This is a genomic window from Streptomyces sp. NPDC059092, from assembly GCF_042756365.1.
GTDB lineage: Bacteria > Actinomycetota > Actinomycetes > Streptomycetales > Streptomycetaceae > Streptomyces.
Window position 1 is genome coordinate 56,772 of record NZ_JBHZEJ010000005.1, and the last position, 44,617, is coordinate 101,388.

The 44,617-nt window shown below is 70.8% G+C and carries 45 protein-coding genes and 2 pseudogenes (1 of these 47 running past the window's edge); 21 read left to right on the forward strand and 26 right to left on the reverse strand.

The features are described from left to right. From ACFXPL_RS04930 to ACFXPL_RS04945, 4 genes are all read left to right on the forward strand, one after another. On the forward strand, positions 1 to 29 hold the final stretch of the coding sequence (locus ACFXPL_RS04930; protein WP_384912575.1) for a cytochrome ubiquinol oxidase subunit I. 1,300 nt of this gene lie to the left of the window's left edge; only the last 29 of its 1,329 coding nucleotides appear in the window; the start codon falls outside the window, past its left edge; the stop codon is at positions 27 to 29. 45 nt (positions 30 to 74) lie between these two features. Continuing rightward, a complete protein-coding gene (locus ACFXPL_RS04935) occupies positions 75 to 1,049 on the forward strand; it encodes a cytochrome d ubiquinol oxidase subunit II (RefSeq protein ID WP_384912578.1) in 975 nt (324 codons plus the stop codon). An 89-nt stretch (positions 1,050 to 1,138) separates the two neighbouring features. Further along, the gene (locus tag ACFXPL_RS04940) at positions 1,139 to 1,780 is read left to right on the forward strand and encodes a maleylpyruvate isomerase family mycothiol-dependent enzyme (protein WP_384912891.1); all 642 of its coding nucleotides are present in this window, start codon (positions 1,139 to 1,141) and stop codon (positions 1,778 to 1,780) included. A 384-nt stretch (positions 1,781 to 2,164) separates the two neighbouring features. Continuing rightward, on the forward strand, positions 2,165 to 2,371 hold the full coding sequence (locus ACFXPL_RS04945) for an acyl-CoA carboxylase epsilon subunit (RefSeq protein ID WP_384912580.1): 207 nt from the start codon (positions 2,165 to 2,167) through the stop codon (positions 2,369 to 2,371). Between the two features lie 49 nt (positions 2,372 to 2,420). On the opposite strand, the gene ACFXPL_RS04950 is transcribed toward ACFXPL_RS04945, so the two are convergent. Both ACFXPL_RS04950 and ACFXPL_RS04955 read right to left on the reverse strand, forming a co-directional pair. Beyond that, a complete protein-coding gene (locus tag ACFXPL_RS04950) occupies positions 2,421 to 2,903 on the reverse strand; it encodes a hypothetical protein (protein WP_384912921.1) in 483 nt (160 codons plus the stop codon). 60 nt (positions 2,904 to 2,963) lie between these two features. Continuing rightward, positions 2,964 to 3,260: pseudogene (locus ACFXPL_RS04955) on the reverse strand (helix-turn-helix domain-containing protein); the annotation flags it as partial. Between the two features lie 1,321 nt (positions 3,261 to 4,581). Between ACFXPL_RS04955 and ACFXPL_RS04960 the strand changes: the two are divergent. The 6 genes from ACFXPL_RS04960 (at position 4,582) to ACFXPL_RS04985 (ending at position 11,809) form a co-directional block, all read left to right on the forward strand. Next, positions 4,582 to 5,874, forward strand: a complete 1,293-nt coding sequence (locus ACFXPL_RS04960) for a cation:proton antiporter (RefSeq protein WP_384912583.1) — start codon at positions 4,582 to 4,584, stop codon at positions 5,872 to 5,874. Positions 5,875 to 6,103: 229 nt separating this feature from the next. Continuing rightward, positions 6,104 to 6,391, forward strand: coding sequence for a helix-turn-helix transcriptional regulator (locus tag ACFXPL_RS04965; RefSeq protein WP_384912586.1), 288 nt, complete (start codon positions 6,104 to 6,106; stop codon positions 6,389 to 6,391). Continuing rightward, positions 6,391 to 7,068, forward strand: coding sequence for a hypothetical protein (locus ACFXPL_RS04970; protein ID WP_384912589.1), 678 nt, complete (start codon positions 6,391 to 6,393; stop codon positions 7,066 to 7,068). The genes ACFXPL_RS04965 and ACFXPL_RS04970 overlap by 1 nt, the downstream gene beginning before the upstream one ends. A 235-nt stretch (positions 7,069 to 7,303) precedes the next feature. Beyond that, positions 7,304 to 9,526 (forward strand): MMPL family transporter, encoded by a 2,223-nt coding sequence (locus ACFXPL_RS04975; protein ID WP_384912894.1) that lies wholly within the window; start codon positions 7,304 to 7,306, stop codon positions 9,524 to 9,526. Between the two features lie 136 nt (positions 9,527 to 9,662). Further along, positions 9,663 to 11,333: an NAD(P)/FAD-dependent oxidoreductase gene (locus ACFXPL_RS04980; RefSeq protein ID WP_384912592.1), complete on the forward strand. Its 1,671-nt coding sequence runs from the start codon at positions 9,663 to 9,665 to the stop codon at positions 11,331 to 11,333. Continuing rightward, a complete protein-coding gene (locus ACFXPL_RS04985) occupies positions 11,330 to 11,809 on the forward strand; it encodes an ester cyclase (RefSeq protein ID WP_384912594.1) in 480 nt (159 codons plus the stop codon). Before ACFXPL_RS04980 ends, ACFXPL_RS04985 begins: the two co-directional genes overlap by 4 nt. Here ACFXPL_RS04985 and ACFXPL_RS04990 read toward each other — a convergent pair. The 3 genes from ACFXPL_RS04990 to ACFXPL_RS05000 form a co-directional block, all read right to left on the reverse strand. Then, a complete protein-coding gene (locus tag ACFXPL_RS04990) occupies positions 11,787 to 12,428 on the reverse strand; it encodes a response regulator transcription factor (protein ID WP_384912597.1) in 642 nt (213 codons plus the stop codon). The genes ACFXPL_RS04985 and ACFXPL_RS04990 overlap by 23 nt on opposite strands. A gap of 197 nt (positions 12,429 to 12,625) precedes the next feature. Continuing rightward, on the reverse strand, positions 12,626 to 13,699 hold the full coding sequence (locus ACFXPL_RS04995) for a methyltransferase (RefSeq protein WP_384912600.1): 1,074 nt from the start codon (positions 13,697 to 13,699) through the stop codon (positions 12,626 to 12,628). Positions 13,700 to 13,710: 11 nt separating this feature from the next. Beyond that, positions 13,711 to 14,979, reverse strand: a complete 1,269-nt coding sequence (locus ACFXPL_RS05000; RefSeq protein WP_384912602.1) for an acyltransferase family protein — start codon at positions 14,977 to 14,979, stop codon at positions 13,711 to 13,713. A 240-nt stretch (positions 14,980 to 15,219) separates the two neighbouring features. Here ACFXPL_RS05000 and ACFXPL_RS05005 point away from each other — a divergent pair, with 240 nt between their 5' ends. Both ACFXPL_RS05005 and ACFXPL_RS05010 read left to right on the forward strand, forming a co-directional pair. Next, complete coding sequence (locus tag ACFXPL_RS05005; RefSeq protein ID WP_384912605.1) at positions 15,220 to 16,014, forward strand: SDR family NAD(P)-dependent oxidoreductase; 795 nt, start codon at positions 15,220 to 15,222, stop codon at positions 16,012 to 16,014. Beyond that, a complete protein-coding gene (locus tag ACFXPL_RS05010) occupies positions 16,011 to 16,460 on the forward strand; it encodes a nitroreductase family deazaflavin-dependent oxidoreductase (RefSeq protein ID WP_384912608.1) in 450 nt (149 codons plus the stop codon). The genes ACFXPL_RS05005 and ACFXPL_RS05010 overlap by 4 nt, the downstream gene beginning before the upstream one ends. Positions 16,461 to 16,563: 103 nt before the next feature. On the opposite strand, the gene ACFXPL_RS05015 is transcribed toward ACFXPL_RS05010, so the two are convergent. The 14 genes and pseudogenes from ACFXPL_RS05015 to ACFXPL_RS05080 form a co-directional block, all read right to left on the reverse strand. Continuing rightward, positions 16,564 to 18,270 carry an NAD(P)/FAD-dependent oxidoreductase gene (locus ACFXPL_RS05015; protein WP_384912611.1) on the reverse strand — a complete coding sequence of 569 codons (1,707 nt, stop codon included), beginning with the start codon at positions 18,268 to 18,270 and terminating at the stop codon, positions 16,564 to 16,566. Positions 18,271 to 18,447: 177 nt separating this feature from the next. Further along, positions 18,448 to 18,915, reverse strand: coding sequence for a cupin domain-containing protein (locus ACFXPL_RS05020; RefSeq protein WP_384912614.1), 468 nt, complete (start codon positions 18,913 to 18,915; stop codon positions 18,448 to 18,450). Positions 18,916 to 19,138: 223 nt separating this feature from the next. Then, the gene (locus ACFXPL_RS05025; protein WP_384912617.1) at positions 19,139 to 19,972 is read right to left on the reverse strand and encodes an SDR family NAD(P)-dependent oxidoreductase; all 834 of its coding nucleotides are present in this window, start codon (positions 19,970 to 19,972) and stop codon (positions 19,139 to 19,141) included. Between the two features lie 79 nt (positions 19,973 to 20,051). Then, positions 20,052 to 20,516 (reverse strand): anthrone oxygenase family protein, encoded by a 465-nt coding sequence (locus ACFXPL_RS05030; RefSeq protein WP_384912619.1) that lies wholly within the window; start codon positions 20,514 to 20,516, stop codon positions 20,052 to 20,054. 9 nt (positions 20,517 to 20,525) lie between these two features. After that, positions 20,526 to 21,761 (reverse strand): FAD-dependent monooxygenase, encoded by a 1,236-nt coding sequence (locus tag ACFXPL_RS05035; RefSeq protein ID WP_384912622.1) that lies wholly within the window; start codon positions 21,759 to 21,761, stop codon positions 20,526 to 20,528. A gap of 15 nt (positions 21,762 to 21,776) precedes the next feature. Then, positions 21,777 to 22,097: an antibiotic biosynthesis monooxygenase family protein gene (locus ACFXPL_RS05040; protein ID WP_384912625.1), complete on the reverse strand. Its 321-nt coding sequence runs from the start codon at positions 22,095 to 22,097 to the stop codon at positions 21,777 to 21,779. After that, positions 22,094 to 22,417, reverse strand: a complete 324-nt coding sequence (locus ACFXPL_RS05045; RefSeq protein ID WP_384912629.1) for an antibiotic biosynthesis monooxygenase family protein — start codon at positions 22,415 to 22,417, stop codon at positions 22,094 to 22,096. The genes ACFXPL_RS05040 and ACFXPL_RS05045 overlap by 4 nt, the downstream gene beginning before the upstream one ends. A gap of 20 nt (positions 22,418 to 22,437) precedes the next feature. After that, positions 22,438 to 23,184 (reverse strand): SDR family oxidoreductase, encoded by a 747-nt coding sequence (locus ACFXPL_RS05050; RefSeq protein WP_384912632.1) that lies wholly within the window; start codon positions 23,182 to 23,184, stop codon positions 22,438 to 22,440. Then, positions 23,181 to 23,654: an SRPBCC family protein gene (locus tag ACFXPL_RS05055; RefSeq protein WP_384912897.1), complete on the reverse strand. Its 474-nt coding sequence runs from the start codon at positions 23,652 to 23,654 to the stop codon at positions 23,181 to 23,183. The genes ACFXPL_RS05050 and ACFXPL_RS05055 overlap by 4 nt, the downstream gene beginning before the upstream one ends. Before the next feature lie 9 nt (positions 23,655 to 23,663). Continuing rightward, positions 23,664 to 23,876, reverse strand: a pseudogene (locus ACFXPL_RS05060) (acyl carrier protein); the annotation flags it as partial. A gap of 50 nt (positions 23,877 to 23,926) precedes the next feature. Further along, positions 23,927 to 25,177: a ketosynthase chain-length factor gene (locus tag ACFXPL_RS05065; protein ID WP_384912635.1), complete on the reverse strand. Its 1,251-nt coding sequence runs from the start codon at positions 25,175 to 25,177 to the stop codon at positions 23,927 to 23,929. Beyond that, a complete protein-coding gene (locus tag ACFXPL_RS05070) occupies positions 25,170 to 26,447 on the reverse strand; it encodes a beta-ketoacyl-[acyl-carrier-protein] synthase family protein (RefSeq protein WP_384912637.1) in 1,278 nt (425 codons plus the stop codon). Before ACFXPL_RS05070 ends, ACFXPL_RS05065 begins: the two co-directional genes overlap by 8 nt. Next, positions 26,444 to 26,848, reverse strand: coding sequence for a cupin domain-containing protein (locus ACFXPL_RS05075; protein ID WP_384912640.1), 405 nt, complete (start codon positions 26,846 to 26,848; stop codon positions 26,444 to 26,446). The genes ACFXPL_RS05070 and ACFXPL_RS05075 overlap by 4 nt, the downstream gene beginning before the upstream one ends. A 90-nt stretch (positions 26,849 to 26,938) precedes the next feature. Beyond that, positions 26,939 to 27,280, reverse strand: a complete 342-nt coding sequence (locus ACFXPL_RS05080) for a TcmI family type II polyketide cyclase (RefSeq protein ID WP_384912643.1) — start codon at positions 27,278 to 27,280, stop codon at positions 26,939 to 26,941. A gap of 475 nt (positions 27,281 to 27,755) precedes the next feature. Between ACFXPL_RS05080 and ACFXPL_RS05085 the strand changes: the two genes are divergently transcribed. From ACFXPL_RS05085 to ACFXPL_RS05095, 3 genes are read left to right on the forward strand one after another with little or no spacing between them, the layout of a single operon-like run. Then, on the forward strand, positions 27,756 to 28,238 hold the full coding sequence (locus ACFXPL_RS05085) for a flavin reductase family protein (protein ID WP_384912646.1): 483 nt from the start codon (positions 27,756 to 27,758) through the stop codon (positions 28,236 to 28,238). Next, entirely contained in the window at positions 28,235 to 29,074 is an 840-nt protein-coding gene (locus ACFXPL_RS05090) for a BTAD domain-containing putative transcriptional regulator (protein WP_384912649.1), read from the forward strand. Before ACFXPL_RS05085 ends, ACFXPL_RS05090 begins: the two co-directional genes overlap by 4 nt. A gap of 20 nt (positions 29,075 to 29,094) precedes the next feature. After that, positions 29,095 to 29,337 carry a DUF6059 family protein gene (locus tag ACFXPL_RS05095; protein WP_384912652.1) on the forward strand — a complete coding sequence of 81 codons (243 nt, stop codon included), beginning with the start codon at positions 29,095 to 29,097 and terminating at the stop codon, positions 29,335 to 29,337. 36 nt (positions 29,338 to 29,373) lie between these two features. On the opposite strand, the gene ACFXPL_RS05100 is transcribed toward ACFXPL_RS05095, so the two are convergent. After that, complete coding sequence (locus ACFXPL_RS05100; protein WP_384912655.1) at positions 29,374 to 29,886, reverse strand: anthrone oxygenase family protein; 513 nt, start codon at positions 29,884 to 29,886, stop codon at positions 29,374 to 29,376. Positions 29,887 to 30,107: 221 nt separating this feature from the next. On the opposite strand from ACFXPL_RS05100, the gene ACFXPL_RS05105 reads away from it, so the two are divergent. Continuing rightward, on the forward strand, positions 30,108 to 31,616 hold the full coding sequence (locus ACFXPL_RS05105) for an MFS transporter (protein ID WP_384912658.1): 1,509 nt from the start codon (positions 30,108 to 30,110) through the stop codon (positions 31,614 to 31,616). 64 nt (positions 31,617 to 31,680) lie between these two features. On the opposite strand, the gene ACFXPL_RS05110 is transcribed toward ACFXPL_RS05105, so the two are convergent. Beyond that, positions 31,681 to 32,703 carry a superoxide dismutase gene (locus ACFXPL_RS05110; protein ID WP_384912661.1) on the reverse strand — a complete coding sequence of 341 codons (1,023 nt, stop codon included), beginning with the start codon at positions 32,701 to 32,703 and terminating at the stop codon, positions 31,681 to 31,683. Positions 32,704 to 33,058: 355 nt separating this feature from the next. Here ACFXPL_RS05110 and ACFXPL_RS05115 point away from each other — a divergent pair, with 355 nt between their 5' ends. Continuing rightward, entirely contained in the window at positions 33,059 to 33,796 is a 738-nt protein-coding gene (locus tag ACFXPL_RS05115; RefSeq protein WP_384912663.1) for an NPP1 family protein, read from the forward strand. Positions 33,797 to 33,869: 73 nt separating this feature from the next. Here the strand turns inward: ACFXPL_RS05115 and ACFXPL_RS05120 are convergent, their stop codons facing one another. The 4 genes from ACFXPL_RS05120 to ACFXPL_RS05135 form a co-directional block, all read right to left on the reverse strand. Next, the gene (locus ACFXPL_RS05120) at positions 33,870 to 34,793 is read right to left on the reverse strand and encodes a helix-turn-helix transcriptional regulator (RefSeq protein WP_384912666.1); all 924 of its coding nucleotides are present in this window, start codon (positions 34,791 to 34,793) and stop codon (positions 33,870 to 33,872) included. A gap of 116 nt (positions 34,794 to 34,909) precedes the next feature. Continuing rightward, positions 34,910 to 35,377, reverse strand: a complete 468-nt coding sequence (locus ACFXPL_RS05125; RefSeq protein ID WP_384912669.1) for a cupin domain-containing protein — start codon at positions 35,375 to 35,377, stop codon at positions 34,910 to 34,912. Continuing rightward, a complete protein-coding gene (locus tag ACFXPL_RS05130; protein ID WP_384912672.1) occupies positions 35,374 to 35,835 on the reverse strand; it encodes a nitroreductase family deazaflavin-dependent oxidoreductase in 462 nt (153 codons plus the stop codon). The genes ACFXPL_RS05125 and ACFXPL_RS05130 overlap by 4 nt, the downstream gene beginning before the upstream one ends. 240 nt (positions 35,836 to 36,075) lie before the next feature. Continuing rightward, positions 36,076 to 37,800, reverse strand: a complete 1,725-nt coding sequence (locus ACFXPL_RS05135) for a bifunctional 3'-5' exonuclease/DNA polymerase (RefSeq protein ID WP_384912674.1) — start codon at positions 37,798 to 37,800, stop codon at positions 36,076 to 36,078. Between the two features lie 243 nt (positions 37,801 to 38,043). Between ACFXPL_RS05135 and ACFXPL_RS05140 the strand changes: the two genes are divergently transcribed. Together ACFXPL_RS05140 and ACFXPL_RS05145 are read left to right on the forward strand one after the other, a co-directional pair. Beyond that, positions 38,044 to 38,958: an NADP-dependent oxidoreductase gene (locus ACFXPL_RS05140; RefSeq protein WP_384912677.1), complete on the forward strand. Its 915-nt coding sequence runs from the start codon at positions 38,044 to 38,046 to the stop codon at positions 38,956 to 38,958. Between the two features lie 138 nt (positions 38,959 to 39,096). Then, positions 39,097 to 39,573 (forward strand): ATP-binding protein, encoded by a 477-nt coding sequence (locus ACFXPL_RS05145; protein ID WP_384912680.1) that lies wholly within the window; start codon positions 39,097 to 39,099, stop codon positions 39,571 to 39,573. Between the two features lie 70 nt (positions 39,574 to 39,643). Here ACFXPL_RS05145 and ACFXPL_RS05150 read toward each other — a convergent pair whose 3' ends face one another. Then, positions 39,644 to 40,246, reverse strand: a complete 603-nt coding sequence (locus tag ACFXPL_RS05150) for a sugar O-acetyltransferase (RefSeq protein WP_384912683.1) — start codon at positions 40,244 to 40,246, stop codon at positions 39,644 to 39,646. A 302-nt stretch (positions 40,247 to 40,548) separates the two neighbouring features. Between ACFXPL_RS05150 and ACFXPL_RS05155 the strand changes: the two genes are divergently transcribed. Continuing rightward, entirely contained in the window at positions 40,549 to 41,796 is a 1,248-nt protein-coding gene (locus ACFXPL_RS05155) for a DUF2786 domain-containing protein (RefSeq protein ID WP_384912899.1), read from the forward strand. A gap of 495 nt (positions 41,797 to 42,291) precedes the next feature. Then, positions 42,292 to 44,617 (forward strand): FUSC family protein (locus tag ACFXPL_RS05160; protein WP_384912686.1); only part of this gene is annotated, 2,326 nt, incomplete at its 3' end.

Consider the following 44,617-nt stretch of genomic DNA (forward strand, 5'->3'; position numbering starts at 1 on the left):
TCCCGGCGGACGTGCACCACTCCTATTGACCCACCCTCCCACCGTACGTACGCCGAGCTGATGGGCCATCAACCGTGGATGTCTTCTATTACGCGCTGGTCGGGCTGCTTCTCGCCGGTTATCTGGCCCTGGAGAGCGTCGACTTCGGCATTGGGATGCTGATGCCGTTCGCCGACACGGAGTCCGGCCGTGTGCGCATGCGCCGAACCGTCGTCCCGCTCTTCCTCGCCAACGAGGTGTGGCTGGTCGCCTTCGCCGGGCTGCTGTTCGGCGCCCTGCCCCTGTTGGAGGGAGAGTTGCTGTACGCCCTGCGGCTGCCCCTTCTCGCCGTGCTCGGCGCGTGGTTCCTGCGCGACGCCGCGCTGTGGTTCCGTACCGCGCACCCGGGCGTCGGCTGGCGGCGGACCTGGGACACCGTGCTGCCGGCCGCCAGCCTGGTCCTCGCGGTCGGCTGGGGTGCCGTGCCGGCCATGCTGATCCGGGGGCTGTCCACCAACGGCGACGGGCACGCGGTGGCCGGCCCGGCCGATCTGACGCATCCCTTCGTCCTGCTCTGCGCGGTCCTGGCCGTCGCGGGCAGCCTGCGCCAGGGTTCGCTCTTCGCCGCCCGCGGCCTGCCGGAGGGCGACGCGCTGCGGGTCCGGTTCGGCCGCCTGACCCGGGTCCTCACACCGATCCTGCTCGTGCTGCTCCTGCTGACCGCCGCCGCAGGCGCGGCGGTCACCGACGCTCCGGTGGCGGTGGGCCTGGTCGGGGTCCTCGCCGCCGCCGGTGTGTACGGCTCCGACCGCGTCCAGGCGACGGGCCGCACCGGGCCGGCGCTGCTGCTCGGCGCCGCGCCGCTGGCGGCCCTGCCGCTCATGGTGGGCGTCGCGAACGGCACCACGGTGCTGGCCACCCGTTCGGGAAAGGGCAGCCTGGAACTGTCACGGGCGATCGCCGATTCCGCCTCTCTGGCCCTGCTGTCCGTGACCGTGCTTCCGGTGCTGGTCGCGGTGGTCCTCGGCCAGCTGTGGATCTGGCGGGTTTTCGCGCGGGCTCCCCGATGACACGACATGACATCGCTTTCGCCACCGACAGCGGATGCGACGTGGATCTTCAGCGAACGCGACGATAGGGTGAATCCATGGGTAAATTAATGCAGGGGCGTCCGGAATCCGAGATCCGCGCGGCGATCGCCGCCGAACGCCGGGAACTCGCGGACTTGCTCGATGGATTTCCCGCGCCGAAATGGGACGAGCCGTCGTTGTGCTCCGGGTGGCGGGTTCGTGAAGTGGCGGCCCACATGTCGCTGGGATTTCGCTATTCAATTCCCCGGACGGCCAAGGAACTCTTCACGGCGCGCGGCAGTCTGCACCGCATGACCGACCGCTGCGCCCGCAGGGACGCGGCCGAGTTCTCCACCGACCGGCTCGCGGCCTTCCTCCGGGACAACGCCGACCACCCGTGGAAGCCGCCGGTCGGCGGCATCGTCGCGGCGCTCGGCCACGACGTCGTCCACGGGCTCGACATCACGGTCCCGACGGGTGTCGACCGTGCGGTCCCGCAGGACCGGCTCCGCATCCTGCTGGACGCCGTCGACCCCAAGTCCCTCAAGTTCTTCGGCGCTCCGCTCGACGGCGTCCAACTGCGTGCCGAGGACCTCGACTGGACCTACGGCACCGGATCGCCGATCACCGGCACCGGACAGGATCTGCTGCTCCTCGCCTATGGCCGCAGACTGCCCGAGGGGCGCCTCCACGGCCCGCAGGTGAGCCGCTTCACCCTCCCGCGGAAATAGTCCTCGACAGGAATGTGGCGGTCGCTCGCCCCTTCCTTTCATCGTGTTCGAGGATAAGGGGCGGTGATTAAGTCCTGGTAAATTCGAGTGGTGCGGAACGCGGGGGTTTTTCCCGGCGTGCGCGGCGTGTAGCGTGAGGAATTCACACAGTGCTTCGTGTGCGTACGGCCGGCGGGGGTGGCCGATGAATACGGGGATGGCGGAGAAGAATCCGGAAGATGCGATTTCCCGGTTCCGGTGTCCGCGGGCGGGTGGTCGAACTGCGCGCTCCGACGCCCCCGAGGCCATGCGGGCACGGATGGTGGAGGAGTACCAGGCCGAGCTGACGCACCCGGACTACGCGGCCGAGCGAGGCCTGGCCGACGTACGAGGAGGGACACCCCCATGAGCGCATCCGCCGCCGAGGACATCCTGCGTGTCGAGAAGGGCCACGCCAGGCTGGAGGAGGTCGCGGCCATCACCGTTGTTCTTCTGGCCCGAGCGGCGGCCCTGGCCGGAGCCGCCGCACCGGAGGCGAGCCCCGGCAAAGCGGGCTGGCACCCACTCGACCGCGGTCGCGGCTTCCGGGCCCCGCACAGTTGGCGCGGCTGAACAGCGCGGCTTCGCAGGCGCGTTCGCCCAGCCGCGGGGTCGGCCCTCTTCACACACCGACGAGTTTGCCGCCGGCCCCGGTAGGGCGGCGAGGGGCTCGGTACCTGGACTCGGAACCGGCCAGGCCCGCCGGGCGGGCGACGTCCTCGGCGGCCGGCCGGGAGGGTCTCGGGTCCAGGCCGGGCAGGGCGAGCAGGACCGGGGGTCGCCTCCAGTCCTGCTGCCGGACCGTCAGGTCGAGCCGGGTGTGGGTGTCGGCACCGATCTCCACCGGGCCGCTCACCCCTACGAGCAGGGGCGAGCCGCAGCACTGATCGCCCGAGGTCCGGGCGCCGAGCGTCGCCGCGTGCAGGTGCCAGGTGCCCGGCGGTACGTGCGGCAGGGAGAAGGCCCCGGATCCGTCGAGCTTGGTCCAGGCCGCGGGCCGTCCCTGGAGGATGGGACTGTCGAAGGCGCCGACGTACAGAGGGGAAAGCGCTGTCCCGGTCGCGTGGGCGATCCCGGATATGGCTCCGAACGGCACGGGCGTCACGGGTAAGGGGGGTATTCGATGAAATGCGGTGCAGTCACCCCGGCTTATTTTCCGGTACTGGGTGGGCGAGAGTCCGACCGAGGCCGTGAAACGCCGGGAGAAGGTGCTGGGACTGCTGTATCCGACCCGGGTGGACACGTCGGCCACATTCGAATGCGTATGGACCAGCAGACGCTTAGCCTCTTGTATACGAACGGCGCTCAGGAAGCGGCCGGGTGTCACGCCCGTGGTGCGCTGGAAAACTCTGAGGAAGTAGAACTTGCTCATCATCGCCGACCGGGCCAGATCATCGAGGGACAGGGGCTCATGATAGTTTTCACGAATGGTCGTGATCGCGCGGCGGGCAAGGTGCTCCATTTGCTGCGGACTCCCTGATCTGGTGGTCGACGGCAAGAAATTCGCGAGTGGCGTTTACTCGACAGTGCCTTCCCGTTGTGATGGCCGCCGTGTGTTCGCTCGGAGATGTCCGCTCCGAGGATGAGGGCAGGGCGCGGCGGGCATCTGTGACTGAAGATGTGCCGGCATCACGGGAACGCGTCCGGTGCGAGCGCCGAGCCGCGCTCGTGAAATGGGAAAAGCGCCTCCGAAGTGGGGAAGTGCTTCGGAGGGGGGCGGTCAGAACCGCGTACGGGGTGTGGAGGCCGCGCGGTCAGTTGGCGCGGACCGGGGCTACAGCGCAGGTCGGCAGGTGTGCCCCGGCAGGGTGACCGACCGGTCCGACCGACCGCCGAGGTTCTCCTTCGGCCATGGACGTACGCCTGTCCAGGAAATGGCGACAGCAGCTCTCCTGCCGGTGCACCGGCCAAGAACCGTCCATGTTTTCTGAAAGCTGGTTGTTCAACCGGAAATCAAGAAGCAGCGCGGTGGCCGGTGAACGGGGAATCCAGCTGGGGGATGGCGCGAAAGCCGCGGCGAATCATCCCGAGCGGCCGTACGGCTCGGCGTGCCAGCGTCGGCCTGGTATGCGTCTGTCTTCACCCATGAACACTTGGCAACCCCCGTTGCAATCTGTCCCGACGCTTTCGAGTCTCCCACATCCGTCCAACGGGAGGCAATAGAGTTCAGGCTCCCCGGTACGTGTGAGTAGCACGGCTCCGGGCACTTATCCGGGCAGCGGGCCGCAGGGACCGGGCGCGTGGGCTTCCGGTGTCATCGGAAGCAGGGTGCGTGCCGTGCGAGTCCGCCCCTGGGTGAGTGTGACGCCGATCGGCGGCGACGCGTAAGAGGTTGGCGTGAAATCATCGCTGGTGCGAAGAACCGCCTGTTCCGAGTCGTCAGGCGCGGAACAGGCAGTTCCGATCCGGACGGCGCAGGTGAGCAATATGGGCGATGACAGCGCCTCGGCCCGGACCGCAGGCTTGGGACGCCGGCAGGCGATTCGGTATTCACCCCGGGGTGCGGCAAGGGGCTGTCGGTCGCGACGGGAGTGCGCGGGCCCGCGGCCGGTCGGAACCTCTGCCGGCGCGGCCTCCCGGAGTCGCCTCCGACCGTCGTCATCGCCGCCGCGGTCCTGGCCACGGTCACTCGCCCCGAGGGAAAGCCCGGTTGGCGCCACGGCGGCGTCACCGCGCCGACGCACCGCCGGACCGGCCCGACCGCCACCGCCCCTTCGGCCGCGGGGCGCCGCTCGGCGATCCCTTTTCCCATCCGACACCAGCCGATCGAGGGACGACCCGCCATGACGAGTCATCAAGTGCTGAGTCTCCTGCTGGATTTCGCGCTCATACTGCTGCTCGCCCGGGGGATGGGCGCGCTGGCCGGGCGCATCGGCCAGCCACCCGTGATGGGCGAGATCCTTGCCGGAGTCCTCATGGGCCCCACGCTCTTCGGCAGCGCGGTCTCCGACCGTCTCTTCCCCTCCGACATACGGCCTCTGCTCAGCGGACTGGCGCATATCGGGGTCGCGCTGTTCATGTTCGTCGTCGGGCTGGAACTGGATTACCGCTTCGTGCGCCGAAGGGTCAGGGTCACCCTCGCGTCGGCCGCGGGATCGACCCTGGTGCCGTTCGCCTTGGGTGTCCCGCTGGCCATCTATCTGCTGCGTAACCATCCGACCGAACAGCGGGCCGCCTTCGTGGTGTTCGTGGCGCTGTCCGTGTCGGTGACCGCCTTCCCCGTCCTCTCCCGCATCCTGGTCAGCCGGGGGTTGTCCCGTACGGCGATCGGCGGGCTCGCGCTGGCCACCGCGGCGGTCGTCGACGTGGTGGCCTGGTCGGCACTGGCCGGTGTGCAGGCCGTGGTGGGCGGCGCCGGCTACTGGCAGGTCACCCTGCTCGTTCCCTTCATCGGGCTACTGCTGGCCGTACGGCCCCTGCTGCGGCGGGTGTTCGTGTCCCGCGACGCCGAGCAGCCCCTCACACCGACGGGAATGGCCGTGGTGATCGTCGGGATCTTCCTGTCCGGGGCGGCGACCGAGGCGATAGGGGTGCATTACATCTTCGGCACCTTCCTGTTCGGCGCGCTGCTGCCCCGCGAGGGGATGGCCGCGCTGCGCGAGGAGATCTGCGACCGCACCGGTGAGATCACCTCGCTGCTGCTGCCCGTGTACTTCGTGGTCGCGGGCCTCAAGGTGGACCTGCGGGGAGTGGGTCTCGACGGACTCACCGAGCTCGGTGTCATCCTGCTCGTCGCCATCGGCGGAAAGCTCGGCGGCACCTATCTGGGGGCACGGTCGCACGACCTTCCGGCGAAGGACTCGGCCACCCTGGCCGCGTTGATGAACACCCGTGGTCTGACCGAGCTGGTCATCCTCGGTGTCGGGCTCGAACTCGGCCTCCTCGACGGCTCCTTGTACTCCCTCATGGTCGTCATGGCCTTGGTGACGACCGCCATGACCGGGCCGCTGCTGTCCCTCATCGATGCCAGGGGCTCCCGGCCGGAACGGACCGCGGTGCCCGACAGGAGCGGCGGCGACCACGACGCCGGGGAAGGCGTGGCCGGCGAAGGACGAGGCAGCCGTGCTGTCGGCTGAACGGGCCCGCGTCCCCGGCGAACCCACCGAGGTGCTCGACGAGGGGACGCGGGGCCGGGGGGCATCGCCCCCGTCACAGGTCCGCGCCGCGGGCCGCACCGGCCGGGGACCGGCGCCGGCGAGGCCGACCGGACTCCGGGGCCCTGAAACATGCCGTGTCCGGTTCAGGGCCCGATGTGTAGTGTGGCTAGGCATGAAGGCGGAGAACTTGAGAGGGAACCTGGAAGGCATGCTGCTGTCCACCCTGGAACCCGGGGCGCAGCACGGTTACGCCGTCATCGAGGAACTCAAGCGGCGTAGCGGCGACGCCATCAACCTGCCCACGGGAACGGTCTATCCGGCGCTGCACCGGCTGGAAGCCGCGGGGCTGGTCGGAAGCGAGTGGACCCGTCACAACGGCCGCCGCCGGCGGAACTACTTCCTCACCGCGGCCGGAGGCCGGGCGCTGGCCGAGAAGAGGGCGGACTGGCAGGAGGTCTCCTCCGTCATCTCGGTGGTGCTGGGAGGCGGGGCGTGATGGAGACGGCGGTCCTGCAGCGTTACACCGACCACGTGGCGGAGCACCTCGTCGGGTCGTACTCGCGACGGTCGGCCATCGTCGACGAGGTACTGGACGGCCTCCTGTGCGCGGCGGAGTGCAATCTGAAGGACTGCCCCGACGTCGAGGAGGCCGCACACCGCGCCGTCCAGGAGTGGGGTCCGCCCAGCGACATCGCCCGCGCCTACAACGACGCCACGCTGCGCCTCAGCGCGAACCGGCTGGCCCTGCGAGCGGTCTGCGCGCTGCCGTTGCTCGCGGCGACCTGGGCGTCCGCGCTGCTCGGGGGGCCGGCCGGCCCCTGGGCGTACCGCCATCCGCCGCTGCTGCTGATCGGGCTGTCGATCGTGGGCTTCGGCTGTGTGCTGTCCCTGGCGGGGGCGCTCTCCGGCCTCCGCCGGGGAAGCGGCATCGAGGCGGCGTCCGCCCGGCACGACCACACGGTGACCACCGGCACGCTCACGGCCCTCATCGGGCTCCTGTCCGTACTGGGCGCGCTGATCCTGCTCCTCCTCAACCGGGGCCTGAGCCATCCGGAATCGCTGGACTGGCCGTTGGTTTCCATTCCCGCGACCCTGACGCTGCTGGCCGGTGTCTATTTCGGGCTGTCCCTGAAGCGTTTCGTCTCCGTCGTGCGGGGGGCCGTCTTCCCGTAGCGTCCCGGCGGTACCGCCACGAGAGCCCCTGGTGGGGCGACAGCCCTCTACGGGTGTCACTCCCGCCAGGGGCTCTCCGTGTTCCCGGCGCGGAACGGGCTCCTCCGCGTCAACTTCCCTTTCCGGCAGCCGATTTGGTGTTGCGGTCACAGCGGCGGGAGGCTACTTTGGCGGTCGATACGTAGCGTGCCTACATAATAGCGTGCCTACAGGAGGAGGAGCTGACGTGGAGCGTATGACGCGATGGGTGCTCGCCCATCGGCCGGCCGTCGTCCTGGTCTGGGTGGTGCTCACCTTGGCCGGGGGAGCCATGACGGGCAGCACGATCGACAAGCTCACCTTCGAGTCGCGGCTCCCCGACAAGCCCTCCCAGGCGGCGAACGACGCGCTGGCCCAGCGGTTTTCGCAGACCGGGGGCAAGAACGCCCCCCTGCTGCTCGTGGTGACCGTGCCCGAGGGCACGGCCCTCGACAGCGGCGAGGTACGCGAGCAGTGGGGCGATCTGATCACCAAGGTCACCCCGCAGGGCGGTCGCAGCATCTCGTACGCGAGTAACGGAGGCGACGCGCTGGTCTCCCAGGACAAGCGCACCACCGTGGCGCTGGTCTACCCGCCGGCGAACCGCTCCAACGTGCCGTACGAGCAGTCCCTCCCGGCCATCAAGAAGACCGTCGAGCAGACGAGGATCGCGGGCTCCCAGGTCGAGTTGACCGGTCAGCCGGTTCTGTCGGGCCGGGACAGCGGAGCTCAGCGCAGCCCGATCTACGAGACGCTGATCGGCGCTCTGGGAGCGCTGGTCGTCCTGGCCCTCGTCTTCGCCAGCGGCCTCGCCATCGTGCCGCTGCTGATGGCCCTGGTCGCCATCCCCACCACGTTTCTGCTGGTGCGCGGCATCACCGAGGCCACCGACGTCTCCTTCATCGTCCAGTACCTGGTGGCCCTCATCGGTCTGGGCATCGCGATCGACTACGCGCTGCTCGTCGTCACCCGCTGGCGGGAGGAGCGTCAGAAGCCCGGAGCCGACGGACCCGAGCCCGAGGCGCGCAGACTGGCGGTCGTACGCTCCGTCGCCAGCGCGGGCCGCGCCGTCGCCCTCAGCGGCGCCACGGTGGCGATCTCCCTCGCTGCCCTCGTGGTCCTGCCCGTCCCGTTCCTGCGCAGCGTCGGGTACGCGGGTCTGCTGATCCCGATCGTCAGCGTCGCCGTCGCCCTGACCCTGCTGCCCGTCCTGCTGTACGCCTGGGGCGACAAGCTCGACCGGCCGCGTCGTGCCCATCGCCCGGACAGCAGGCTGTGGGGCCGGATCGCCCGGCTCACCACGCGCCGTCCGGCGCTGTTCGCCGTGATCAGCGGCGCGGTGCTGCTGGCCCTGGCCGCGCCCGTGCTGGGGCTGCGCCTCGGACAGCCGGCCACCGTGACACTCGCCCAGGGCGGTCAGCCCGCCGCCGCGTTTCAGCGGATCGTCGACGCCGGCTTCGGCGAGGGCATCGCCCGTCCGCTGGAAGTGCTGGTGCGGGCGGACGGTGCTGACGCCATGAACAGCGAGCTCGGCGGTCTCGAAGGCGTCGCGGGCACCGTCGCTCCCGCGGACTGGGTCCGCGACGGACAACGCGTCGTTGACGTGTGGACCAAGGGCGACCCCTCCGGCGTCGACGGCCGGTCCACGGTGACCGACATCATGGACGTCACGAAGGAGACCCCCGGCGCCCTCGCCGGAGGCGGTCCGGCTCAGGACGTCGACTTCATCGACGCCGTCTACGGATCCCTCGGGCTCATCCTGATCGTCGTCGCCCTGCTCACCTTCGTCGTGCTCGCCCGCACCCTGCGCTCGGTGGTCCTGCCCATCAAGGCCCTGATCCTCAACGCGCTGTCCACGTGCGCGGCCTACGGCGTGGTCGTCCTCATCTGGCAGAAGGGCTACGGCAGCGAGGCGCTGTTCGGGACCCCGGCGATCGGGGCGGTGACCATCTGGATTCCCATGGCGGTCTTCGCGTTCCTGTTCGGACTGTCCATGGACTACGAGGTGTTCATCCTCCACCGCATCCGCGAGACACACCTGGAGCTCGCGGCCAAGGGGCAGCGGGACACCGTGGTCCCCTCCGTGGTGACCGGCATCAGCCGCACGGGCCGGCTCGTCACCTCCGCGGCGCTCATCCTCTTCCTGGCCTTCACGGCACTGGCCAGCATTCCGATCACCGATGTGAAGGTGTTCGCCACCGCGCTGGCGGCGGGCATCATCATCGACGCCACCGTCGTCCGGGGCTTGCTGACCCCGTCTCTGGTCACCCTCCTCGGGCGGTCCAACTGGTGGTTCCCTCGCTCCTTGGGCCGGTTGCTCGTCACGACCCCCGGACAGGCCTCCGGCCCGAGGCCCCACCCCGTCGGCGACGACCCGGCAGGTTCCGGGGGGAAGGCGACCGCCCCCTCCACGAAGGACGCTCCTCAGCGCACCGTCTGATCGTGCGGGTCACCGCGCCACCGCGCGGTGGCTTGCACGTGCTTTCTCGCGCCTTCATCGGCGTGCGCAAGGGTGGTCACGCGGACGCCGATCGCGATGCGGCGTGCGAGACCGGACGACTGCGAAGGGAACGAGAGTGTCCACACAGACTCCAAGCCATGACGTGGTGATCCTGGGTTCGGGAATCGCCGGATCCACCCTCGGCGCGGTACTGGCCCGCAGCGGAGCCAAAGTGCTGATCGCCGACGCCGGTACCCATCCCCGTTTCGCCGTGGGGGAGTCCATGATCCCCCAGCTCGTCTCCTGGCTCCAGGTGCTCGCCGAGCGCTACGACGTGCCGGAGTTCGAAGCCCTGACCGACGTGACGGCGATCAACACGAAGGTGAGCAACACCTTCGGCCGCAAGCAACACTTCGGATTCATGCTGCACCGCCCGGGGCAGGAACCCGACCCGACGCAGGCGCACCAGTTCGTCATCCCCGACGCCCTGACCTCCGCGAGCCACCTCTTCCGGCAGGACAGCGACGCCTACCTGCTGCGCGTCGCGATCGGACACGGCTGCGACACGCGTCAGCAGTGGCGGGCCGAGAAGATCGACTTCGACGACGACGGTGTCACCGTGACCGGCACCGACGGGCACGAGATCAGGGCCCGTTACCTGGTGGACGCGAGCGGCTTCCGGTCCCCGCTGGCCGACCATCTCGATCTGCGCGAGGAGCCCGCCCGGTTCCAGCACCACTCCCGGTCCCTGTTCACGCACATGATCGGCGTGCGGCCCTTCGACGAGGTGCTGGAGGTACCCGAGGAGAGCCGGCCGCCGGTGCCCTGGCACAACGGCACCATGCACCACATCTTCGAACGGGGCTGGTTCTGGATCATCCCCTTCGACAACCACGAACTCTCCCGCAATCCGCTGTGCAGTGTGGGTGTCACCCTCGACCCGCGGCTCTACCCCAAACCGGAAGGGGTGGGTGCGGAGGAGGAGTTCGGCCGGCTGCTGAGTCTGTTCCCCGCGGTGGAGCGGCAGTTCGAGGGAGCCAGCAAGGTCAGGGAGTGGGTGTCCACGGGGCGGTTGCAGTACTCGTCCCACAAGACCGTGGGCCAACGGTGGTGCCTGATGTCGCACGCCGCGGGCTTCCTCGACCCGCTCTATTCACGTGGCATGTCCAACACCTTCGAGATCATCCACGCCCTCGCTCCGCGCCTTCTGGCGGCGCTGGCGGACGACGACTTCGCGGAGGAGCGCTTCCGTCACGTCGAGGAGCTCGAACAGGGGCTGCTCGATTACAACGACACCCTGGTCAACTGCTCGTTCATCGCCTTTTCGCACTTCCGTCTGTGGGACGCGGTGTTCCGGGTCTGGGGAAGCGGCAACACCCCCGGCACTCTCCGGATCAACAATGCCCTGCGCAACTTCCGCACCCACCGCGACACGAGCGTCTTCGACGCCCTGGAGAAAGCGCCGCACACCGGCCTGTGGTGGCCCGACAACGACGCCTTCAAGGCCCTGCTCGACGGAACGGCCGCGGCCTGCGCGCGGTACGAGGCGAAGCAGATCGACGGCGACCGGGCGGCGGACATCATTCTCGGGCTCATCGAGGAATCCGAGGCGGTGCACCCGGGGTTCGGCTGGAAGGACGTGAACCAGCGCTTTATCCAGCCGGACCGGGGCCAGATCGCGGATTTCCTGCAATGGGCCGCGCGGTCGCCGATTCCGGCACTGAGCACCATAGGGCGCGAGAGCCTCGACGCGCTGCGCGCGGCTGCTGCCGCACCGGCGTCCCTCGTCGCGGAGGGAGACCGGTGACCGGCGGGAACGCACACGGGGATCTGGACGTCCGGGAGGCCAACAAGGCCCTCGCCCGACGCTGGTTCGACGAGGGCTGGAGCCGCGGAGAGCTGGATGTGGCCGAACTGCTCTTCGCTCCCGAATTCCTGTTGGGAGGGGAGAAGGTCGGCCCCGAGGGCCCCAAGCGGAGCGTCCGGGCGCGGCGTGCCGCATTCGCCGGACTCACCGTCGATGTCGGTCTGCAGGTGGCCGAGGGGCCCTGGGTGGCGAGCTGGTACACGACCAGGGGTACGCATGTGGGGGAGTTCGCCGGTGTGGCGCCCACGGGGCGGGTGATCTCCTCGGAAGGCATCCAGCTGTGGCGGGTGGAGAACGGACTCGTCGTCGAGGACCGGAATGTGTTCGATGTGCGGCGGGTCCTCGCTCAGCTGCTCGAACCGGCGGGGAAGACTCCCGGGCCGGCCCGACTCGCTACAGATGACTCGCGTGGATGATGTTGTTCTCGTAGGCGAAGATAACGGCATGCACGCGATTGCGAAGGCCGAGTTTTTCCATTAATCTCTGAATGTGGGATTTCACGGTACTTTGACTCAGCGACAATTCTGCTGAAATTTCGGCATTGCTGTATCCACGCGTAATGAGACGGAAAACCTCGTTTTCCCGGTCCGTCAGCTGTTTGAGTGGAGAGACGCTCGAACCCTCTCGGGTCCGGGGAATGAGGAGGGACCGGCCGGCGGCCATGATGCGGACCGCGGCGGCGAGCTCCTCTGGTCTGCTGTCGCTCGACAGCAGACCCTTCACGCCGCACCCCAGCACACGGTCCACCGCCGCGTCCACGTCGTCGACCAGGATCAGTGTGTTGGGTGGCGCGAGCGGCGAAAGGGCCCTGGACAGCACATTCACCCTGTCGATGGCCTGTGCGATGTCTTTGTGCGAGTTGACGATGACGACATCGGGCCGCAGCTCCCGGTACCTGGCGGCCGCGGTGTCGTCTTCCCTGGCGACGCCGACAACCCGCAGATCGGGGCAGCTGTCGAGAATCGTGCGCAGCCCTGCCAGCGAGATGGGATGCGAATCGATGAGCAGGATGCTGACATGTACCGGTACCGACATCTACACTCCCCCGAGGTGTATGGCCTTTACAGTCGTCGGCCAGAATAGCGCAGCCGCTGTGCCCGGATGTGAGGATTGCACCCGCCCTCCGGCCCCGAAAAACCGGGAACGGCGGTGCGGGGGCCGCTGGAGATTCCGAGTGCGATGAACACCCGCTCCTGGGGCGTGACCGGGGTGGCGGGTGTTCATCGCTTGCGTCAGTTCTTGCGGCCGATCACCGCTGTCGTCAGGGCGGGCAGCCTCACGACCCGCTCGACCGTGAAGCCCGCGTCCGTCATCCACGCGCCGCACTCGGCCGGCGCGTAGCCACCGGCCTGCGCGGACTGCAACATCATGATGAGGCTGAGCATCAGGCTGTCCGCCCGCCGCCGTTCGTCGTCGAGCATCGTGTCGTACACGATCAGCGACCCGCCGTCGTGGACGGCGTCGTACGCTTTGCGCAGCAGTGCGGCACGCTGTTCCATCGGCCAGTCGTGCAGCACGCTGCCGAGGATCACGACATCCGCACGCGGCAGCTGGACGGTGAAGAAGTCGGCTCCCACGAACCGCAGTTGCTTCTCCACCCCCCGCCCGGTCACGAGCCGGTCGAAATGCTCCGCCATCGACGGGCGGTCCAGCACGGTGCCGGTCAGCCCGGGATGAGCCGCGGCGAGATGCGCCGCCAGGTTGCCGCGGCCTCCGCCCACATCGCTGAAGGTCGCATGGCGCGACCAGTCGAATACCTGCGCCAACTCCTCGGCCACGGCCCCGCTGAAGCCGTCCATGGCGGACAGGAACTGCGCCAGCCGGGACGGGTCGTGGAAGATCTTCGTGAACGGAACCTCGCCTCCGGTGCCCTGGTTCCGGGCGGTGCCATGGCGCAGCAGCCCGGTGAGAGAGTCCTGATCGCCGCCCAGCAGCTCGGTGGTCATCCGCAGGAAGCCGCCCACGAACCCCTCGCGGTCCGGCAGCAGATGACGGAGCGTGCCGGCGCTGTTGCGGTAGCGGCCGTCCTCCCGCAGCAGGAGGCCGATGGAGGCCAGCGCGTCGAGGAAGTCCCGGGCGCCGCGCGGATGCAGGCCGGTGCGCTCGGCCAGTTCCCCGGCGCCGAGCGATCCGTCGCCCAGCTCCTGGAACACCCCCAGGTCCATCGCCGCTGTCAGGAGCCGGCTCCGGAAGAACGACCATCCGACGAACATCACGTCGAAGGGGTCCTGCAGCGGCCGCTCACTCGCCGGACGGGGCTGCCCGGAGGCGTCCTCGTCGTCCGTGGCGGGTCCTGGCATCGTCATGCCTCTCAACCTCATTCCGTTGATGCGGAGCTGCTCTCTGTACGGCGCCCCTCCGTAGCGGTCGCCTGAATTCCCTGAGCCGGGACGCGGGCGGCGGCGCGACGGCCGATCCGGGCGCGCAGCCACTTCTCCACGGGTCGTTCGAAGAGCCGGTACAGCAGGGCGCAGACGGCGATGGTGATCGCGAGGGCGAGGACCGCCCATCCCGCATTGGACCAGCTGGCCTGAACCGGCCGCATATAGAATTCGATAATGCTCTTCCTGCCGGATACGGCCGACGAGATCTCGAAGAGCACGGTGAAATGCAGAAGGTAGAAGGCGTACGACCATTCTCCGAGTGCCACCATCGGCTTCGTACTCAGCCACGACGCGCCGCCGGCGAGGTCCCGCTGGGCCACGGCGACGACCACGAGGGCGTACAGCGGGGCGGAGACCTGGCTGAGCGCGTCATAGGCGATGTACTGGCGCCAGGTCTCCGCACGCAGCAGCCACAGGACGAAGAACCCGGTGGCGAGCAGTGCGGTGGCCTGCTTGACACCGAGTGGGGAGCGCCAGCCCTTGCGGACCGCGGCCGCCGCGACCATGCCGAGGAGGAACTCCCAGACCCGGGCGATGGGGGAGTAGGTGCCGAAGATCAGACCGTCCATACCGGTGAACGCCGGGCGCGGCGAGGGCGGGTACGCGTCCCAGAGCCACAGCTTGATGCCCCAGCCCACCAGTACCAGGACGACGGCCGCACCGCCGAGCCAGCGCAGTGAGCGGCGCACCGTGTACTTGGCCACGAACGGGAAGATCGCGTAGAAGAACGCCTCGCAGGCGAGCGACCAGGTGACGGGGTTCGTGCTGCCCAGGATGTACGTGGGCACCCACGCCTGGTAGACCAGCACGGAGGAGAGCGCCATCAGCGTCAGGGTGCCGGACTGGCCCGGCATGGCGTCGGGCAGTTGGAGGAGCAGAGGGATCAGCACGCCGATCGCGAGCATCGGCCAGATGCGGGCGAACCGGCGGCCGTAGAACGGGCCGACCCTGTCGCCGGCCATGTACGTCCAGGTGAGGACGAAGCCCGAGAGCACGAAGAAGAACGTCACGCCGGAGGAGCCGAGGACGAAGACCGTCTTCGTGCCGGGCAGCGGCAGCAGGGTGCTGACGTGCGAGAGGAAGACCGCGAGGGCCGCGATCCAGCGCAGCCCGGTGAGGGAGTGCAGCCGGGAGGCCGGGCCGGCCTCGGATGTGCGGAGTGGGGCGGACGAGGATTCCCGCTTTCGCGCGGAGGAACTCATGGGAGCGACCAGCCATTTCAACGGGGGCGGGGACGGAAGTGGAGTACGGGCGACAGGCCATTGAAGTCGAGCCAATCGTGCAGCCGTATTTCACCATCGATCGATGAATCCTCGCTTAAGTCAAAATAAACCGGACCGAATGGCCTCCGGGGCCATCAATTCACTGGCCCGTTCTCGGTCTTCGAGGCTAATCTGTCGGCACGTATGCAATTGAATTGTCGAAGAGATTCGAGGAATGTCATGCGGCGATTTCCGTACGGCTCGGCCATGGTGACGGGTGCGTCGAGTGGGATCGGCGAGGCATTCGCCCGGCTGCTCGCTCAGGAGGGTGCGGACCTCGTCCTCGTGGCGAGGCGGGGCGAACTGCTCGAACAGCTCGCGGGTGAGCTCAAGTCCGCGCACGGGGTGAGCGTGGAGGTCCTCCAGCTCGACCTCACCGACGAGAGTCAGCTCCTGGCCGCGCAGAGGCGGCTCACCGACCCCGAGCGGCCCGTGGAACTCCTGGTGAACAACGCCGGATCGAGCGGTTCCGGGTACTTCGCGGAGCTGCCCGCGGAGCGCGAGCTGCACACCGTGGTGCTCAACGCGGTCGTACCCCTGAGGTTGTCCCGTGCCTGCCTGCCCGGCATGATCGCCCGCGGCGCCGGCGGCATCGTGAACGTCTCCTCACTCGTCGCCGTGCTGCCCAAGCCGCGCTCCGCGACCTACGCCGCCTCCAAGGCCTTCCTGTCCTCGCTGAGCGAGAGCCTGGGCATGGAGGTCGCCCGGCACGGCATCCACGTCACCACCGTGCACACGGGGCTGACCCGCTCCGGATTCCACGAGGCCGCCGGGGTGCCGCCCGAAGCGCTGCCGCGCATGAAGTGGTTGACGGCCGATCAGGTCGCCCGCGCGGGCCTGGACGCGGTGGCGGCCGGGCGTCCGTCCACGGTGCCGGGCCTCGCCTACCGCATCAGGCTGCCCCTCATGCGGGCGATGCCGCGGTCCGTGGTCAGGGCCATCACACGACGCGTCCACGAGAAGGGACAGTCATGACCGCGCGAGCCTCCGTCCCGCCCCGGCAGAGGGCGCGCAACAGGATCATCATTCTCCTTCAGCGCATGGGGCTGTCCTTCGGCCCCATGCACCTGCTCACGGTCCAGGGCCGCAGGAGCGGCCTGCCCCGCACCACTCCGGTCGCCCCGGTGGTCGTCGACGGCACCTGCTACATACTCCAGGCGTACCCGGAGTCCGACTGGGTCAAGAACGCCAGGGCCGCGGGGCACGGTGTGCTCGTCCGCGGCCGGCGGGCGCGACAGGTGGAACTCGTCGAGCTCCCCGAGGAGGAACGGGGCCGTGTCCTGCGGGAGTTCCCCGTCCAGAATCCCAGGGGCGTCGGCGCCTTCGTGCGCAACGGGCTGGTCGACTCGGGCTCCCCGGAGCACTTCGAGGCGGCCGCGGCGCGCTGCCCCGTCTTCCGGGTCGTGCCCAGGCCGCGCTGAATCCGGGTCCGGGGGCGCGATCGGCGGTCGCACGCCGCCACGCGAGCGGGCGGCTCCCACCCCGGGGTGGGAGCCGCCCGCTCAGCCGTTCCTTACGCCTTCGTCAGTGCGGCAGCCCCATCTCGTCGTCGAGTTCCGCCCGCAACGGCACGCCGCGCACGTCGACGCCGGTGGTGAGGTAACGCAGCTCGGCCGGGCCGTCGTGGCGCAGCCAGTTCGCCATCCGCCGCAGGTCGTCCGGCATGGGGTAGACGAACCGGCACGAGGGGTCGCGCAATCCGAGGTGGTCCAGCACCACGGGGGAGTTCACCACCGTCTTCAGCAGCTCCGTGCCCGCGTCGGCGGCGGTCCGTTCGCCACGGTCGACGGCCTCGCAGACCCGCACCATCTCGTCGAACAACGCCTTGTAGCCCTCCGATCCTGGTACGGGAAGACCGGGGTGGGCCGCTTCCTCCCACGCGCGGAGCACTCCGTCGTCGCCGGAGTCCGTGAAGCGCTCGGTGAACCGGTCGAAGCGCAGGTTGATCGGCACCTCGGCCGCGCACCAGACGCGGTAGACGGCGTTCCACAGGGAGTGGTCCTGGAAGGAGATGAACGAGCAGTTGACGAGCTCGTCGTTGTAGCGGATCAACCCCTGCTGGAGGTCGTCGACGTACCGGAAGCGTTCCTCGTCGAAGTCGTCCTCGGCGAGCGCCTCGAAGAGCCGCCACGCGAGCGAGTTGACCACTTCGCCGGTGTTGGTGAGGCCGCGCGAGTACAGCGGGTCGATGAAGCCGGCCGCGTGCGACATCAGGCACCAGCGGTGGCCCACGGTCTTGGTGGAGGTGTACTGGATCCGGTCCGCCGACACCCACGGCCGTACGGTCCGGGCGTCCGCGAACAGCCGCTCCACCGCCGGGAACCGTGCCGCGAAACTCCGGAACTCCTCCTCCGGGGTCAGGTCGGGGTTCCTGGGGTACCGGCGCTCGTCGCATGTGAGCCCGACACTGACCAGGGGGTTCTTCGATCCCGGTGTGTTGTTGAACGGGATCGACCAGAACCACCCGCGGTCGAAGAGGTGGTGCATGGTCCCCTCCACCCAGGGGATCGGCGGCGCGTCCTCGGGCCCCACCCGCAGGCACTCGTCGGTCGGCCGCACCCCCAGCATGTGGGTGAACATGGAACGGGAGTGGTGCTTGAGCGACTCCGGCGGCTCGCGCAGCGCGAGCCGCTCGGCGAGCGGGGACCGGAAGCCGCTGGCGTCCACGAGGTACCGCCCCTCGTACCGTTCGCCGTTCTCGCCGATCACGGCGACGTGGTCCTCGGCCAGCTCCAGGTCCTCGACGCGGAATGCCTGCCGTACGTCGCAGCCGTAGCCGATCGCCGTGTGGAAGAGGTACGCGTCGGTGTCCTGGCGGAACAGGTGGCCGGTCTGCAGCGCCTTGGAGGGCGGGCTGAACTGGAGGAACTCGGCCGGGTCGGGCTCCTTGCCCTCCTCGTGCCGGATGAACCCGAAGTGCCGCTTGGTGCCGGACGTCGGAGCGATGTCCTCACGGATGCCGTCGTAGGAGGTGAGCGATTCGAGCTCGGGGACGCCGTAGCGCCGGGCGAGCAGCCGGAACACCTTCAGGGTGTACAGCGTCGTCGACTCGCCGACGGCGAAGCGGGGGTGCGTCCCGCCGTCGAGGAGCAGCACCGAGACGCCCTGTTTGGCGAGGATGGCGCCCAGAGTCGACCCGGCGATGCCGGAACCCAGAATGATCACATCGTGGCGGCCGGGCGGCGTGGCGGCCCGCGGGCCTGCGCGGTTGCCGGAGAGGTGTCCGGGCATGGTGTCCTCCTGGTCGGACGGGAGCGGGTGGGGTGGCGCTTGAGTACGCCGGAGCGCAACGGGACGGCCGGGGCACCGCGGAGTACCGCGCCGGCCCGGCCGGGGCCCTGCGAGCCACGCGGCGCGAGAAGGAGCCGGCGGCGTAGGGCGAACGGGCCGCCGGCCCCGGACGGGGTGTCAGCCCCGGACTCGGTGCGCGCCGGCCGGACCACCGGCGCCGCCGTGGACTCCGGCCGGCGGACCGCCCACGTCACCGCGAGCGCCCGGCGGCGGCTGGAAGCCGCGCATCTGGTTCTCGTTGGCGAGCTGCTGCATCTTGCTCCAGTCCGGGGCCCCGCTTCCGGAGACGAGCTTCGACAGTCCGATGAAGAAGTTCTCGACGCCACCGGGGGTCGCGATCACCAGCAACTGACCGGGCTCGTCGCCCACGTTGAGAAAGCGGTGCGGCACTCCGCGCGGCCCGTAGATCACGGTGCCGGCGGTGAGGGTCTCGGTGACCCCGCCGACCTCGAACTCGTAGACGCCCTTGCTGACGAAGAACGCCTCGTCGGCGGCCTCGTGGACGTGCAGCGGCGGCCCACTGCCCGGCTGGGTGGTGATCTGGTAGAAGCTGTACAGGCCGCCGGTGTCCTCCTTGCGCAGCAAGAACCGGCCTTCCTCACCAAACCAGCAGACGGGCTCGACATCGTCCCGGCTGACCACTTTTCGTTCGGGATTCGACAAGGTCTGTTTCCTTTCGCTCGGGTCGTCCGGTGCCGGACGGCAGCCGTTGAACAGGCAATCAGCGGCTGCAAAAGTGCTGATAAAGAAGGGGAAAAGGACTCGGTGGCGGGTCGGCCGAGCGCCCGGCCGGGAGGCGGCCGGGCGGTCAGGCGAGCGCCGTGCCGCCGTCCGCGACCAGACAGCTGCCCGTGAGGTACGAGGCACGCTGTGAGGCGAGGAACGCGATGACCTCCGCGACATCCTCCGGGGTTCCGTTGCGCCGTAACGCGGCACGTTCGGCGGCGGCCCGGCGCTGCTCCTCCGGGATGAAGCGGGCGAGTTCGGTGAGGATGAGATTCGGCTCCACCGCGTTGATCCGCACCCCGTGCGGGCCCACCTCCAGGGCCAGGGTGCGTACGGCCGCCGCCACGCCCGCCTTGGCGACGGCCAGCGGCAGGAAACGCGGTGCCGGACGGCGGGCGAGCGCCGCCCCGACCGCCACCACCGAGCCGCCGCCCCGGTCCACCATGTCGGGCAGCACGGCGTGCGTGGTCAGGAACAGGGCCTTGAGCTGCTGGGTGACCACATGCTCCAGGTCCTCCCAGGCCAGGTTCGTCGCGGGGGCGATGCGCGCCTCATGGGCGCCCAGACCGGCGGCGTTGAGCACCAGGACGTCGATCGGGCCCAGCGCGGCCCTGGCGGCGGTGACCAGAGCGGTCACCTGGTCGGGGTCGGTGACGTCGCCCTGGACCGCCACCGCCTCGCCACCGCGCTGCCTGATCGAGTCCACGAGCTCCCGGGCCCGGTCCTCGCTCCTGTGGTAGTTGACCGCCACCCGGGCACCCCGGGCCGCCAGGATCCGGGCGGTGGCCGCGCCGATGCCACGACCTGCACCGGTGACCAGGGCCACCCGGTCCGCGAACTCCGGTGGCTCGGGCGGCTGCCCGGCGGTCTCGGGTGCGGACGTGCGCGAGGCGCGCTCCTCATGTACCGGATTCACCGGATCAGCTCCTCAACTCGGGCACGACGGACGTGTGTGGGTTCGGATACGGAAGTGGTCGCGGCGGCGGGAGCGGCGCTCAGGCCCACAGCCGCCAGCAGCCGCCGAGCGCGGCACAGAACGCGAGGCCGGCGAAGGCCGTACGCAGCAGGTTGGCGCGGGCCCACCGGGTGCGCAGGGCGTCCCAGCCGTTCGGGATCTCCCCGGCTTCGGCCCACGTGTCGATACGCCGGTTCATCCGCACGTTGCGCAGCTCCGACACCAGGGCGACGCCCACGACCCCGGCCAGCGCGGTCGCGAAGGCGGCCTTCGTACCGGCCCCCGGAGCCAGGATCGCCAGCCCCAGACCGGCGGCCAGAGCCACCTTGTTGACGGTCGGCATCAGCGGGTCGAAGCCGGGGTCCAGCAGCCGGTGCACCTCCGACCACGTCCGGCGCGGCAGCCGCATCAGCATGGGGACGACGGCTCGTTCCACCGCGAGCAGGGCACCCGCGAGGATCCCGGTGCACAGGACGAGCACCACGGCCAGAACGGTGACCAGCATCGGGCGGGCTCACCCCGCTCCGTGGTCGAGCGCCCCGCCCGTCCGCAGCGGAGCCCGCTCCAGCCGGTCGTCCAGCATCAGCGAGTAACTCTGGGTCCGGGCCACCGAGTCGAAGAACGCGTACATCACGAGGTCCCGCAGCCGGCACAGCGGACCGCTGTGTGCCAGGCCCAGTGTTCCGATCCGCCACGACGTCGTCACCATGTCGGCGGTCCGCGCCCGGCGGGCGTCCTCGAACGCACGCAGGGTCTCGGGCACGGCGTCCGGTTCCGAACGCCCCAGCATGTCGGCGAGCACCACACCGCTCTCGATGGCCTGCCCGGCGCCCTGGCTGAGGTTGAGCGTCATCGGATGGGCGGCGTCGCCGACGAGCACGACCCGGCCCTGGCTCCACCCCCCGCCCGGCGGCCGGTCGTGGATGCTCACCGGGAGGATCGCCTCCTCGTCGGTCGAGGAGATGATCGTGCCGATGGGGTCCGGCCAGTCGCGGTACGCGTCCGCCAGCGCCGCGCCCCGGCTGAGGCGCGGGGTGTCGATCCCGGCCGCCGCGCGATCACTGGTGATGGCGTCCCAGTAGACCTCCTTGTCGTTCAGCCGGCAGTACAGGAAGCGCAGTCCGCCCTTGCCCCACAGGTTGAAGAACGTGCCGGTGGGCACCAGGGACTCGCCGGGCAGCCGGGTGATGGCCTGCCAGGCCGTGTAGCCGGCGTACCTCGGCGGCGGTTCGAACCCGCCGCGCATCGCGGCGCGCACGGTGGAGCGCAGTCCGTCCGCGCCGATCAGCACATCCCCGCGGGCCGTGGACCCGTCGTCGAACCGCGCGGTGACGCCGTCGGCGTCCTGGGTGTAGCCGGTGAGCCGGCTGGACAGCCGGATCCGCCGCTCGCCCACCGCCTCGGTGAGCACCGTGTGCAGAGTGGAGCGTCGCAGTGCGCAGGCCGGCGCGCCGGCCCGCTCCGTGGGACCGTCCAGGTGCCAACGGGCCAGGCGTCGCCCGGAGTCGGAGCGGAACTCGTGGAAACGCATGCGTACGGAGCCGGCGGCGACGGCCTCGTCGAGCCCCAGCCTGCGCAGCGACAGGAAGGAGTTGTGCCAGAGCATGAACCCGCCGCCCGTCAGCAGCCGCCCCGGAGTGGGGCGGGCCTCGAAGACCTGCGTGTCGATGCCCTGCCGCAACAGGCCCGCCGCCGTGGTGAGCCCGCCGATGCCGGCCCCGATCACCAGGGCCTTGCGGATGTTCGCCATGGTGGGGTAACCCGCTCAGACTTCGGACGGCACGCTGTCGAGCCGCGCCCGCAGATCGAAGATCCGCCGCTCTATCTCGCCGCCGCTCCAGTAGGGGAACATGGGCGCCGCCATCTCGCGGTGGGACGGGGCGTCCTCCCAGGCGCGGAACGCCTCCTCGCTCTCCCACTCGGCGAGCAGGATGTAGCGGCCGGGCTGCTCCGCGTCGTGCAGCAGCTCGTCGCGCAGATGCCCGGGTGTTCCCCTGACAACGGCGGCGACCTGGCGGTAGGCCTCCTCGAAGGCCTTCTGGTCCTTCTCCTCGACACGGGCGGAAACCATGATGCGTACGGTCACGACGGACCACCTTTCAGCGTTGGGGTGCACGGCAGGTGTGACACGACTTCGAACACGCGTTTCTGGGCGGATTCACGGAACGGCTCCAGCCGGGCGCTGAGCCGCTCCCTCTCGGGGCTGCTCTGGAAGGCCTCCAGAGCGGCCCGGTCGGCCCAGTCGGCCATGATCAGATGCGTACGGGGGTGGCGCGGATCCCGCAGCAGCGACTGGGCGACGGAGCCCGGAAGCCGTGCGGCGGCCTGTGCGGTCTGGAGCCAGGCCGCGCGGAACTCGTCCTCGCAGCCCTCCAGGACCGTCATTTCCAACACGGTGCGCAGCACGGCGCGCGGCCTCCTTCGGGTCAGATGCCGCCGTCGACGTCGAGCGTGGCGCCGGTGACGTAGCGGGCGGCGTGCGAGGCGAGGAAGAGCACCACGTCGGCGATCTCCTCCGGCCGGCCGAGCCTGCTCAGCGAGATCATCTGCTCGTAACGGGCCCGTCCCTCGGCGGTGACGGCCTTCATCTGGTCCGTCTCGACCAGTCCTGAGGCGATGCAGTTGACACGGATTCCCAGCGGGCCCAGCTCCTTGGCCAGAGCCCGGGTCAGACCCATCACACCGGCCTTGGACGCCACGTAGTGGGCAGCGCCCGGCATACCGTGGTGGGCCACCGCGGAGCTGATGTTGACGATCGAAGCGGACTTGGCGACGTACGGCAGCGCCCCGCGGATCACGTGGTACATGCCGGACAGGTTGGTGTCGAGGATGCGGTGCCATTCGTCGGGAGCCAGGTCCTTCAGCGGGAGATGGCTGATGACACCGGCGTTGTTCACGATGGTGTCGATGGCCCCGTACCGCTCGTACGCGTCGGCGGACAGGCGGGCGGCCTGGTCGTGGTCGGTGATGTCGCAGCGTCCGAGGAAGCCCTGGGCGCCTTGCTCTTCCAGCTCCCGGCGCAGCGACTCGACCTGCTCGCCCTCGTTGATGTAGCAGGCCGTCACGGACGCGCCCTGCGCGGCCAGCGCGAGCACCGTGGACCGGCCGATACCCCGGGTGCCCCCGGTGACCAGGACGTGCTTGCCCTTGAGTCCGAAGTCGATGCCGGTCATCGGGCCGCCGCCTCCACCCGCTCCTTGATGAGCGCCATCTGGACCCGGGTGTTCCTGTTGATGCGCTCGGCCATGGCCTGGTCGTCCACCGGCGCGCCCGGCTTCATGCGGAACTCCTGCACCCAGCGCATCTCCACACCGGCGTCGGTCCGCGTGTAGGACCAGTGGATGTTCATGTGGGCGAAGGGGCCGGTTTCGACGCGGCGTGCCGTGACGGTCCCGTTCTCGCGGTCCATGACGCGTTCGGAGACCCAGCTCCAGACCTTTCCGTCGGCTTCCGGGTGGAGAGTGAGACGGAAGCGCACGGTGTCGCCCCGCTGCTCCAGGATCTCGGCGGAGGCGTACTCGCTGAACAGATCCGGCCAGTCGGAGACGTCGTTGGTCATGTCCCACAGCAGATCGAACGGCGCGTCGACCACGATGTGGTTCTCGGTGCGAGCGCCGGCCGGCTTCGACTGCTGCTCGTTGATCAGCGCGTGGATCTCCGGAAGACGGGTGAGGCCCTCGGCGTCCAGACGGAGGTCGTAGAGGTTCTCCACCTCGGTGAGGACGTTGATCAGACCCAGTGAGTCCACGCCCAGGTCGTCGATGGTCGAGGTCGGGCCGTCCGTCCGCAGCGTTTCCACCGGAACTCCGGTGCACCGCTGGACGATGGTCAGGAATTCGTCGTACGCGAGGGGCGCTGTGGTCATGGGGAGTGGTCCTTTCGATGTCGTAGGGGCAGGTCCGGGCAGGTGCGCCGTCACGGTGCGACCGCCCGGACGACGACGGCGGAGTTGAATCCGCCGTGGCCGCGGGCGAGCACCAGGGCGGTGCGCAGCCGGGCCTGCCGCGGCTGGGTCACGAGGTCGATCCGGTACGCGGGGTCCGCGACGGCGGCCGGTCCGGTGGGTGGGATCACCTGCTCACGCAGGCTCAGCAGCGCGGTGACGACGTCGAGCGGCGCGCCGCCCGCGTACAGCCGGCCGTAGCGCGCCTTGGGCGCCGTCACCGGCACCCCGCGCGCCCCGAACACCTCGGCGAGGCACCGTGCCTCGGCACGGTCCAGCTCGGGTGTCGCGGCCGCGTCGGCGAAGACGACGTCGACCTCCTCCGGCGCGACGCGCGCGTCGGCGAGGGCGAGCAGGACGGCCCGCCGGAGCGCCGTGGGGGACCCGGTTTCCGGGATCCCGGGAGCCGGGTCGAAGGTCGCCGCGTAACCGGCGATCTCACCGTACGGAGCCTCGACGCCGCGCTCACGCGCGCTGTCCTCGCTCTCCAGCACGAGGATCGCTCCTCCCTCACCGGGGACGTGGCCGCACGCGGCCTCGTCGAACGGCAGGTAGGCGCGCTCCGGGTCCGCACTGGTGCTCAGCCGCCCGGAGGTGGTCTGGCAGGTCAGCGCGTACGGGCTCAGCGGCGCTTCCGTGCCGCCGGTGAGAACGATCTTGGCGTCGCCGTGCAGCAGTGCGCGGCGGGCCTGCCCGATGGCGTCGAGGCCGCCGGCCTGCTCGGCCACGACGACACCGCAAGGTCCCTTCATGCCGTGCCGGATGGAGAGCTGGCCGGTCGTGGCGGCGTAGAACCAGGCGATCGACTGGTACGGACCGACATGCCGGGGCCCCTTCGACCACAGGGCCGCGATCTCGCGCTGGCCGAAGGCGTTGCCGCCGGAGGACGACGCGGTGATGACTCCGAGGTCGTACGGCGAGAAGTCCTCCGGCCGCACGCGGGCGTCGGCCAGCGCCTCGTCGGCGGCCAGCAGCGCGAACTGGCTCCAGCGGTCGGTCTGCACCGCCAGCCGGGGGGCGACACCGGGCAGCGTGCCGTCGTCGAAGACCTCGCCGACCGTCCGTACCGGGAAACCGCCGGCTTCGAAATGCGTCACGGGTCCGAGCCCGCCCCGCCCTTCCAGCACACCGTCCCAGAACGCCTTCCGCCCCAGGCCGCCCGGCGCCACCGCCGAGATCCCGGTGACCACCGCACGGGGCGTGGTCGTCGCCGCGTCAGACATGGGCCGCCGCCTTGCCGGGCGCGGTCAGCACCATCGCCGTCTGGAAGCCGCCGAAGCCGCTCCCCACACTCAGTACGGTGTCGGTGCGTTGCTCGCGGGCCGTCAACGGTACGTAGTCCAGACCCAGTTCGGGGTCCGGGTTCCTGAGATTGGCGGTCGGCGGGATCGTGTTCATCTCGATGGCGAGGGCGCAGGCGGCGACCTCCAGCGCGCCGATCGCACCCAGGGAATGACCCACCATCGACTTGATCGAGCTCACCGGTACGCGGTGGGCGTGCTCGCCGAGCGACACCTTCAACGCCGAGGTCTCGTGCCGGTCGTTCTGCCGGGTACCGGATCCATGGGCGTTGACGTAGTCCACGGCGTCGGCCGGCAACCGGGCGCGGTCCAGGGCCACCCGCACCGCCTCGGCCAACTCCACGCCGTCCGGGCGCAGTCCGGTCATGTGGAACGCGTTGCCGCGCTGCCCGTAACCCGCGACCTCGCAGTAGACGTGGGCCCCGCGACGACGCGCGGACTCCTCGTCCTCCAGAACCAGCACGGCCGCGCCCTCGCCGAGCACGAAACCGTCCCGGTCCCGGTCGAAGGGACGGGAGGCGTGCGCGGCGTCGTCGTTGTTGGGCGAGGTTGCCCTGATCGCGTCGAAACAGGCGACGGTGATCGGCGAGATCGGCGCATCGGTGGCACCGGCCAGGACGATGTCGGCCGCCCCGTCCTCGATGAACTGGGCCCCCTGCGCCACGGAGTCGAGGCCCGAGGTGCAGCCCGTCGACACGACCCGGACCGGACCCTGAGCCCCGGCCGTCCACGCCACCTCGGCGGCGAGCGTGCCGGGGACCAGCGCCCCGTACAGGTGCGGATACGGGTCCGAGGCGTCCACCACCCACCGGCTGCCGGCGCCGCTGACCTGGACGTACTGCTGCTCCAGCGTGATGGTGCAGCCCACCGCGCTGCCGATCGAGACGCCGATGCGGTGGGGCGGCGCCGCGCCGGTCCCGACACCGCTGTCCGCGAGGGCCTCCCGTGCGGCGACCACGGCGAACTGCGCCGAGCGGTCCATGCGCAGGACCTCTTCGGGCGTCAGCCCGTTCGCGGCCGGGTCGAAGTCGCACTCCGCCGCGATCCTGGAGCGGTAGGCCGACGCGTCGAAGTGCGAGATGGCACGCGTGGCCGTACGGCCGTCGGTCAGCAGCTTCCAGAACGCCTTGGCCCCGATGCCACCGGGCGCCACTACTCCGACCCCCGTGACGACGGCCGTGCGGCGACTCACGCCTGCTCCTGGCCCGGAAGGGGCTCGGTGTCGACATGCCCGAGCTCGGGGCGGGGTGCGAGTGGACCCAGCTGGAAGACCATGAAAGCCGGCTCCGTACCGTGGTTCTCCAGGCGGTGGCGGGCATTGATCTGCAGATGCAGCGCCTCACCCGCGGCGAGCGGGACCGGCTCCCCGTCGATCCGCGCCAGGATCTCCCCGCTGACGAGGTACAGGAACTCCTCGGAGTACGGGTGGTAGTGCTCGGTGACGACCTCACCGGGCTCAAGGGTGAGTACCCCCATGAAGCCGGCGGTGGCCTTCGCGGTGACGGGGCTGAGCAGTGTGCGCAGATCACCGCCCCGGCGCCGGTTGGACGCGACGTCCTTCGCCGCGATCCTGGTCATTCGTTCGCTGGCCACGCCAGCCTCCTCTCGTTGTCCCGCACCGGCGGTGCGGTCCGCCCGGCCGGCGACGTTCTCGTCGCCTGAGTGCGCGAGCGTGGAACTGCCTCAGCCATCCGCGTGCCAGGTGTAGAACTCGTGGGCCATGGCGTCCTGTGGCCCGCGCCAGGTATCGGGGTCGTAAGCCGCGATATGAGGGCTCAGCCTCTCGCTGACATCGACGAAGAGGTCGTGGCCCTTCATGTCGGAGATCGGGCCGCGCACGTCCTCGTCGGACGCCATGTAATGCAGATAAAGATCGTGGAAGCGGAAAAGCCTGCGTTCCTTCACGCCGATCAGATGAGGGAGGTCGCCGGCGTCGGATTCGGCGAAGATGCGCTTCACGTCAACTGCGGCGGTCGGTTTCATGCGAGCCACGATAAGAGTGCTGCGCATTCGCTTTCCTTTCATTCCTGATTCGGTCGCTCGGTGAGCGGCAAAAACAGCATCACCCGGTGCGATAAAGCGTCAATGAGGGCGGGGAAAAGTCGGCCGGAGAAAGGTGGCCGACCGGTGCGCTGCCGTATCGTGACCGGGCCGCCGCAGAGGCCTCGGCCCAGCTGCCGCATGCTCCCCGCTCTCCTGGATTGCCCAGTCCAGGCTGCCGGACCAGCCTGGCCACCTGACCTCCGAAAGCCCTTGACCAGGGCTTGGGCGGCGCGGCGCCGTGCTTTGGTACCGGTGCTTCGGATGAAAGTACGTCCCCGCCTCATCCTTTGGGCCGAAGGTGGTCGCAACGTCACCTTGTTAGGGTCGGGCATCTGCACTGCCCCGTTCCCGGCGCCTGTTCATTCGCTGGTGAGGGGTGAGTGCGGTCTTTCCTGAGGGGGGATGATGTGTGGAAAAACTAACTGATTCCGATACCGTCGGACAGGGGAATCTCGCTGTGGAGGCGCGAGCGCTCCGTGAGGTTTGCGGTCGTTATCCGACGGGCGTCGCGGTGATCACATGTCTGGGCAGTGAGGACGAGGAGCCGGTGGGCGTCACGGTGAATTCATTCACCTCGGTCTCGCTCGACCCCGCCCTGGTGCTCTTCTGCGTCCACAGGGAATCGAGGGCACTCGCGGCCGTTCGCGCCAGTGGTGCCTTCGCCGTCAACATCCTGGCTTCGGACCAGGCCGGCCTGTGCCGCGCCTTCGCCCGCCGGGACACCGCCGGCTTCAGCGGCCTGCCCCACGAGCCCGCCAGGACCGGTTCCCCGGTCTTCGGCGACGCGCTGGCCTTCCTCGACTGTGAGCTGCACAGCATGTTCCCGGGAGGGGACCACGTCATCATCATCGGCGAGGTCGTCGACCTCGGGCTGCTGCGCGAGGGGCAACCGCTGACGTTCTTCCGCAGCGCCCACCCTCGGCTGGAGGTCCTGGCATGACCGTCACCGAGACGCAGCCGGCCTACGGTGTGCAGGACATCACCCCGCGCAGGGTCGCTCTGAGGCTGCTCGGCCCGCTGGAGATTGTGGCGGGCTCCGTCGAAATCCCGCTGCCGCAGCGTAAGTTGCGCCAGCTCCTGGCCACTCTCCTGATCCGGCCCAACGCGACCGTGTCCAACGAGGCCCTCATCCGCGAACTCTGGGGCGACCGGCCGCCGGCCACCGCGCTCGCCGCTCTGCGGGTGTACGTCTCGCAGCTGCGCAAGTTCCTGATCCGGTACGACCTCGACGGCCGCTGGTGCACGCTGCGCACCCGCCCGCCGGGCTATCAACTCCAGGTCAACGACGGCATCCTCGACACCGTGTGCTTCGACCGGCTGTCCGCGCTGGCCGCGGAGTCGGCGCACGCGGGCCACCACGAACTGGCGTCGAAGCAGTACCGCGAGGCGCTGGCACTCCGCCGCGGTCCGACCCTGGAGGGACTGCGGGAGAGTCTGGCGCTTTCCGGTACCGCCCTGCAGTACGACGAAGCGTGGATGACCGTGCTCAAGCGGCGTATCGATCTGGACCTGCTGCTCGGCCGCCATCTCGAACTGGTCGGCGAACTCAGCCGGCTGGTGGCGGAGAACCCGCTCAGCGAAGGGTTCTGCGCCCGGCTCATGGTGGTGCTCCACCGCGGCGGTCGCAGCGGCGACGCGCTCGCCACCTACCGCCGTACCCGCGGGCTGCTCATCGAGGAGCTCGGCATCGAGCCCGGGCTGGAGCTGCGCATGGCCCACCAGACCGTTCTCGCCGATGACACGGTGTTCCACATTCCGACGAGGGTCTCGGCCTGAGTGCCGGACGGGGGCCGGTCATGACGAAACTCCTGCTTTATCCGGGCTTTTGCGGGATCGGCCACGATGGTCCCATGCGATCTTCGTTGAGCCGTCTGCTGCGAATGTGCGCGAACGCGCTGATTGCCTACGGCCAGGTGTACGTGGTCATCCCCTCGCCGGACGTTGCGGAGCCCGTACAGGGGGACCCTGAACGCAAGTCCTGCGAGCGGCCGTTGACGGATACGGAAAGAGCTCTCGCCCGTCAGTTGGAAGGCATGTAGGGCCGTGCCGGCCGTGGCCGGGAACCGCCGTGACGCTCATGCCTCGACCTCGTCGCGCCGCGCGTCGTCCGGCTCGGAAGGTGCCGGGACGGGCCGCTGCCGGCTGTCGAGCTGTGCGACCGCGGTGATGACGAGCAGGACGAAGGCGGCCAGAGCGGTGCCGGTGCGCATCCGGTTGAACAGGTCCCAGCGGTGCAGGATCTCGATGGCGTCCGCCGGGGCCGAGGTGGTGGCCCACACCTTGATCCGTGCGTTGATCGGCACGTTGCCGAAGCGGGTGATCAGAAAGGACGCCCCCGTCAGCAGGGTCGCGCCGGTCGCGAGCAACCGCTCGCGGTCGCGGGTCTGCAGGGTCAGCGCCAGCGAACTCGCCACAGCCGCGCCCATCGCGGTGAGCATCACCGGAGAGTTCATCTTCATCAGTTCGGCGTGGAAGGACAGCCGCGTCTCCATCGGTACCTCCCAGAAGGTCGGCGCGAGGTTGACCGCTCCATAGGCGAACGCACCGGTGAGCAGACCGGTGGCGGTGACGGCAATGCCCTTGGTCACGCGAACAAGCATGATTTGCCCTCTCGTTGGGGAGTTGTCATCCTCGCCGCGCGGTCCTCGCGGGGGCAACGACATTCACGGTAGTGGAGCGGCACCCGCGGCGGGCACCGGGCGCGAGCGGACCGCGACAGAGGCAATCAGAAACCGCTGCGGACAGCCGTACGCGACGTTGCGCCGGGGCCGCCCGGACGGTGCGTCCGCGTCTCTCCTCTGGAGTCCCCATGTCATCAGGAGCACAGGCCGAATCGGGCGCAGGGACGGCCGACCCGGTGGGAATCAGCCGCCGTCCGGTGATCGCTCTGCTGGTCATCGCCGCGGCGGAGCTGATGGTGGTGCTCGACGCCACCATCGTGAACATCGCCCTGCCGAGCATCCAGAGCGGGCTAATGATGTCCGCCGGCGACCTGGCCTGGGTGGTCAACGCCTACGCGGTCACCTTCGGTGGGCTGATGCTTCTCGGCGGCAGGGCGGGGGACCTCTTCGGCCGCCGCCGCGTGTTCAGGTACGGCATCGTGGTCTTCGTCCTGGCCTCGGTGCTCGGTGGGCTGGCGCCCAACTCCGGACTGCTCGTCTGCGCACGGGTGCTCCAGGGCGTCGGCGCGGCCGTCGCGGCGCCCACCGCGCTCGCGCTGATCGCCACGAACTTCACCGAGGGCAAGGAGCGCAACCGGGCCATGGGCACTTATGCCGCCATGGCCGGCGTCGGGTCGACCGTCGGCCTGATCCTCGGCGGAGTCCTCACCGAATACCTCGACTGGCGCTGGGTGTTGCTGGTGAACATCCCCATCGGTATCACTGTGCTGGCCGGGACCACCGTGCTCGACGAGGCCGACCGCTCCCACGGGAAGCTCGACGTCTCGGGTGCGGCGGCCGGTACGGCCGGTCTGCTCTGCCTGATCTACGCGGTGACCCGAGGCGGCCAGCAGGGCTGGGCCGACTGGTTGACGCTCACCTGCTTCGCCGTGGCCGCCGTACTGCTCACCCTGTTCCTGGTGCGGCAGTCGCGCATCGACCACCCGATGCTGCCCCTGCGCATCTTCAAGGACCGTAACCGCGCGGGTACGTACGTCACCCTGTTCCTCGTGGGTCTGGGCATGTTCGCGACCTTCTACTTCCTCACCCTCTACATGCAGCATGTGCTCGGATACGGCGCGGTCAGGACAGGGCTGGCCTACCTGCCGTTCAGCGTCGGCATAGGCATGATGGCCGCGATCGGCTCACGGCTCGTGGTCAGACTGCCGCCGCGACTGGTGGCCGCACCCGGACTGGTCGTCGCCGCGACGGGAATGTTCTGGCTGAGCCGGCTGACGCCGCACTCCTCCTACCCGGGCGCACTGATGCCCGCCATGTTCGTCACCGCCGCGGGGCTCGGCTGTTCCTTCGTGCCGCTGACACTCGGCGCGGTGCGTGGCGTCGAGGAGGAGGACTCGGGCAGCGCGTCGGGAATGCTCAACACCGCTCAGCAGATCGGCGGAGCGCTGGGCCTCGCCACCCTCGCCACGTTGTCGGCGTCGTTCGCCGGCAGCCGCCTGCCGCACGCGGACGAGGCCTACTTCTCGGGTCTGCGCACACACGACGGCGCGCTCGTGATCCGGGCGCAGGAGGCCATGACGTACGGCTACACCAGGGCGTTCATCGTGGGGGCGCTGGTCTTCGCGGCCGCGGCGCTCATCATGGCCGTGGTCGTCGACGCGGGCAAGCAGGAGGCCGCCGCGAGCCCGGGAAACTGAGCGGCGGCACGCCGTGGCGCCGGTCCCGTACATCCGGGCCTCCGGTGCCACGGGCGGGACGGCGTCAGAGGGGAACGGCGACCCCGTTGAAGGTCGTCTCGGGGGTCTGCGGTGTGGTGAAGCGGGCGTTGACCAGGTAGAGGCGGTCGTCCCAGCGGGCGACGGTGGTGGGGACGTCGAAGCGGGGGTCCGTGATCGTGCGGTGCAGGGTGGCGGAGCGGAGCCGGGCGTCGAGTGAGAACACGCCGATGAGGTTCTGCCGGTTCTGTACGACGTACAGCGTGCGGCCGAGGCGTAGGAGTCCGTCACCGTTGGAGACGTCGGTCGTGCCCTTCAGCGCCAGCTCGGTCGCGTGACCGGAGGTCAGGTCCACGTGGTAGAGCCTGCCGGGCAGGCTGCTGACGACGATCAGTCCGTGGCCGCCGGGGGCGGTGACGATGCCGTTGGCGTTGTTCACGTCGGGTGTCTGCACCCAGTCGCCGCCGAGGGGGAGGCCGCGGATCTCGCCCCGGCCCCCGGTGGCTCGCGCCCGGCCGCGCGGGATGCCGTACAGCACGCTGTCGCGTGAGTCGGTGAACCAGGCGCGGTCGCCGAGCAGGATCACGTCGTTGATGAAGTGGCCGCTGGTGGCGGTCAGTTGGTACGTGGTGACGAGGTGGCCGGTGCGGGTGTCGACGATCCGGGCCGATCCTCCGCCGCCCCCGGCGACGTAGAGCAGCCCGTCGTCGTCCAGCTCGACGCCGACGGCCGCCGTGCCCGCCTCGCCGGGGTAGAGGACCGCGCCCGCGCCGGTGCGCAGATCGGTGCGGTGGACGGCGCCGTTGGCGCGCGAGCCCATGTACGCGTACGGGCGGCTGCCGATGCTGATCCCCTCGGGGAGGAAGCCGTCGGGCAGCGGGAACTCGGTCGGCCACGCGCCGGCCGGGGGCGCGCCGGCCGGGGCGCCGGTGGCGGCGCTCGCCGGGCCGGTGCCGGCCGCGAGGGCGAGGGCCGCGAGGGCGGTGCCGCCGAGCACGGCGCGCCGGGACGGTGAGGGCGTGGCTCCGGGGTGGGAGTGGTGGTGGGGGTGGGGATGGTTCCGGGTCATGGTTCGGGGCCTCCGTGAGAAATGGGGGGCGGGAAGCGGGGAACTCTGTGGACTCGGTGGTGCCATGGGCGCGGGGGTTCCACGGATGCGGTGGTTCTGCGGAGACGCTGGTTCCACGGACGTGGCGGAACGTGGCGCCTCCGGGAACAACGCGTGGCGGGCGGGGCTTCGAACCAGCTTCAGCTTGACGTCAACTCGGCTTCTCCTCCTGTTAGTTGCTCTGCCCAAGGCTCCGTTTCGTTCGTAACGAGCTGTCATGTGCCGGAGTTCCCCACGTATGAAGTGGGCATGTCAGTAGCGCCGTCGGCCCCACGTCGCGGTCCATCAGGAGGACGCAGTGAAGAGAAGCTCGCGCATGCGCAAGGCCGCACTCACCCTCGGCAGCGCCGTCGCGCTGGTCGTCGCCCTGCCGGGCACCGCTCTCGCCGCCCCTCCGGCGGCCCTGCCCGCCGTCGCGGACGAGCTGGAGCGCGCCTACCAGCCGGCGTACGACTACGACACCGACGGCTGCTACCCCACCCCGGCCATCGGGCCCGACGGCATCCTCAACGGCGGCCTCAACCCGTCCGGGGCGCCCCAGGGCGAATGCCGCGACCAGTCGGACCTCGACAACACCAACGGGTACGCGCGGTCCAAGTGCAACAACGGCTGGTGCGCGGTCATGTACGGCCTCTACTTCGAGAAGGACCAGGCCACCATCGGCGGGCACCGGCACGACTGGGAGCACGTGGTGGTGTGGGTGCAGAACAACCAGGCCCAGTACGTCTCCACCTCCGCCCACGGCGGATTCACCGTCCACAACCGCGACCAGATCCGCTGGGACGGGGCGCACCCCAAGATCGTTTACCACAAGGACGGGCTGAGCACGCACGCCTTCCGCGCCGCCGGCGCCAACGACGAGCCGCCGGAGAACCACTACCGTGCCTGGCAGTACCCCGGCCTGGTCGGCTGGAACGGCTACCCCGCGGGCCTCCGCGACAAGCTCAGCCAGGCCAACTTCGGCAGCGCCAACTTCGGCCTCAAGGACGGCAGTTTTAACAGCCATCTGGAGAAGGCCAAGCCGGCGTCCATTCCGTTCGACCCGAACGCCTGATCAGCCCCTCATCCGTGACGAGAGCCCTCGCGCCCGCCCGGTGCGAGGGCTCCCGCGCGCCGGCGGTCCGCGCCTACCGGCCGGTCACCACGGGGTGGGCCGGAGCAACGGAACGGTCCTGGAGCCCGCGCCGTGGAGGGCATGTGGCACGGAGCGCGTCCAGCTTCTCCGTGTCGGCGCTCCCCGCCGCCGCGTACGTGACGATCCTGAGGTCGGCGCCCGGCACGGTCAGCACATCGAGGTCGAGGACGAGATCGCCCACCAGGGGATGCTCGACGGTCTTGCGGTCGCCGACGAGGGCGCGGGCGGTGCCCGTGAACCAGAGGTCGGCGAAGCGCGGGCTCGTCCGCAGCATGCGTGCGGTGAGCGCGGCGAGCCGGGCGTCGGAGGGGTACGCCGCCGCCGTCACCCGCAGGTCGGCCACCAGAGCCTCCTCCTCGGCCGCGTCGCCCTCCCAGGACCGTACGGGCCAGGCAGCCAGCGGGTCGGGCCGGTGCACGCCGGCCGGGCTCTGCCGGAACATGCCGGTGACGAGGCTGCGCGCGTCCCAGCCGTACGCCCCGGGGTCCCCGAGGGCGGCGGTCCACATTCCGTTCCACCCGATGAGCGTCCAGTCGGCGGCGAAGACCGCGACCGGCGCCCGGCCCAGCCGGTCGACGAGCCGGTGGACCCGCAGGGGTACGCGCAGCGGTACGTCGCCGCGCGGGGGCGGCGCGAGGCCGGCGCAGCGGAAGAGATGGTCGCGCTCGGACGGGTCCAGCCGGAGTGCTCTGGCCAGCGCGGTGACCACCTGGGCGGAGGGGTTCCGGGCGCGGCCCTGCTCCAGCCGGACCACGTAGTCCACCGACAGGCCGGCCAGTCGGGCCAGCTCTTCACGGCGCAGGCCGCGGCCACGCCGTTCCGTGGCCTGCGGACCGGGCGCCACCCCGGTCCGCGACGGTGACAGCCGTTCGCGCCAGCCCCGCAGAGCGATGCCGAAGTGGTTCGCCATGGCCATACGGATCATCATCGTCCACCAGGCGCGGAGGAAACAGTGATCCTCTGGCCATCGACGGTGTTGTTTGCGTAAAGCCGCAGCCGCAGCCGCAGCCGCAGCCGCAGCCGCAGTTGACGTCAGCGCGGCGGGCCGACGACGACCTGTCCGTACAGGTCCGCGGCCTCGGCCATGAGGTCCTTCGAGATCTCGTACCCTTCGGGCCGCGGCGTCGCCATGTCGCGGCCCGCGTGCCGGAACATGTTCTCGATGCCCGCGGGGGTGGCCATCATCAGCAGGTCGGCGGTGTCGGACGTGATCCGGTAGCCGTGCGGGACGTTCCGGGGCAGGTAGACGATGCCGCCCTCCGTCAGCTCCATCTCCTGGTCGTCGCACCAGAGCAGCGCGCTGCCCTTGATCAGCATGAAGACCTCGTCCTCACGGGTGTGCATGTGGTACGGCGGCGCCTCACCCTTGCTGACGGTGAACCGCCCGACGGTGAGCTGTCCGTCGGTGGCCGCGCTGTCCAGGAGGACGGCGAACTGCCCGCCGTCCAGCCATTCGAGCTTCTGCTGCTGATCGGGTTGTGCGAGGTAGGCCATGGTCATGAGGGGGTCCGTTCTGGGCGGTCGGCGGGCGGGGCGGCGCCGTCGCCGGAGGGGACGAGCGCGATGACCGGGATGATCCGCTCGGTCTTGCGCTGGTAGCCGGCGAAGCCGGGGTAGCGGCGGGCCTGTTCGGCGAAGCGGGTGTCGCGCTCCGTGCCGTGCAGTTCGACGGCGTGAACGTCGAGGGTGTCGTCGCCCACCTCGACCCGGACGTCGGGATGGGCGAGCAGGTTGTAGTACCAGTCCGGGTTGCGGTCGGAGCCCGCCTTGGAGGCGAAGACGAGATAGCGGCCCTCATCGGGCAGGTACATCATCGGATTGACGCGGGGTGCGCCGGAACGGGCGCCGACGGTGTGCAGCAGGAGCAGGGGCGCTCCCGCGAAGTTGCCGCCGACCTGGCCGTGGTGGGCGCGGAACTCGGCGATGGTGCGTGCGTTGAAGTCGACGTTTTCGGTCATGGCTGTCTCCGGTTCGGGGAGTGTCGCGTCGGCGATGATCCTCGTCGGTGCGTGGCGACCGCCAGGGGTGGAGGTGGGAACAGCAGTACCACCTTGTCCACCACCGTTTTCTCGCATGTCCGGGCTGCTCCTGCTTCCGGTCCTGTCTCCTGCTGACGCGTCCGGTCGCCTCCCTCTTTTTCCCCGCTCGCTGAAACATGTCCGCCGGGCCACCGCGTCGGGGAGACGGAGCGGGGCCGGTCACTTCGCGTCGGAGTACCGCTCCACCGTCGCCGTCGTGAACGTGAACCGCACCGGCGTCTCGCCGAAGGCGATCCTCCCGGCCAGCGCCCCGGCCGCGTCGATCGCCTCCGCCACCGCCTCGGCCTCCTCCTGCGGGCAGTGCACGATCACCTCGTCGTGCTGGAAGAAGACCAGCTCGGCGCGCATCCCCGCGATCGCCCGGCGCAGCGCCGCCAGCATCAGCAGCGCCCAGTCGGCCGCGCTGCCCTGCACGACGAAGTTACGGGTGAAGCGGCCACGGGCCCGTCCGTTCGACGACGCGTACCCGGGAGTGAACTCACCATTCGAGGAGCCTGAGGAGCCGGGGGAGCCTGAGGGCGCCGGTCCGTCCGGCTCCGGTATCTCCTGCGGAATCCCGGCCTCGTCGTCCTCCGCGCCGGCCGCGCGCGGACTCGTCCGCCCGAGCCAGGTCCGTACGATCCTGCCCTCCTCGCCCGCCCTGGCCGCGTCGTCCACATACGCCACGGCGAGCGGGAACCTCCGGCGCAGCGCCGCCAGATTCTTCAGCCCGTCGCCGGACGTCTGGCCGTAGACCGCCCCCAGCAGGGCGAGCTTCGCGTGCTCCCGGTCGCCCGAGAACGCCCGGTCGGACAGCGCCGTGTACAGATCGCCGGGGTGCCCGGCCACCTCCATCAGCCCCGGGTCGCGGGAGATCGCGGCCAGGACGCGCGGCTCCATCTGATCGGCGTCCGCCACCACCAGCCGCCACCCCTCGTCGGCGACGACCGCCCGGCGGATCACCCGGGGGATCTGCAGCGCCCCGCCGCCGTTGGTGGTCCAGCGGCCCGAGACCGTACCGCCCGGCAGGTACTCAGGGCGGAACCGGCCGTCCCGCACCCAGTCCTGGAGCCAGCTCCAGCCGTGCGCCGTCCAGATCCGGTACAGCTTCTTGTACGCGATCAGCGGCTCCACCGCCGGATGGTCGATCTCCGCCAGCTCCCAGCGCCGGGTCGACTTCACCCGGATGCCCGCCTGCGCGAACGCCTTCACCACATCCGCCGGCAGGTCCGGCCGCACCCGCCGGCCGAACGCCTCCGACACCGCGTCCGCCAGCTCCGCCAGCCGCCGTGGCTCGCCCCCGCCCGCGTACCGCTCGCCGAGCAGCTCGCGCAGCACCTCGCGGTGCACGTCCGCCCGCCAGGGCAGCCCCGCCCGGTGCATCTCGGCGGCCACCAGCATCCCCGCCGACTCGGAGGCGGTGAGCAGCCGCATCCGCCCGGGGTGCTCGGCCGCCGAGTGCCGCCGCTGCTGCTCCGCGTACACCTCCACCAGGGCTTCGAACGGAATCTCCGCCCCCGCCCGGGGCTCGAAGAGCGAGGACTGCGAGCCCGGCTGCGCCGAGCGGGGCGGTGGATCGGGCGGCACCGGCCCGTTCCGCAACCGCGCCCATGCGGCCGCCGCGGACCGGGGCTCCCCGAGCCGCCCCTCGTGGGCCAGCAGCAGCGACTCGCTCGCCTCGATGTCGTAACACCGCTCGATCCGCACCCCCGCCGCCAGCAGGCGCGGATACACCAGGGGCGTGGCCCGCCACACCCAGCGCTCCACCTCGGGCAGGCGCGCCCCGACCGCCGCGACGAGATCCGGCTCCCGGAGCACGGGTCCGCCCGCCCGGCCGTCCTCACCCAGCGGGACGAGCAGCGCGCCGCCGCCGTCCGTCGGAGCCACCGCCCATCGTCCGCTCATGGAACCGAGTCTCGCAGGAGGGTCTGACAACGGCCTTCGGCAACGGCTCGTCACCGCGCGCCGCCCGCCCGGGAGGCGAGTGCGTCCGGTCGCCGGGAAGATCGGTCCTGAAGCCGGAACAGGGGCTGCGGCCGGGGTGTTGACCGCATCGATGGTTCCACGGGGTCCACGCGGCCCGCACAGCACGTAGAACGCTTGAAGCACGCAGGACACGTAGAGCACACGAGATCTGTGGAGGTTGAGATGCGCGCGATCGTTTTCGAGGAGTTCGGCGGGCCCGAGGTGCTGCACGTCGGGGACGTGGACGAGCCGCACGCGGGCCCCGGTGAGATCCGGGTGGCCGTACGGGCCGCTGGTGTCAACCCGATGGACTACAAAATCCGCCACGGATGGATGGAAGCGGTCTTCCCCACCCCGCTCCCCGCCGTCCCCGGCCTTGAGTTCGCCGGGGTCGTGGACGAGACCGGTGACGGGGTGACCGGCTTCGCCGTCGGCGACGAGGTGCTGGGCTGGTCCGCCACCGGCGCCTACGCCCCGTACGCCCTGGCCGATGTCGTCGTGGCCAAGCCCGCCGGCCTGAGCTGGGACGAGGCCGCGGCGCTCCCCGTGGCGGGGGAGACCGCGCTGCGCGTGCTGGACGCGCTCGGCGTCCGGGACGGCGAGACCCTGCTGCTGCACGGCGCGGCGGGCGGCGTCGGGGCCGTGGCCGCCCAGCTCGCGGTGGCGCGCGGCGCCACCGTGATCGGCACGGCCGCCCCCGCCAACCACGAGTACGTACGCTCGCTGGGAGCCGTCCCCGTGGCGTACGGCGACGGCCTCGTCGACCGGGTCCGCGCGGCGGCGCCCCAGGGCATCGACGCCGTCTTCGACGCGTCGGGGAAGGGGGCGCTGCCCGACTCGATCGAGCTGCGCGGCGGCACCACGGACCGGATCATCACCATCGCCGACATGGCCGCGCAGGAGTTGGGGGTGACCTTCTCCTCCGGCGGCACGACGCCCGAGGAGAAGCGCGCGGGTCTGGCGGAGAACGCCCGGCTGGCGACGGAGGGCGCGCTGCGGGTACGGATCGCCGGGACCTTCCCGCTGGAGGAGGCCGCGAAGGCGCAGCAGGCGAGCGAGGAAGGGCACGCGGGCGGGAAGCTCGTGATCACGCCCTGAGGGGCGGAGCCCATCGCCGCGCCGGACGCGGCGGCTCGTCGGGTCCGACAGGGCCCGAAAACGCTGATGTGGCACGGCGCCGCTCCTCTCGTGCACGATAGGTTGCCTTCTGTGATCTATTGATGTCCGAGAGTAGCGATGCTCACTGACAGTGGACTTGCGCACGACGTCTACGACTCCGGCCGGTCGTGGCTCTCCCTGACCCGGATCCCGCTCCCGCACCGGCCGGAGGCGGCCGGGCGGGCCCGTCGGCACACCCGAGAGGTGCTCGCGCTGCGCCGGGTGGCCGGCGAGGCGGCGGCCACCGTCGAGCTGGCGGTGAGCGAACTCGTCACCAACGCCGTACGGCACGGCGTCTGCGTCTGCGGCTGCACACGCGGCGCCGTCACCTTCACCCTGCTCCGGTCCCCGGACGGGCGCTGCCTGCGCGTCGAGGTCGCCGACCCCTCCCGTACGCCGCCGAGATGGCCGACGGGCATCGGGGCGGTCGACGCGGAGGTGGCGGAGGGCAGGGGGCTGCTCCTGGTCACGGCCCTGGCCTCGGACTGGGGCGACCGCACGGGCCCCACGCGGGGGAAGGTGGTGTGGTGCGAGTTCGCGCCGGGGGAGAGGTAGGGCGCGGGGGTGTGGTGGACGCGGGCCGGCGCCGGTCCGCCGACGCGTTCCGGGGCGGGCCGACCCCGGCTCAGCCCCGCCGCTCGTCCGGCCGTATTACGGTCCGCTCGTCCGGTCCGGCCGGCTCGCGTATCACCCGCGCCGGATTGCCCACGGCCAGGACGCCCGCCGGCAGGTCCTTCGTGACGACCGACCCCGCGCCGACCACCGTGTTCTCGCCGATGGTGACTCCGGGACAGACGATGACCCCGCCGCCCAGCCAGACGTTGTCCCCGATCGTCACCGGTGACGCCTTCTCCCAGCCCGCGCGGCGCCGCTCCGTGTCCAGTTCATGGGTGGGCGTGAGGAGTTGGACGTTCGGGCCTATCTGGACGTCGGAGCCGATGGTGATCGGCGCGGCGTCCAGAAAGACCGCGTTGAAGTTGACGAACGTACGCGCCCCGACGGTGATGTACGTCCCGTAGTCGCACTGGAACGGCGGGCGGATCCGGACGTCCTCGCCGACCGAACCCAGCAGCTCCGCGAGGATCTCGGCGCGGTCGCCGGGCGCGGCGCCGCCGTTCGCGTTGTACGCCGCGCACAGCGCGAAGCGGCGCTCGGTGTCCGCCCCCAGCTCCTCGTCGTCGGGCAGGTACCACTCGCCGGCCAGCATGCGCCGCTTGTTCTCGCCCATGGATACTCCTCCGCGGATGACAGCCCTCGGTCGACAGGAGCCCCCAGATTAAGCGGCCGCGCTGATAGCCGGTTTGTTGTCCACAGGCTGTGGACAAGGTGGGGCGGGTACGGTCCAGGACCCCGGACCTGCGACCATCGAGGACGCCCTCATCGAGGACGCCCTCACCGGGAACGAGAAGCACGCGGCACGTCCGCCGGAGGAGACGCCCCCATGGCCATGGAGCACCGCGAGGCCGCGGCATGAGTGAGAAGCGTGCCACCGGTGATCCCGTGCGCACGGTCGAGCGCGCCCTCGCCGCGATGCTCTCCACCGGCGCCACCAGTTCCACCGGCGTCAGCGGTGCCACCGGCGCCACCCGCGCCCATGGCACTTCCAGCTCCGACGGCATCGACACCGGCGCCTCCCTCCTCGCCGCCGACCCGGACGCCGACGCCGAACTCCGGTGGCGCGGCGAGCAGTTCCTGCGCCTGGCCTGGGAACGCGGCTGGCAGCCCGCCGATGTGGCCCGTCTCGTCCGCCGCGACCTGCACGGACCCCATCTGCCGCTCCTCGCCGAACTGGCGGCCGGGGAGTCGCGGCGGTACGAGCGGCTGCCGCCACGCTGGGCGGCCCAGCTCGCCGACCTCGACCAGGAGTCCGGGGCCGGGGCGGGCGGCGCCGGGGCGTACCGGGCCGACCGTTTCTCGTACGCCACCACCGTCCTGGAGCTGTATCTGCTGCTCGCCCGGCTGCCCGCGATCGAGCCGGTCGGCCCGGTGCCCGGGACGCCCCTCCATCTGCCGCCCGCCGACGGCGAGCCGCGCATGCTCACCCGGATCCGCGCGCTGCTCGCCAAGGCGGAGGCGACGGGGTATCCGCAGGAGGCCGAGGCGCTCACCGCCAAGGCGCAGGAGTTGATGGCGCGTCACAGCATCGACGAGGCGCTGCTCGCGGACCGGACGCACCGCGGTGACGTGCCCGGCGCGTGCCGGATCGGCGTGGACGCCCCGTACGAGACGGCGAAGGCGATCCTGCTCGACGCGGTCGCCTCCGCGAACCGCTGCCGCGCGGTCTGGAACAGCGCGTACGGCTTCTCGACGGTCGTCGGATTCGAGCCGGACCTGGAGGCGGTCGAACTGCTCCACACCTCCCTGCTGGTGCAGGGCACCTCGGCGATGACCCGCGCGGAGGCGGCCCAGCGCGCGGGCGGCCGTAAGCGGACGAAGACCTTCCGGCAGTCGTTCCTGATGGCGTACGCGTACCGCCTCGGCGAGCGCCTGGCGGCGGCGACGGAGCAGGCGACGGGCGAGGCCACGGAGCGAATGGCGGAGGGTGACGGAACGGCGCGCGGCGGCGGCTCCGCGCTGCTCCCGGTCCTCGCGGCACGGGAAGCGGCCGTGACCGGCCGTACGGACCGGATGTTCCCGGAGACGGTCGCGACGCGCGTGCGCGGCGTGACGGACGCCGAGGGCTGGACCCACGGCGTCTCGGCGGCGGACGCGGCCCATGTGCCGGGCGGCAGGGGCGGCACGGGCGGCAGTACGGACCGACGGGGGCGCATCCGCTAGGCCCCACCCTGCCGGTGGCCCGGTACGGCCTCGTGGTGATGGCGCGGCGCGGCAGGCTCCGGCTGTCGGTGAGCGCACGGCACCTCGACGACGGCCATGCAGGAAGCGTTCGCCGGGCGCGTCGCCCACCTCGCCGGTAACGGGCGCCTGGAAACGGACCACTCGCGTCCGGCCTCTGCCCACTTCTGCCCACTTCTGCGCCCTGACCGTCCTGTTGGCCTTCGACCGCCAACCGGTCCCACCAACGGCGACCCGGATCAGGTCCGCCGGACCATGATCGACGGAGTCCATGCTTCATCCGCGCGTACGCCACGCACTGGAGCGCGTCGCGAGGATCACGACAGGTACGAGAGGCACGAGGATCGCGGGCGACCCCGGGCGACCCCGGGCGACCCCGGGCGATCGCGAGGAGGACGAGGATCACAAGGATCATGAGGCTCGTTTCGTGAGGACCCCTTAGCACCCTGTTCCGGGAGAAATCGCTACCCTCACCCCATGAGCTGGCTCCGGGCGTTGAGGGAGACCGCCCTTTCCGGGATCAGGGTCGAGCGGCGGCGGCTCGAACCGCTCGTCGCGCTGCGCGGGGCCGCCGGTCTCGCCGTGGTCGTGTGCGGCACGCTCGCGCTGTTCGGGCCGACCGTCGCCGCCAGCGCCGCGTTCGGCGCGTTCCAGGCGGGGATCGCGACCTTCCAGCGCAGTTGGCGCCCCCGGCCGGTGCTCGCGCTCGCCTCCGGGGCGAGTCTCGCGGTCAGTACGTTCCTCGGCTATCTCACCGGCGCCCACTCCGGGCTGTTCCTCGCCCTGCTCGCGCTCTGGACCTTCCTCGCCGGGCTCGCCTGGACGGCCGGGCCGACCGCGGGCGTGATCGCCTCGTCCAACGTCGCGATCATGCTCGTGACGGTCACGCTCCCGACCTCCGTCGCGACCGCCGCCGGCCACGCGGCAGTGATCGCGGCGGGCGGTCTCGTCCAGGCCGGGATGATCGTGCTCTTCCCCGTCAGACGCTGGGGGCTCCAGCGCGACGCGCTCGCCGACGCCCTCGCCGCGCTGGGCGACTACGCCCGGCGGCTGCGCCAGGACCCGGCCGCCCCGTTCGACCCGGAACCCCTGATGACGGCCCGTAGCGCCGCCGCCATCACCGCGCGGGAGGCGCGCAGCCGCCCGGCCGAACTGCACGGCGCGCGCGGGCTCGCCGAGCGGATCAGGCCCGTACTCGCCTCGCTCGCCGATCCGGAGGTGGGAGGCGCCGCCGAGGGCCCTGAGCGGGACCGGGTACGGGAACTCCTGGCCGCGGCCGGTTCCGTACTGGACTCCACCGCGCGCGCCGTCCGCCACGGCACGCCGGTCCATCTCGCCCCGGCCGCGGTCGCCGCCCTGCGGACCCCCGACACCGAGACGCTGCTCACCGGCCCGGCCCACCGCGCCGCCACCCGGCTCGTCTCGCTGCTCGATCTGCTGGACGACGTGGTCGAGACGGACGTCGTCGCCGCGGACATGGACGCGGGTAAGGAACCCGGCGCCGACGACACACCCACAGAGACCGGCGCGACCGGCACGAACGACGCGACCGGCGCCGCCGACGGCCGCCGGACAGCGGCCCGCCCCGCGACCCACCGCGACCGCCCCGGACTGCTGCGGCTCCTCCCGGTCGTCCTGCGTGACATACGGGGCGAACTGCGCCGCGACTCCCCGATCCTGCGTCACGCGGTACGCGTCACGGCCGTCACCTGCGCGGGGTATGTCCTGGGCGCCGTGCTGCCCCTGGGCCACGGCTACTGGGCGCCCATGACCGTCGTCATGGTGATGCGCCCCGACTTCCTCCAGACGTACGGGCGCTCCGTGGCCCGCTTCGGCGGCACCCTCGTCGGGGTCGCGCTGGCCACCGGCATCGTCCAGGCCGCCCATCCCGGCGGTTACGTCTCCGCCGCACTCGCCGTCGTCAGCGCGGGCCTGATGTATCTGCTGCTGCGCACCGGCTACGCGATCAGCCAGATCTTCGTCTCCGCCTATGTCGTCTTCCTGCTCGGCATGGCGGGGGCCGGGGTCTCGCAGACCGTACGCGACCGGGCCCTGCTCACCCTCCTCGGCGGGCTGCTCGCGATGATCGCGTACGCCGTCTTCCCCGCCTGGGAGACCCCGCGGCTGCGCGCCCGCCTCGCCGACTGGCTGCTCGCCGACGGGCGGTACGCCGCCGCGGTGGTCGGCCACTACGCCCGGCCCGGTGACCGCGGCGGCCCCGACGCGCGCGAGGTCCGCGAGACGCTGCTCTCGACCCGTACGGCGCGGGTCGCCTGGCACACGTCGGAGGAGCGGGCCGCGCACGAACCGGTGCGACACCGCGGTCTGTCGCCTACTGCGGCCGACCACGCGGAGCACGCGCTCGCCCAGCTCGCGCGGGTCGCGATGCTGATGGAGGCGCACCTTCCGGAGCGCGGCGTCACGCCCGTACCCGCGGCGGCCAAGCTCGCCGAGACGCTGCGCGAGGCCACGGAACGGGGCGCGAAGGACGTACGGGAAGGGCGCGTTCCGCGCTGGGACGCGGTCCGCGAGGAGTTGGCGCGCTGGGACGGCGAGGGCGTCCCCGACCAGGTCGTACGGGGCGGCGCGGGCCGGCTCCTCGACACGCTGGAGGAACTGTCGGGGGCCCTGGACGAGGGCGCGGACAGGGACCGCGCCGGGGACCGGGCCGGGGACCGGGCCGGGAACGGCGGCGGGGGGCGGGGCGCCCGCGGGGGGGCGGCGCGCCCCCCGCGGGCGGGGGCGCGCGCCGCGGGGGGGGACCCCCCGGTGCCCGGCGCGGTTGACGCAGCGGGCGCCCCGG

Excerpts from the sequence above, each read along its gene's own strand:
- ACFXPL_RS04965 (WP_384912586.1), top strand. The coding sequence starts at position 6,104 with ATGCTGCTGTCCACCCTGGAACCCGGGGCGCAGCACGGTTACGCCGTC.
- ACFXPL_RS04970 (WP_384912589.1), top strand. The coding sequence starts at position 6,391 with ATGGAGACGGCGGTCCTGCAGCGTTACACCGACCACGTGGCGGAGCAC.
- ACFXPL_RS05005 (WP_384912605.1), top strand. The coding sequence starts at position 15,220 with ATGCGGCGATTTCCGTACGGCTCGGCCATGGTGACGGGTGCGTCGAGT.
- ACFXPL_RS05035 (WP_384912622.1), bottom strand. The coding sequence starts at position 21,761 with ATGGCGAACATCCGCAAGGCCCTGGTGATCGGGGCCGGCATCGGCGGG.
- ACFXPL_RS04990 (WP_384912597.1), bottom strand. The coding sequence starts at position 12,428 with ATGTCGGTACCGGTACATGTCAGCATCCTGCTCATCGATTCGCATCCC.
- ACFXPL_RS05145 (WP_384912680.1), top strand. The coding sequence starts at position 39,097 with ATGCTCACTGACAGTGGACTTGCGCACGACGTCTACGACTCCGGCCGG.
- ACFXPL_RS04940 (WP_384912891.1), top strand. The coding sequence starts at position 1,139 with ATGCAGGGGCGTCCGGAATCCGAGATCCGCGCGGCGATCGCCGCCGAA.
- ACFXPL_RS05150 (WP_384912683.1), bottom strand. The coding sequence starts at position 40,246 with ATGGGCGAGAACAAGCGGCGCATGCTGGCCGGCGAGTGGTACCTGCCC.
- ACFXPL_RS05120 (WP_384912666.1), bottom strand. The coding sequence starts at position 34,793 with ATGGCCATGGCGAACCACTTCGGCATCGCTCTGCGGGGCTGGCGCGAA.
- ACFXPL_RS05135 (WP_384912674.1), bottom strand. The coding sequence starts at position 37,800 with ATGAGCGGACGATGGGCGGTGGCTCCGACGGACGGCGGCGGCGCGCTG.
- ACFXPL_RS05015 (WP_384912611.1), bottom strand. The coding sequence starts at position 18,270 with ATGCCCGGACACCTCTCCGGCAACCGCGCAGGCCCGCGGGCCGCCACG.
- ACFXPL_RS05115 (WP_384912663.1), top strand. The coding sequence starts at position 33,059 with ATGCGCAAGGCCGCACTCACCCTCGGCAGCGCCGTCGCGCTGGTCGTC.
- ACFXPL_RS04945 (WP_384912580.1), top strand. The coding sequence starts at position 2,165 with ATGAGCGCATCCGCCGCCGAGGACATCCTGCGTGTCGAGAAGGGCCAC.
- ACFXPL_RS05095 (WP_384912652.1), top strand. The coding sequence starts at position 29,095 with ATGACGAAACTCCTGCTTTATCCGGGCTTTTGCGGGATCGGCCACGAT.
- ACFXPL_RS05010 (WP_384912608.1), top strand. The coding sequence starts at position 16,011 with ATGACCGCGCGAGCCTCCGTCCCGCCCCGGCAGAGGGCGCGCAACAGG.
- ACFXPL_RS04960 (WP_384912583.1), top strand. The coding sequence starts at position 4,582 with ATGACGAGTCATCAAGTGCTGAGTCTCCTGCTGGATTTCGCGCTCATA.
- ACFXPL_RS05050 (WP_384912632.1), bottom strand. The coding sequence starts at position 23,184 with ATGACCGGCATCGACTTCGGACTCAAGGGCAAGCACGTCCTGGTCACC.
- ACFXPL_RS05065 (WP_384912635.1), bottom strand. The coding sequence starts at position 25,177 with ATGTCTGACGCGGCGACGACCACGCCCCGTGCGGTGGTCACCGGGATC.
- ACFXPL_RS05105 (WP_384912658.1), top strand. The coding sequence starts at position 30,108 with ATGTCATCAGGAGCACAGGCCGAATCGGGCGCAGGGACGGCCGACCCG.
- ACFXPL_RS05125 (WP_384912669.1), bottom strand. The coding sequence starts at position 35,377 with ATGACCATGGCCTACCTCGCACAACCCGATCAGCAGCAGAAGCTCGAA.
- ACFXPL_RS05110 (WP_384912661.1), bottom strand. The coding sequence starts at position 32,703 with ATGACCCGGAACCATCCCCACCCCCACCACCACTCCCACCCCGGAGCC.
- ACFXPL_RS05000 (WP_384912602.1), bottom strand. The coding sequence starts at position 14,979 with ATGAGTTCCTCCGCGCGAAAGCGGGAATCCTCGTCCGCCCCACTCCGC.
- ACFXPL_RS05030 (WP_384912619.1), bottom strand. The coding sequence starts at position 20,516 with ATGCTGGTCACCGTTCTGGCCGTGGTGCTCGTCCTGTGCACCGGGATC.
- ACFXPL_RS05155 (WP_384912899.1), top strand. The coding sequence starts at position 40,549 with ATGCTCTCCACCGGCGCCACCAGTTCCACCGGCGTCAGCGGTGCCACC.
- ACFXPL_RS04975 (WP_384912894.1), top strand. The coding sequence starts at position 7,304 with ATGACGCGATGGGTGCTCGCCCATCGGCCGGCCGTCGTCCTGGTCTGG.
- ACFXPL_RS05080 (WP_384912643.1), bottom strand. The coding sequence starts at position 27,280 with ATGAAAGGAAAGCGAATGCGCAGCACTCTTATCGTGGCTCGCATGAAA.
- ACFXPL_RS05130 (WP_384912672.1), bottom strand. The coding sequence starts at position 35,835 with ATGACCGAAAACGTCGACTTCAACGCACGCACCATCGCCGAGTTCCGC.
- ACFXPL_RS05090 (WP_384912649.1), top strand. The coding sequence starts at position 28,235 with ATGACCGTCACCGAGACGCAGCCGGCCTACGGTGTGCAGGACATCACC.
- ACFXPL_RS05140 (WP_384912677.1), top strand. The coding sequence starts at position 38,044 with ATGCGCGCGATCGTTTTCGAGGAGTTCGGCGGGCCCGAGGTGCTGCAC.
- ACFXPL_RS04995 (WP_384912600.1), bottom strand. The coding sequence starts at position 13,699 with ATGACGATGCCAGGACCCGCCACGGACGACGAGGACGCCTCCGGGCAG.